At 68.6% G+C, this 44422-nt stretch carries 40 protein-coding genes; 23 read left to right on the top strand and 17 right to left on the bottom strand.

All coding sequences use genetic code 11. The features are described from left to right. A partial coding sequence (locus NJ1_RS34860) for a M23 family metallopeptidase (RefSeq protein ID WP_157574528.1) occupies positions 1–697 on the top strand: 697 nt, incomplete at its 5' end. Between the two features lie 182 nt (positions 698–879). On the opposite strand, the gene pcrA is transcribed toward NJ1_RS34860, so the two are convergent. After that, positions 880–3333: a DNA helicase PcrA gene (pcrA, locus tag NJ1_RS34855; protein WP_067703633.1), complete on the bottom strand. Its 2454-nt coding sequence runs from the start codon at positions 3331–3333 to the stop codon at positions 880–882. 322 nt (positions 3334–3655) lie between these two features. Between pcrA and NJ1_RS34850 the strand changes: the two genes are divergently transcribed. Beyond that, a complete protein-coding gene (locus tag NJ1_RS34850; protein ID WP_067703630.1) occupies positions 3656–3970 on the top strand; it encodes a chorismate mutase in 315 nt (104 codons plus the stop codon). A 258-nt stretch (positions 3971–4228) separates the two neighbouring features. Here the strand turns inward: NJ1_RS34850 and NJ1_RS34845 are convergent, their stop codons facing one another. Continuing rightward, positions 4229–5680, bottom strand: coding sequence for an NAD-dependent succinate-semialdehyde dehydrogenase (locus tag NJ1_RS34845; protein WP_067703627.1), 1452 nt, complete (start codon positions 5678–5680; stop codon positions 4229–4231). Positions 5681–5807: 127 nt separating this feature from the next. Between NJ1_RS34845 and pgi the strand changes: the two genes are divergently transcribed. Beyond that, complete coding sequence (pgi, locus tag NJ1_RS34840) at positions 5808–7448, top strand: glucose-6-phosphate isomerase (protein WP_067703624.1); 1641 nt, start codon at positions 5808–5810, stop codon at positions 7446–7448. Positions 7449–7461: 13 nt separating this feature from the next. On the opposite strand, the gene NJ1_RS34835 is transcribed toward pgi, so the two are convergent. From NJ1_RS34835 to NJ1_RS34820, 4 genes are all read right to left on the bottom strand, one after another. Further along, positions 7462–10143 carry a helix-turn-helix transcriptional regulator gene (locus NJ1_RS34835; RefSeq protein ID WP_067703621.1) on the bottom strand — a complete coding sequence of 894 codons (2682 nt, stop codon included), beginning with the start codon at positions 10141–10143 and terminating at the stop codon, positions 7462–7464. Between the two features lie 96 nt (positions 10144–10239). Further along, entirely contained in the window at positions 10240–10590 is a 351-nt protein-coding gene (locus NJ1_RS34830) for a DoxX family protein (RefSeq protein WP_067703619.1), read from the bottom strand. A gap of 144 nt (positions 10591–10734) precedes the next feature. Continuing rightward, the gene (locus NJ1_RS34825) at positions 10735–11580 is read right to left on the bottom strand and encodes an alpha/beta fold hydrolase (RefSeq protein ID WP_067703616.1); all 846 of its coding nucleotides are present in this window, start codon (positions 11578–11580) and stop codon (positions 10735–10737) included. A gap of 143 nt (positions 11581–11723) precedes the next feature. Next, positions 11724–13106: a DUF1731 domain-containing protein gene (locus tag NJ1_RS34820; RefSeq protein ID WP_067703614.1), complete on the bottom strand. Its 1383-nt coding sequence runs from the start codon at positions 13104–13106 to the stop codon at positions 11724–11726. Between the two features lie 167 nt (positions 13107–13273). Here NJ1_RS34820 and NJ1_RS34815 point away from each other — a divergent pair, with 167 nt between their 5' ends. Genes NJ1_RS34815 through NJ1_RS34800 form a run of 4 tightly spaced genes read left to right on the top strand, consistent with a single transcriptional unit; the run spans position 13274 to position 18108 of the window. Beyond that, the gene (locus NJ1_RS34815) at positions 13274–14773 is read left to right on the top strand and encodes an ABC transporter substrate-binding protein (RefSeq protein WP_067703611.1); all 1500 of its coding nucleotides are present in this window, start codon (positions 13274–13276) and stop codon (positions 14771–14773) included. Beyond that, entirely contained in the window at positions 14770–15777 is a 1008-nt protein-coding gene (locus tag NJ1_RS34810; protein WP_067703609.1) for an ABC transporter permease, read from the top strand. Before NJ1_RS34815 ends, NJ1_RS34810 begins: the two co-directional genes overlap by 4 nt. 58 nt (positions 15778–15835) lie before the next feature. Next, entirely contained in the window at positions 15836–16645 is an 810-nt protein-coding gene (locus NJ1_RS34805; RefSeq protein WP_067703607.1) for an ABC transporter permease, read from the top strand. After that, positions 16642–18108, top strand: a complete 1467-nt coding sequence (locus NJ1_RS34800; RefSeq protein WP_067703604.1) for an ABC transporter ATP-binding protein — start codon at positions 16642–16644, stop codon at positions 18106–18108. The genes NJ1_RS34805 and NJ1_RS34800 overlap by 4 nt, the downstream gene beginning before the upstream one ends. 73 nt (positions 18109–18181) lie before the next feature. Here the strand turns inward: NJ1_RS34800 and NJ1_RS34795 are convergent, their stop codons facing one another. Beyond that, a complete protein-coding gene (locus NJ1_RS34795) occupies positions 18182–18649 on the bottom strand; it encodes a hypothetical protein (protein WP_157574526.1) in 468 nt (155 codons plus the stop codon). Between the two features lie 102 nt (positions 18650–18751). Here NJ1_RS34795 and NJ1_RS34790 point away from each other — a divergent pair, with 102 nt between their 5' ends. Next, the gene (locus NJ1_RS34790) at positions 18752–18943 is read left to right on the top strand and encodes a helix-hairpin-helix domain-containing protein (protein WP_067703598.1); all 192 of its coding nucleotides are present in this window, start codon (positions 18752–18754) and stop codon (positions 18941–18943) included. 9 nt (positions 18944–18952) lie between these two features. Here the strand turns inward: NJ1_RS34790 and NJ1_RS34785 are convergent, their stop codons facing one another. Together NJ1_RS34785 and NJ1_RS34780 are read right to left on the bottom strand one after the other, a co-directional pair. Continuing rightward, positions 18953–20575, bottom strand: a complete 1623-nt coding sequence (locus NJ1_RS34785) for an acyl-CoA dehydrogenase family protein (protein WP_067703594.1) — start codon at positions 20573–20575, stop codon at positions 18953–18955. A 45-nt stretch (positions 20576–20620) separates the two neighbouring features. Next, entirely contained in the window at positions 20621–21280 is a 660-nt protein-coding gene (locus NJ1_RS34780) for a TetR/AcrR family transcriptional regulator (RefSeq protein ID WP_067703644.1), read from the bottom strand. Between the two features lie 66 nt (positions 21281–21346). On the opposite strand from NJ1_RS34780, the gene NJ1_RS34775 reads away from it, so the two are divergent. Further along, positions 21347–22108 (top strand): crotonase/enoyl-CoA hydratase family protein, encoded by a 762-nt coding sequence (locus tag NJ1_RS34775; RefSeq protein WP_067703591.1) that lies wholly within the window; start codon positions 21347–21349, stop codon positions 22106–22108. A 353-nt stretch (positions 22109–22461) separates the two neighbouring features. Continuing rightward, complete coding sequence (locus NJ1_RS34770; protein WP_067703589.1) at positions 22462–23694, top strand: hypothetical protein; 1233 nt, start codon at positions 22462–22464, stop codon at positions 23692–23694. A 103-nt stretch (positions 23695–23797) separates the two neighbouring features. Here the strand turns inward: NJ1_RS34770 and NJ1_RS34765 are convergent, their stop codons facing one another. Next, positions 23798–24484: a pyridoxamine 5'-phosphate oxidase family protein gene (locus tag NJ1_RS34765; protein ID WP_067703586.1), complete on the bottom strand. Its 687-nt coding sequence runs from the start codon at positions 24482–24484 to the stop codon at positions 23798–23800. 81 nt (positions 24485–24565) lie between these two features. On the opposite strand from NJ1_RS34765, the gene NJ1_RS34760 reads away from it, so the two are divergent. The 5 genes from NJ1_RS34760 to NJ1_RS34740 all read left to right on the top strand — a co-directional run bounded on the left by NJ1_RS34760 (position 24566) and on the right by NJ1_RS34740 (position 30370). Next, positions 24566–25267 (top strand): DUF4184 family protein, encoded by a 702-nt coding sequence (locus NJ1_RS34760; RefSeq protein WP_067703583.1) that lies wholly within the window; start codon positions 24566–24568, stop codon positions 25265–25267. Between the two features lie 89 nt (positions 25268–25356). Then, positions 25357–26517, top strand: coding sequence for an alpha/beta hydrolase family protein (locus NJ1_RS34755; RefSeq protein WP_169813242.1), 1161 nt, complete (start codon positions 25357–25359; stop codon positions 26515–26517). Positions 26518–26771: 254 nt separating this feature from the next. After that, positions 26772–28268 (top strand): MocR-like pyridoxine biosynthesis transcription factor PdxR, encoded by a 1497-nt coding sequence (gene pdxR / locus NJ1_RS34750; RefSeq protein WP_245717713.1) that lies wholly within the window; start codon positions 26772–26774, stop codon positions 28266–28268. Between the two features lie 181 nt (positions 28269–28449). Next, positions 28450–28695 (top strand): DUF2630 family protein, encoded by a 246-nt coding sequence (locus NJ1_RS34745; protein ID WP_067703577.1) that lies wholly within the window; start codon positions 28450–28452, stop codon positions 28693–28695. Between the two features lie 166 nt (positions 28696–28861). Next, positions 28862–30370, top strand: a complete 1509-nt coding sequence (locus tag NJ1_RS34740) for a carboxylesterase/lipase family protein (RefSeq protein ID WP_067703640.1) — start codon at positions 28862–28864, stop codon at positions 30368–30370. Between the two features lie 172 nt (positions 30371–30542). On the opposite strand, the gene NJ1_RS34735 is transcribed toward NJ1_RS34740, so the two are convergent. From NJ1_RS34735 to NJ1_RS34725, 3 genes are all read right to left on the bottom strand, one after another. Then, a complete protein-coding gene (locus tag NJ1_RS34735; RefSeq protein WP_067703637.1) occupies positions 30543–31409 on the bottom strand; it encodes an Fpg/Nei family DNA glycosylase in 867 nt (288 codons plus the stop codon). A gap of 111 nt (positions 31410–31520) precedes the next feature. Further along, a complete protein-coding gene (locus NJ1_RS34730; RefSeq protein ID WP_084479166.1) occupies positions 31521–32501 on the bottom strand; it encodes a class I SAM-dependent methyltransferase in 981 nt (326 codons plus the stop codon). 90 nt (positions 32502–32591) lie between these two features. Beyond that, entirely contained in the window at positions 32592–33218 is a 627-nt protein-coding gene (locus NJ1_RS34725) for an XRE family transcriptional regulator (RefSeq protein WP_067703574.1), read from the bottom strand. A 95-nt stretch (positions 33219–33313) separates the two neighbouring features. Here NJ1_RS34725 and NJ1_RS34720 point away from each other — a divergent pair, with 95 nt between their 5' ends. Then, the gene (locus tag NJ1_RS34720) at positions 33314–34321 is read left to right on the top strand and encodes an NAD(P)/FAD-dependent oxidoreductase (RefSeq protein WP_067703571.1); all 1008 of its coding nucleotides are present in this window, start codon (positions 33314–33316) and stop codon (positions 34319–34321) included. A 143-nt stretch (positions 34322–34464) separates the two neighbouring features. Here the strand turns inward: NJ1_RS34720 and NJ1_RS34715 are convergent, their stop codons facing one another. The 3 genes from NJ1_RS34715 to cobF form a co-directional block, all read right to left on the bottom strand. Beyond that, positions 34465–35496: a 3-oxoacyl-ACP synthase III family protein gene (locus NJ1_RS34715; RefSeq protein WP_067703568.1), complete on the bottom strand. Its 1032-nt coding sequence runs from the start codon at positions 35494–35496 to the stop codon at positions 34465–34467. Further along, positions 35493–37289, bottom strand: coding sequence for a ThiF family adenylyltransferase (locus NJ1_RS34710; RefSeq protein ID WP_218025307.1), 1797 nt, complete (start codon positions 37287–37289; stop codon positions 35493–35495). Before NJ1_RS34710 ends, NJ1_RS34715 begins: the two co-directional genes overlap by 4 nt. Positions 37290–37840: 551 nt before the next feature. After that, positions 37841–38605: a precorrin-6A synthase (deacetylating) gene (gene cobF, locus NJ1_RS34705; protein WP_067703562.1), complete on the bottom strand. Its 765-nt coding sequence runs from the start codon at positions 38603–38605 to the stop codon at positions 37841–37843. 20 nt (positions 38606–38625) lie between these two features. Between cobF and NJ1_RS34700 the strand changes: the two genes are divergently transcribed. The 7 genes from NJ1_RS34700 (at position 38626) to NJ1_RS34670 (ending at position 43524) form a co-directional block, all read left to right on the top strand. After that, on the top strand, positions 38626–39435 hold the full coding sequence (locus NJ1_RS34700) for a thymidylate synthase (protein ID WP_067703559.1): 810 nt from the start codon (positions 38626–38628) through the stop codon (positions 39433–39435). Then, on the top strand, positions 39432–39929 hold the full coding sequence (locus NJ1_RS34695) for a dihydrofolate reductase (RefSeq protein WP_067703556.1): 498 nt from the start codon (positions 39432–39434) through the stop codon (positions 39927–39929). Before NJ1_RS34700 ends, NJ1_RS34695 begins: the two co-directional genes overlap by 4 nt. Before the next feature lie 113 nt (positions 39930–40042). After that, positions 40043–40369 (top strand): cupin domain-containing protein, encoded by a 327-nt coding sequence (locus tag NJ1_RS34690; RefSeq protein ID WP_067703553.1) that lies wholly within the window; start codon positions 40043–40045, stop codon positions 40367–40369. Positions 40370–40525: 156 nt separating this feature from the next. Then, positions 40526–41587, top strand: a complete 1062-nt coding sequence (locus NJ1_RS34685) for a Dyp-type peroxidase (RefSeq protein ID WP_067703550.1) — start codon at positions 40526–40528, stop codon at positions 41585–41587. A gap of 3 nt (positions 41588–41590) precedes the next feature. Then, on the top strand, positions 41591–42388 hold the full coding sequence (locus NJ1_RS34680) for a family 1 encapsulin nanocompartment shell protein (protein WP_067703547.1): 798 nt from the start codon (positions 41591–41593) through the stop codon (positions 42386–42388). Between the two features lie 117 nt (positions 42389–42505). Beyond that, positions 42506–43036 (top strand): hypothetical protein, encoded by a 531-nt coding sequence (locus tag NJ1_RS34675; protein ID WP_067703544.1) that lies wholly within the window; start codon positions 42506–42508, stop codon positions 43034–43036. An 89-nt stretch (positions 43037–43125) separates the two neighbouring features. Further along, positions 43126–43524, top strand: a complete 399-nt coding sequence (locus tag NJ1_RS34670; protein ID WP_067703542.1) for an NUDIX hydrolase — start codon at positions 43126–43128, stop codon at positions 43522–43524. Between the two features lie 34 nt (positions 43525–43558). Here NJ1_RS34670 and NJ1_RS34665 read toward each other — a convergent pair. Further along, on the bottom strand, positions 43559–44422 hold an 864-nt coding region (locus NJ1_RS34665; RefSeq protein ID WP_157574522.1), incomplete at its 5' end, for an MFS transporter.

Here is a 44422-nt window from a genome sequence, read left to right as displayed (position 1 = left end):
GCCCGCCGCGCTGAAGGGCCGCGCCGCGGTCATCGCCGTGGCCGCCGGAGCCGTGGTCGCCGCCGGGCAGACCGGTATCGAGACCACCGGCACGCAGACCGATAACGTCGACTTCCAGGCCGCCGCACAGGTCAAGGACATCTCGGGCAACGAAACCATCGGGCTCGACTCCTCGGGTTCCCCGCAGGTGCTCAACGCCTCCGGCGTGACGGACCTCAACCAGTTCAGCGACATCCTGCAAAAGGGTCAGCAGTACGCGGCCGATATCGCCGCCGCCGAATCCGCGAAGCTGCGGCCGCTGTGGACCCGATTCGCCAACGGCAACTTCACCTCCGGCTTCGGCGCCCGCTGGGGCGTACAGCATCTGGGCGTGGACGTCGCGGCCCCGATCGGCACTCCGATCTACGCCGTCGCCGACGCCACGGTGCTCGAGGCCGGTCCCGCATCGGGTTTCGGCATGTGGGTGCGACTGCTGCACGACGACGGCACCGTGACCATCTACGGCCACATCGACACCGCCGTCGTCTCCCAGGGCATGCGCGTCATGGCCGGGGACCAGATCGCCACCGTCGGCAATCGCGGCTTCTCCACCGGCCCGCACTGCCACTTCGAGGTCTGGCTGAACGGCGTCGACAAGATCGACCCGCTCCCCTGGCTCGCCTCGCGCGGCATCTCACTGGGCATCCAGCGCGACTGACGCGGCGCCACAGGCACTTTCGATATCCACTTCAGCGCGCCGGTCATCGCGACCGGCGCGCTGAAGTCGTTTCACGGCACGAACCATTCACCGCCGATCATGCGCCCGGCACCGGAAGTCCGTCTGCGCCTTGCGCGTGCCGGGATACGGACTTCCGATGCGGAACGTTCCGCGCGAACCGATCAGAGTTTGATCAGGGTCCGGCTGAACTGCGGGATCAGGCGGATCTTGCCGGCGGTGCCGAAATCGATAGTCACCGTGGCCAGCGCGCCGAAGCCCTCGGCGGCGACGACCTTGCCCAGGCCGTACTTGTCGTCGCTGACCCGGTCCCCCACGGCCAGCACCAGATTGGTGTTGTTGCGCTTGCCCCCGGCGGGGCTGCTCGACGGCGCGGGGCGGCGCTCGGATCCGCGGACGCCGGGGCGCTGCTCGGACCAGCCGTCACCGCGCGTCCAATCACGGTCCACGCCATCGTCTTCGCCGCGGCGGCGGGTGCCCCGCATGCTCTGCGACATGGTGGGCTCGAGCCGGCGCCAGTCCATCAGATGGCCCGGGATCTCCTGCAGGAAGCGCGATTCGGGGTTCGAGACCGGCTGCCCCCAGCCGGATCGGACCACCGCGCGGCTCAGATACAGGCGCTTGCGTGCACGGGTGATGCCCACATAGGCCAGACGGCGTTCCTCGGCCAGCTCGGTCGGGTCGCCCAGGGCGCGCATATGCGGGAATTGCCCGTCTTCCCACCCGGTGACGAAGACCACCGGGAACTCCAGCCCCTTGGCCGTATGGAGGGTCATGAGGGTCACCACGCCGGTGCCCTCGTCCGGAATCTGGTCGCTGTCGGCCACCAGCGAGACGCGCTCGAGGAAAGCGGCGAGCGAGCCCGGGTCCGGTTCGCCCTCGGAAGCCTCGGGCACGAGGCCCTCGGCCTCGGCGGCCTCGACATTGTTGCGCGCCTCGGAGCTGAACTCACGTGCGACGCTGACCAATTCGTTGAGGTTGTCCAGCCGCGCGCCGTCCTGCGGATCGTCGGACATCTCGAGCTCGGTGCGATACCCGGTGCGGTCCAGCACCGCCTCGACGATCGCCCCGACATCCGGGAAGTCCTGATCCGCCTGGACACCGGCGGACCGGATCTCGCCGAGCAGCTCCACGAATCCGGCGATGGCCCGCTGCGCCCGGGTGTTGAGCAGCGCCACCTTGCCCTCCGCCGCGTCCCTAAGCGCCTGTGCGAAGCCGATATTGCGCTGTTCGGCGTGCACGGCCACGCAGGCCTCGGCGCGATCGCCGATGCCGCGGCGGGGGGTGTTGAGGATGCGGCGCAGGCTGACCGCGTCATCCGGGTTCTCCAGCACGCGCAGGTACGCGACGATGTCCCGCACTTCCTTGCGCTCGTAGAAGCGGACGCCGCCGACCACCTTGTAGGGCAGGCCCATCCGGATGAAGATTTCCTCCAGGGCGCGGGAGTTGTTGTTGGTGCGGTAGAAGATCGCGACGTCGTTGTAGTTGGCCTCGGCGTTGTCGACCAGTCGATCGATCTCGCGCGCCACGAACGAGGCCTCGTCGTGCTCGTTGTCCGCGACGTAGCCGACGATCAGATCGCCGTCGCCCTGATCGGTCCAGAGCTTCTTCTCGCGACGGTTCTCGTTGCGGGCGATGACGGCGTTGGCCGCAGCCAGGATGTGCTGGGTGGAGCGGTAATTCTGTTCCAGCAGAATGGTTTCCGCGTCCGGGAAGTCGCGCTCGAACTCCTCGATATTGCGGATCGTCGCACCGCGGAAGGCGTAGATGGACTGGTCGGCGTCACCCACCACGCACAGTTCGCTGGGCGGTACCCGGTCCTCGGCGTCGCGGGGCAGGTGATAACCGACGAGTTCACGCACCAGCACGTACTGGGCGTGGTTGGTGTCCTGGTACTCGTCGACCATGATGTGCCGGAACCGGCGGCGGTAGTACTCGGCCACCTGGGGATGCCGCTGCAGCAGCGCGACCGTCTCACCGATCAGGTCGTCGAAGTCCAGGGCGTTGGCCGCGCGCAGCCGCCGCTGGTACTCGTCGTAGACGCGCGCCACGATGCGCGAGAACTCGCCCTCGTCCTTCGCGGCGTCGGTGGCGGCCTGCTCCGGGTCGATGAGCTCGTTCTTGAGATTGGAGATGGCGGTGGACAGCAGGCGCGGGGTGAACTTCTTGGCGTCGATGTCGAAATCGCGCCCGATCATGGCCAGCAGCCGTCGCGAGTCGTCCGCGTCGTAGATGGAGAAGTTGGTGTTGAGGCCGGCGACCAGCGAAGCCTGGGTACGCAGAATTCGCACGCAGCTGGAGTGGAAGGTGGACACCCACATGCTCGCCGCGCGCGGGCCGACCAGTTCGGCGACGCGTTCGCGCATCTCGGCGGCGGCCTTGTTGGTGAAGGTGATCGCGAGGATCTCCCCGGGCCGCACCCCGCGGGCCGCGAGCAGATAGGCGATGCGGCGGGTCAGGACCGCCGTCTTGCCCGATCCGGCGCCGGCCACGATCAACAGCGGGGTACCGGTGTGCATCACCGCGGCGCGCTGCTGAGGATTCAAACCTTCGAGCAACGCCTGTTCCCGCCGCGCCTGCTCGGTCTTCTGCTGGTCGTGCGCCACCGTCGTGTTCATCGCCCGTCAACGCTACCGGCGCGCACCGACACATATGAAGCCCACCGGTCGAGACGTCCGATTAGTGCTGGTCCACCGAACCGCGAACAAACCGTGAACTTCGCAAAATACTCAGGAGATTCACAAATGAACACGTTTTGTTCGGGTCGCACAGCGTGGCACACTGGCCAGATGACCAGCGCTCGAGCTGCAGGTAGAACTCGGGCGCACCCCCCGGGGGGACAATGTAAGACCCAGTAGGTCTGATTCTTGGTGAAGAACCGATCGGTAACGGGTCGGACTCGTCTGCCGATCGACGTTTTGGACCACGAGGAGTGAAAGCATGAGCATCTCGACGACGGGACAATCCGAGCCTGCCACCGGATCGGACGCCGGTACGACCGCACTGCCTTCCGAGGCGGAGATCGACAAGTTGCGCAAGGAGATCGACAAGCTCGATGCCGAGATTCTGGCGGCGATCAAGCGACGTACCGAGGTGTCGCGCATCATCGGCCGCACCCGCATGGCCAACGGCGGCCCCAAACTGGTGCATTCCCGCGAGATGAAGGTGCTCGAGCGGTTCAGCGAGCTGGGCCAGGAGGGCCACACGCTCGCCATGCTGCTGCTGCGTCTGGGCCGCGGCAGACTGGGTCACTGACCCACTCGGGCCGGTGCCGGGTCCCGGACCCCGCACGCGCGCCGAGATCTTTTTCATAGCCGATTCGAAGATTGTGTAACGCGGCGCACACCTCGCAACGATTCACGAGGGGTGTGCCGCTGCGCGGCTTCCCTAGACCACATGCGGCACTCCATCGAGTGCCGCTGCCCTCAGGCCGCCCCGGGTGATTCATCACCCCGGGGCGGTGCTGTTTTCCGGACCGCTTTCGCGGCCTTCCTCAGGGCAGGGCGATGTACCTCAGGGCAGGGCGATGTACTTCGTGTCGAGATACTCCTCGATGCCCTCGAATCCGCCCTCCCGGCCGAATCCGGATTCCTTCACGCCGCCGAAGGGCGCGGCCGGATCGGAGATGACGCCGCGGTTGACTCCGACCATGCCGGTCTCCAAGCCTTCCGCCACTCGCAGCGCCCGCGCGAGATCCTGCGTGAAAACGTATGCCACCAGGCCGTATTCGGTGTTGTTCGCGGCGGCCAGCCCTTCCTCCTCGGTGTCGAACCCGACGATCGGCGCGACCGGCCCGAAGACCTCCTCGCGCAGGATGCGCGCCGTGTCCGGGATGTCGGACAGGACCGTCGCCGGGTAGAACCAGCCCGCTCCGCCCGGGGCCTTGCCGCCGAGTTCGATCTTCGCGCCCGCGGCGACCGCGTCCTCGACGAGGTCGCCGACGATGTCGAGCTGGCTCTCGTTGATGAGCGGGCCGAGCGTGGTCGCCGGATCGGTGCCGGGTCCGAGCGTGTACTCGGCCATCGCCGCGACCAGTTTTTCGGTGAACTCCTGGCGAACCGAGTTCTGCACGTGGAAGCGGTTCGCGGCCGTGCACGCCTCACCACCGTTGCGCAGCTTGGCCAATACCGCGCCCTGCACGGCGGCATCGATGTCGGCGTCCTCGAAAACCACGAAGGGCGCGTTGCCGCCGAGCTCCATGGAGGTGCGCAGCAATCCGTGCGCGGACGCCTCCACGAGCTTCTTACCGACCGGAGTCGATCCGGTGAAGGTGAGCTTGCGCAGACGCGGATCGTTCAGCAGCGGGCCGGTGACGGCCCCGGAACGACTGGTTGTGATGACGGACAGGACCCCGTCGGGCAATCCGGCCTCGCTGCACAGCTGAGCCAGCAGCAGCATGGTCAGCGGCGTCGCGCTCGCGGGCTTCACGATCATGGTGCAACCGGCCGCCAGTGCGGGGCCGATCTTGCGGGTGCCCATGGCGAGCGGGAAGTTCCACGGCGTGATGGCCAGACACGGCCCGACCGGCTGCTTGTGCACGAGGATGCGCCCGGTGCCGGCGGGCGCGCTCTGGTAGCGGCCGTGAATGCGCACGGCTTCCTCGCTGAACCAGCGGAAGAACTCCGCGCCGTACTTGACCTCGTTGCGGCTCTCGGGCAGCGCCTTGCCCATTTCCAGGGTCATCAGGAGGGCGAATTCCTCGGACCTGGCCGTGATCGCCTCGAAGACCGCGCGCAGGATCTCACCGCGCTGCCGGGCCGGGGTGGCGGCCCACTCGGCCTGTACGGCCGCGGCCGCGTCCAGGGCTCGGACGGCGTCCTCGGGGGTGGCGTCGGCGACGTTCGCGATGACCTCGCCGGTCGCGGGATTGTGGACCGGGAAGGTCGCGCCGCCGGTGGCTGACACCGGTCCGCCGATCCAGAGCGTGGTGGGAATGGCATCGAGTAGTTCGGTTTCGGAGACCATGCCGCCAGCCTAGGCTCGGATTTCCGGGCTGGGCCGCAAACTCGAATCGGTCGCTGCCCAGGGTGAATACCACGAATCACCGTTTGTTACCTGCGGGTTGCATTTTCGGGTTGTAACCTCGGCGGTCGTGAGCAGCGACATCACCGCATCGGCGGCCTGGGGGAAACTGCACGACCACCATGCGGCCATATCCGGGCGGCATCTTCGTGAGTTCTTCACCGAGGACCCCGAGCGCGGTCGTGAGCTGACCGTGCAGGTCGGAGACCTGCGCATCGACTATTCCAAGCACCGGGTCACGCGCGAAACGCTCGATCTGCTGGTGCATCTGGCCGAAGCCGCCGGGGTGGAGCGCCACCGTGACGCCATGTTCGCGGGCGAGCACATCAACACCTCCGAGGACCGCGCGGTCGAGCATGTGGCACTGCGGGTTCCGGCCGGTCAGCAGGTCATGGTCGACGGCGAGGACGCCGGCGCGCAGGTGCACGAGGTGCTGCGCCGGATGGGCGAGTTCACCGACGCGGTGCGGTCCGGGCAGTGGCGCGGGGCCACCGGCGAGCGCATCACCACGGTGGTCAACATCGGCATCGGCGGTTCGGATCTGGGTCCGGCCATGGTGTATCTGGCGCTGCGGCACTACGCGGACGCCGGGATCTCGGCGCGCTTCGTGTCGAATGTCGATCCGTCCGACCTGATTTCGAAGCTGCACGGCCTGGATCCGGCCACGACGCTGTTCATCGTGGCGTCCAAGACCTTCTCCACGCTCGAGACGCTCACCAATGCCACCGCGGCCCGGCGCTGGCTGGTGGCCGCGCTCGGCGAGGACGCGGTGGCGAAGCATTTCGTGGCGGTGTCCACCCATGCGCAGCGGGTGGCAGATTTCGGCATCGACACCGACAACATGTTCGGTTTCTGGGACTGGGTCGGCGGGCGGTACTCGGTCGATTCGGCCATCGGACTGTCGGTCATGGTGACGGTCGGCAAGGAGCGGTTCGCCGAATTCCTGGCCGGAATGCACACGGTGGACGAGCATTTCCGCACCGCGCCACTGGCCGAGAACGCTCCGGTGATCCTGGGCATGCTCGGCGTCTGGTACTCGAACTTCTTCGGTGCGCAGTCGCGCGCGGTGCTGCCGTATTCCAATGACCTGGCGCGCTTTCCGGCGTATCTGCAGCAGTTGACGATGGAGTCGAACGGCAAATCCGTTCGCGCGGACGGCACTCCGGTGAGCACGTCCACCGGTGAGATCTTCTGGGGCGAGCCGGGCACCAACGGCCAGCACGCCTTCTATCAACTGCTGCATCAGGGCACCGTGCTGGTACCCGCCGATTTCATCGGATTCGCCCGCCCCACGGACGATCTGCCGACCCTCGACGGCACCGGCAGCATGCACGACATCCTGATGAGCAATCTGTTCGCCCAGACCAAGGTGCTGGCCTTCGGCAAGACCGCCGAGGAGATCGCCGCTGAGGGCACCGATCCGGAACTGGTGCCGCACAAGGTGATGCCGGGCAACCGCCCCTCCACCGCCATCCTCGCCCCGCAGCTCACCCCGTCGGTGCTGGGTCAGCTGATCGCCCTGTACGAGCACCAGGTCTTCACCGAGGGCTCCATCTGGGGCATCGACAGTTTCGATCAGTGGGGCGTGGAACTTGGCAAGCAGCAGGCGCTGGCACTCGAGCCGCTGCTGACCTCCGCGGAAGAGCCCGAACCCCAGGCGGATTCGTCCACCGACGCGCTGATCCGCTGGTACCGGGACCATCGCGCCTGAGCACCCCGGTCGCTCAGGCGATCTTCAGCCGCGCCAGCTCCACCCGGTTGCTCACGCCGAGTTTAGGGAAAGCCCGATACAGGTGGTGCCCAACGGTTTTCGGACTCAGGAACAGCTGGGCGGCGATCTCCTTGTTGGTCGCGCCGTGCGCCGCGAGCCGAACCACCTGAAGCTCCTGCGGGGTGAGCCGGGCCGAGACGTCGTCCTCCGGCTCGGGCACCGAACCCTCACCGGCGGCGCGTAGTTCGACGCGCGCCCGGTCGGCCCAGAGCGCCGCGCCGAGCCGGTCGAAGGTGTCCAGCGCCTTGCGCAGATGGGTCCGGGCCTCGTGCATCCGGCGTTCACGGCGCAGCCATTCGCCGTAGAACAGCGAGGTGCGGGCGTGGTCGAACCACCGGTCGGCCACCGCGTGCAGCTTCAACGCCCGGGCCAGCAGTTCACCGTCGCCGCGCAGCATGCCCTGGCAGCTGAGCATGAGCGCTTCGGCCCACGGGGTGTCCAACGCGGCGGACCACGCCTCGATCTCGGTGAGCGCGGCGGCGGCGCGCAGCGGTTCGCGCAGCCGCGCGGCCGCCTCCACCAGATCCGAGAGCAGGTCGATCCAGTGACCGCGCGCCATGTCGGTGGCCTGGTGCAGTGATTCGAGCCTGGACAGCGCATGCTCGTAGCGGCCCTGGCCCAGGTCGAGCAGGGCCAGCGCCCATTCGAAATGGGTGATGTCGACGGCGTTGTAATCGCCCGGGGCGCTGCGCAGATTGCGGTCGGCGAGCTCGCGGCAGCGCGCCTCGTCACCCTGAAGCGCCGAGATGATCGCCAGCACCGCCTCGGCTCCGGCGACCCGGCCGGGCTGACCGATATCGGCGGCGACGCGTGCGGTCTGGACCGCGGTGATCTCGGCTTCGCGCAGCCGCCCGATGATCATCTCGGCGGTGGCCAGCGTGCAGCCGACAGCCGGGTACCAGCCGATCATGCCGCGCTCACGCACCAGGTCGACCAGCTCGATCAATTGCTCACGCGCGAGCGGCATATCGCCGATGAGCGCGGCCTGCAGGGCGAAAGCCAGTCGCAGCGAGATCATTTCGATCGGCACCACGCGACTGAACAGGACGTTGGCGCGAATGATGGCGATGCCCTCGTCGAGATTGCCCTCCAGCAGCGCGATTCCGCCGCGAAGCGCCGCCACCGGACCTTCCACCGCATCGCTCGGCAGGGCATAGAGCCGGTCGTAGGCGACTCGGAAGGCGACCCGATCGCCCGCGGTCCAGGCGATGCGGCCCGCTTCGATCAACAGGAACACCGCGCGCTCGGGCTCGATCTCGGCGACCTGGTCGGCGGCCTCGATCATGAGCTGATTGGCCCGGTGCAGGGAACCGTGCTCGAACTCGATGAGCGCGCGGGTGCCGATCACGCGGGCGCGCTCGACCGGGCCGAGCGGCAGCTGATCGGCGGCCTCGGCCAGGCGCAGCGCACGCTCGGTATGTCCTGCCTGCGAGGCGGTTTCGACCGCGAGCACGAGTCGCCGGGCGCGCATCCCGGGATCCGGGGTGAGTCGGGCCGCCCGCTCCAGCGCCGCGGCGGCGGCCGCGTGGCCGGTGCGCTCGCGCGCCTGCTCCGCGGCGAACTCCAGTGCGGCGGCGACGGTTTCATCGGGCCCGGTGCTGGCAGCGGCCAGATGCCAGGCGCTGCGCACCGGATTGTCCACCAGCACAGCGGCAATGGCGGCGTGCACCGCGAGCCGCTGAGTGAAGGAGGCGCTGTGATAGGCGGCGGACCGCTTGAGCGGATGCCGGAAGGTGACGCTCTGCCCCTGGATCAGCACCATGTTCGAGCGCTCGGCGGCGGCGAGCGCTTCGGCCGAATACCCGAGCAGTCCCAGTGCCGCCAGCACCAGCCCGAGATCACCGGTCTCCTCGGCGGCGACGACGAGCATGGCGGTGCGCGCGGCTTCGTCGTGTTCGCCGATCTGCCGCTCGTACCCGGTCTGCAGACGGCGCGGCAGCGGGAGCGGTTCCGCAGGCGAGGACTCACGGTTCATGCACGGGAATTCCAGCAGCGCCAAGGGATTTCCGGCGGCATCGCGCAGCACCCGGGCGCGCTGCTCCGAGCCGAGTCCGGGCCAGCGCTCGCCGAGCAGGGCCGCGGAGGCGATGGTGTCCAGTGGGCCGAGCCGCAGTTCGGGCAGGCCCTGCGGTTCGAAATCGCGGCGGCCCGCGAAGAGCATGACGATGCCTTCCGCGCCGAGTCGGCGGGCGGCGAAGAGCAGGGCATCGGCGGAGGAACGGTCCAGCCATTGCGCATCGTCGATGAGGCACAGCACCGGGCCGTCCGCGCAGAGTTCGGACAGCAGGGTGAGGGTGGCGACGCCGATCAGGAAGCGGTCGGCTCCGTCGCCGGGGCAGAGTCCGACGGCGCCGCCGAGCGCCTTCTGTTGCGGTTCCGGCAGGGCCTCGATCTGGCCGAGCGCGGACGCGAGCAGCAGATGCAGTCCGGCGAAGGGCAGTTCGGATTCGGTTTCCACGCCGGAACATCGGAGAATCCGCCAGCCCGCCTCGGCCTGTTCCGCGGCATACTGCAGCAGCGCGGACTTGCCTTCGCCCGCCTCGGCGATGACGGCGAGCGCACCGCTGCGGCCCTCGAGCGCGGCGCTCAGCAGGTGTCCGATCTGCTGTACTTCGGGAGAACGACCGTACAGCACATGCGACAACCTATGCGGCGCGTCGCAATCCGGCAAACGGGCGAAATGGTGCCCACGGCAACCAATTGCCTGTTCGGGGCCGTGCAGACCGAGTACTCAGTACGCGAGCATCGCCCCGAGCGAGGCGGCCGACAGGGCCAGGAACCCGAGCGGGAAGGCGATGTTGTGCAGTACCCCGGTCCGGATGTGGACCCCGACCGCGATGACGAAGAACACGATCAGCCCGGCGGCGGCCGCGATGCCGAGGGATGTGACCCCGGCCAACCCGAGCGCCAGCCCGATCGCACCGGCGCCCTTGCACGCGCCCAGGAGCGGCAGCATGGACTCGGGCACCCGCACCTGCGCCATATTGGCCACCACGAACTTCGCACGTGCGAAGTTGGCAACCGACTCGGCGGCATTTGCCGCGATCGTGACGAGCAGGACGGCAATGCCGAGTACGGCCATGGTGGATCTCCCTGACGCTTGGTTCCGACAGCGCGGGGCGGATTCGCGGCGCGCTGATCTCAGCCTCGCCAGGGACATACGAGAGCGCCAATACCGGCTTTCATAACCTCCGGTTATGGCGAAAGCGCGGCCGGACCGGACAGCTCACCCCTGCCGGACGGGATGCTCCGGGGTGGAGACGAGGAACTCCTGGATGATGGCGGTGACTCGTTCCGGGTCCTCGACCATCGGCAGGTGGCCGCAGTCGGCCAGCACCTCGGCGGTGCGCGGCCGCAATGTCAGGTTGACCCGTGCCCCCGCTTCGGCCGACAGGATGCGGTTCTGCGCACCCCAGATCGTGCAGATGGGCGGGAAGTTCGCGGGTGGTGTGAAGGTGTCGAGCGCGGCGTACGCCGGGAACCCCTGAACGAGCCCGTGCAGTGCGGCCAAGCGGCCCTTGTCACCCCAGAAGGCCCGGAGTTTCTCCGAGCGCTGCAACTGCCGGGCCCGCCCCCGCTCGCCGAGCTGGTTGGTGACGATCTGATCGATGATCAGAGCGGGTAACCGCAGCGCCTCGGCCGGTCGGCCGAGGGGAAGCTTGCCATCGGCCCAGGCCAGTGCGGCGGATCGCCCGCGGCGCACGGTATTCCGGGTGAGGAGGTTGATCAGCACCAGTCCGCGCACGCGATCCGGATGCCGGATGGCGTAGCTCAGCGAGGTGGCCGCACCGAGGCAATTGCCGATCAGGGTGACGTCGGTGAGGCGATGCGCTTCGACGAAGGCGTCGAGCAGAGCGGTGTAATCGGCGAGCCGGTAGCCGTCGGCGGGACGCTCGGAGTGCCCGTAGCCCGGCAGGTCCAGCGCGAACACCTCGTGCCCGGAACGCAGCGCCGCGACCTGCTCGTCCCAGATCCGGCGATTCGCACCGGCGTTGTGCAGCAGTACGATCGGCGATCCGCTGCCGTAACGGTCATAGGCGACGGCACGGCCGCGGTGGTCGAAGGTTTCCACGCTGAACTCCCTCGCGATCCCGGGCGGCGCACCGTCCGGAGATCAATTTGACATCGTTGTCTTCGAGTTCAGCGTAGCTCCGCTCCTGGTCCGGGGGCGGGAAATCGAGCCCCGGCGTCACGGAGTGGGATCGCGCGCATTTCTCAACGCGGCAACAGATCGCTCAGCGCCTCCTCCAGCGTGGGATAGCGGAAGCGGAACCCGGCCGCGCGCAACACATCCGAGGTGGCGTGCCGCCCCGTGAGCCCGAGTGCCGGATCGGTGCGCAGGAAGATCGCACCGATCGTGAGCGCCGCGGCGGGGGTCGGCGGCGACCAGGGGCGGCGCAACCGCCTGCGCAGAGCCGTCATGAGTTCCCGATTGCGGACAGGAAAGTCCGTGGCGGCCACCAGGATTCCCTCCGGCAGCACCACCTCCGAATCCAACCCGAGCGCGGCGCGCACGATGGCGAGCCAATCGTCGAGATGGATCCAGCTGAACCACTGCGTGCCGTCGCCCACACTGCCTCCAAGTCCCGCGCGGGTCAGCGTGGCGAGGGTGCGCAGCGCGGGCGCGTCCGGATCCAGCACGATCGAGGTGCGCAGAATGCTCCGGCGCTCGGCGTTCGCCCCCTCGAGGGCTTCCTCCCACGGCTGCGCCACACCGGTCATCTGCGGCAGACCGGGGACCGGCAGCGGAGTGGTTTCGGTGCAGCGGATTTCACCGGCATCCGCCCAGATCGCGGTGGTGCTCGCTTGCAGCCAGTAGTCCAGCGGCCGATCCAGCGACTCGGACGCCGCGACCAGCGCACGGGTCGAATCGACTCGGCTGCTGCGCAATTCGGCGATATTGCGATCGGTGGGACGGCAGTCGACCAGCTTCCCGGCCAGATTGATCAGCGCGGTGCGCCCCGGGTTCCGCAGCGCCGCAACCCAATCCCCCACTGTCCGCCCGTCCCACTCGTACTGGGTGTACGGCAACGCCGGATCCGCACGGCGGGTCAGGATGCTCACCCGATGCCCCCGGCAGGTCAGATCGGCGGCGATCTTGCGGCCGAGCGCTCCGGTGCCGCCCGCGATCACCGCGGTCAAGGCATCGGGGTCCGGTTCCAGTCCCGCGAGTCGGGCCAGCCGCGCGAAGGCGGTGCGCACATCGGCCTGCAGATTGTCCCCGACCACCCTTCGGAACACCGGAGCCGAGGCCCCGCTGAAGGTGAGCTGCTCGCTCAGTTCGGTGCCACCCGGACGCGGGGTCAGCGTCCAGCGCAGTCGCATGGTTCCCGCGGGCTCGGGCTGCTCGATGCTCAATTCGCGATCGGGCACGAAGGTGGACAGCACGAACGGTTTCGCCATCCGGTCGTGTATCGCCTCGCTCACCCGCCCGCGCGGCAGATAGTCACCGGCGGCGCCGACGGCCGGCGCCCCGCGCAGAGTCACCGAGGTGACGGCGGGATTCCACTCCGGCCACCGAGCCGGATCGCCGAGCACGCTCCAGAGTCGCTGCGGCGGAAGCGCGATGAACTGGGTGTACGTCGCTGTACGAGGCATACGTCGACGCTATCGCCGCAGACGGTCACCGGGAAACGTGGGCTCGGTCGCAGCACCGGCCGGCCGATGGGGGTCTTGCGAACAACCGGACTCGACACCATGCTTAGGGTAGCCTCTGCTCACCGCAAGGTACTTCCGGGCGAAAGTTCTTTCGAGAGGGTGCGATTGTGACGGCGACCAGACGGCAGGTACTGCGGGCGGGTGCGGGATTGGGCGCGGCGCTCCTGCTGGCAGCGTGCGCCAAGGGGAACTCGGCGGGCGGGACGCTGCGGGTCGGGGCGCTGGGCCGGGTGTCGAAACTGGAGCGGGATCCGCACGCCAATCTCCCCAACGACAGCGACTTCCTGATCACGTCGCTGGTCTACGACGCACTGACCGTGCCCGGCAACAATCCGAATGTCGTTCCCCGCCTTGCCTCTTCCTGGGAACCGGACGCGCAGCACACCCGCTGGTCATTCACCCTGGCCGAGGGCGCGCGTTTCCACGACGGCAGCGCGGTGACCGTGGAGGACGTGGTGTGGTCGCTGCGGCGACTGCGCGAGGTCGGCGGCGAGTCCAAGATGCCGGTCTCGAGGCCCGAGGACATCACCGCGGACGGATCCAATCGTATTGTTCTGCAAACGACTTCACCCAACACTCAGATCCCGCTGCTGGTTCGGCTGATGACCTTCACCCTCAAGCAGGGAACCACCGACTTCACCAAGGCCGTCGGCACCGGCCCCTTCACGCTGGAGTCGTACCGGCAGGGCAACGCACGGTTGGTGCGCAATGACCAGTGGTACGGGCCCGCACCGAAATTGGACGCCATCGAGGTGAGCCTGTTCGAGAGCGTCGACGCGCTCTCGAACGCCGCGATCAGCGGACAGATCGACCTGGCGTCCAATGTGGGCGCGATCGCCGGTCGCACCGCCGAGGGTCGCGGTGATCTGCAGGTCGTGCGCCGCCCCAACGATATCGCGCTCGCCCTGGCCATGCGGACCTCCGACGGCCCGTTCGCGGACGCCCGGGTACGCGAGGCCTTGCGCCTGGCGGTGGACCGCGACGCCATGGTGACCCAGGTGTACTCGGGCTACGGCGGTGTCGCCAACGACATTCTCGGCACCGGAGATCCCCTGTACGACAAGTCCATTCCACAGCGCACACGTGATCTGACCCGGGCCCGCACCCTGCTGGCCGACGCCCGGTTCGATACCGGCCGCACCTATCAGCTCTACACCAAGGCCGAGGCTGCCGGCGAAGTCGAGTCGGCCAAGCTGTTCGCCACCCAGGCACGCGAGGCCGGCGTGCAGCTGGAAGTGGTTGTGCAGGAGTCCAATACCTTCTACGACCAGACATGGCTGAAGGCTCCGCTGTACACGGTCAACTGGGGCACCAACGATTCCACCCTGTTCTACGCCGCCAAACTGATGAACTCCGCCAGCAACCGCAACGAAACCGCCTTCCACGACGCGGAATTCGATGCGGCCACCACGGCGTCGCTGGCCGCGCCGACCGACGCGGATCAGGCCGCCGACTCCCGCGCGCTGCAGCGCATCCAGTACGACCGCGGCGGATATCTGGTGTGGGGCATGGGCGACGGCATCGACATCGCCTCCTCCCGGGTGCGTGATCTGCCCACTCTCGGCGGCTTCGGGCGAATGCAGCTGGAACGGACCTGGCTGGCGTGAGACCGTCGAACGGGATCATCGCGTTCGCCGGATTCGCGGTACGACGGCTCGCCCTACTGGTGACGCTGCTGGCGCTGGTGTTCGCCGCCATGAACCTGTTGCCCGGCGATGCCGCCCGCGCGGCGCTGGGCCGTGACGCCGGACCGGAGCAGCTGGCCGCCAAGCGGCACGAACTCGGCCTGGATCGCGCCCTGCCGGTGCGCTTCTGGGAGTGGATATCCGGCGTGGCGACAGGTGATTTCGGCGCCACCGCCAACGGCCGATCGGTGAACGAGTTGCTGGCCACCGCCGCGCCCGCCACCCTGCTCCTGGGTGGAATCGCGTTCGCTCTCACCGTGCTGATCTCGCTGTCGGCGGGAATGTACTGGGCCGCGAAGCCCTCGGGCCTGCTCGCGCGCATCCTGCAACCGGCCACCACCGTCGTGGTCGCCCTGCCCGAATTCGTCCTGGCCGCACTGTTGATCGCGATTTTCGCCCTGGCCACCGGATGGCTGCCCGCCGTGACGGTCGTCGATTCCTCCGGCTATCCGGCGAGCGCCGACATGCTGGTACTCCCGGTCCTGGCGCTCGCGCTGCCACAGATCGGCTGGAACGCCAGGGTGATTCGCGGCGCGCTGGCCGATTCCGCCCGTGCTCCCCATGTCGAGCACGCCCGGCTCGCGGGGCTGGATCCGGCGCGAATCATGCTGCGCCACATCCTGCCCACCGCGCTGCCCACCATCGCCGCTTCCTTCGCCACCACCATCGGCATGCTGCTGGGCGGCGCGCTGGTGGTCGAAACCCTGTTCAACTACCCGGGTCTCGGCGCGCTGCTCGCGGGCTCGGTCTCGCAGCGCGACACCACCGTCGCCGCCGCCGTCACCGCCGTCACCGCCATCGTGATCATGGCGGTCCTGCTCGTCTCGGACGCCGTCCGGGCCTGGTCGGTGCGCGGCACCGGCGCCGGCACCGACCGAGTGCGCTCACGCCGCCGCAACGGTCAGCGAATCGAGGACTTCGCATGACAGCGGTCCACCACCGAGTCCCGGCCACGCCCGCGGAAGCCACGTGAGGACCAGGCGCATGGAACCGCGAGAAACGGCGAGACCGTGGCTACGGGCCTTGCCCGCGGTGCTCGTCGTGCTGCCCGCACTGCTGGGTCCGTGGCTGGCGCGGCGGTCGGTGGACGACTCGGCCGGGAAACCGTTCACCGGGCCTGACCGGAACGCGTGGCTGGGCACGGACCGGCTGGGGCGGGATGTGTTCACGCACATGCTGCACGGCGGGTGGGGATTGATCCTGCTGGCCGCGGTGATCGCGGTGATGGTGACGGGACCGTCGAGTGTGCTCGGATCGGTGGCGGCTCTGCGTCCGCGCGCGGGAGTCCTGATGGAGCGCAGCGCGGACCTGGCGGTCCTGCTGCCGCCGGTGCTCGGGGTGCTGCTGGTGATGCTGTCGTGGCCCGAGTCCGGAGCACTGGGGGTGGTCACGGTGGCTGTGTTGTTCGGAATCCCCTACTGTGCGCGAGTTTTCGCGGCCGCCGCCACCGGCGTGGCAGCCACCGGTTACGTGGAGGCGGCGCGCGTGTGCGGGGAATCCAGCTCGCACATCGTGTTCCGCGAGATGCTGCCGAACATGCGCGAGTTGTGTTGCGCTCAGCTGGGATTGCGCTTCGTGGCGGGAATCTACGTCGCCTCGGCCGCCGCTTTCCTCCAGCTGCCCGGGAGCCTGGGGGCGGCCAACTGGGCGATCATGGTGCGCGAGAACGCCTCCGGCATGCTGCTCAACCCGTGGGCGGTGCTCGCCCCGAGCATCGCCATAGCCGTGGTCGCGGTGGGCGTGAATCTGTCCGCCGCCGCCTTCGGCCGCGCGGCACGAAAGGCTCACCCGTGATCGAACTCTCCGATTTCGCCGTGACCGGGCCCGCCGGCGCCGCACTGCTGACACCGATCTGTCTGCGCGTCCCGCCCGGCGGCATCACCGCGCTCACCGGTCCGTCCGGCGCCGGCAAATCCACGCTGCTGCGCGCCATGCTCGGACACCTGCCCGCGCGCACGGCCGGCACCGGCGCTCTGCGGGTCGGAGATCATCGGCCGCTGGAGCTGAACCCGAAGGCACTGCGTGTCTTTCGCCGCGAGCAGGTCACTTACACCGGCCAGGATCCCGCCGCCGCGCTCAACCCGACCATGCGGGTGCGCGCCCTGCTCACCGAATACGCCACCCTCGACCATGCGGAACAGGCGCTGGCCGCGGTGCAGCTGCCCACCGCCTACCTGCGTCGCCGGCCCACCGAACTCTCCGGCGGTGAGCAGCGCCGGGTCGCACTGGCCCGCGCGCTCGCCCGGCGAACGCCCGTCCTGCTGCTCGATGAACCGTTCGCCGGTCTGCACTCCCGCCTGCGGAACTCCATCTCCGAGCTGCTTCGCGCACACGTCACCGCGCACGGAACCACCCTGCTGCTGTCCGGTCACCATCACGAAGCCCTGCACGACCTCGCCGATGACACCATCGCCCTGCATTCGGCGCGGCCGATCACCATCGACCTCGGCACCTCCGCGGCTCCGAACGAGCGTTCGTCGGCGAACGGAGCTGGGGCGTTCGCGGGCGCGGCGAACCCTTCCCCTCCCGTACCCGACGAGGCCGACCCGCTAGCCCCGATTCACCATCGTCCGACTCCGGACCTGGGATGTTCCACGAATTCCTCCGAGCCCGAGATTCTTTCGGTAGTCGAGCTGCAGGTCGTGCGAGGGAAGCGAGTCGTACTCGACGACATAGAGTTGACGGTGCGGGCGGGGCAGGCGGTGGCGGTGGCCGGGCCGTCCGGAGCCGGAAAGTCCACGCTGGCTCGGGCCGTGGTCGGGTTGCAGAATTCGACGCGCGGTCGCGTGCGCATCGACGGCCGGGTGGGCTTCGTGCCGCAGGACAGTTCCGGTTCGCTCAATCCGCGGCGGACGATCGCCCAGGCGCTGCGGCGCTCGGAGAACGTGGCGCAGGCACTCGCGCGTGTCGAACTGAATCCCGATATGGCACAGCGCTACCCGCACGAACTCTCGGGTGGACAGCGGCAGCGGGTCGCGCTGGCTCGTGCGCTGGCCACCGATCCGGCGCTGCTGGTGTGCGACGAGATCACCTCGGCCCTGGACGACGCGACCGCGGAGTCCATCATGACGCTGCTCGATCGCCTGCGCCGTGAGGAAGGGCTGACCTTGCTGGTGGTGAGCCACGATATGCCGCTCATCGCGCGCTACTGCACCCTCGTGCACGTGCTGGAGTCGGGCCGCATCGTCGAATCCGGTGCGGTGGCAACAGTGTTGGACGACCCCCGGCACGAAGCGACCCTGGCGCTCATCGGATGAGCCCAGGGTGCGCCACGTGGTCGGGAAGGTCGGCGCCGATCGATGCCGATCGAGCGGCGGATTCAGGACGCTGTCAGCGGAATTCGGTGCCGCGCACGCCGTATCGGAAGTAGTGGCCCTTGGAGTCGCACGCGATGGAGGCATTCGGGCCGGTGATGTTCACACAGGTCGCGCCCGCGTAGTTGATCAGGCTGGTGATTTCGCGATCGTAGGGCGCCTGGTTGTCCCAGGGCATGCCCTTGGCGCCGGGTCGCGCGTAGTGCCCGAACAGGCCGAAGGTGGGATGGGCGGGCAGGAAGGCGGCGTCGATGGCCAGGTCCGGGGTCGGGATTCCGTACCAGACCCCCCTGCCATTGAGTTCACAGCCCACATCACCGTTCGGGCGAATCGTGCATCCGCCCATCGCACCGGAGAAATAAACCGTGTCCCCGACCGTGTATTCGGCGGGGTCGACCCAACTGTCCGCGGCGGCAACGCCATTTCCCGCGATCGTCATCGCGACCGAAGCAACTGCCGCACCGAGCAAAGTACGTGCATTCATACCCACGACCCTAGGAAGACATCCGATGATTGGCTATCGGGAACACGCCCCTACTTTCGGTGGCACCACCGCCGGATGAGGCCATCGGCCTACGCTCTCGGTATGACCGATTCGACCCTGCCGCGAGGTATCGGCGCACCGGCGACGCGCGCGCTCGCCGCCGCCGGATACCTGCACCTGACACAGCTCGCCGGTGTGTCCGAGACCGAACTGATGGCCCTGCACGGTGTCGGCCCGAAGGCCATCGGCATCCTGCGCGAGGAGCTCACCGCCCAGGGCCTCGACTTCGCCTGACGCGCGACCTCAGTCGACGTAGGCGCGCTCGAGGATGGCCTCGGTGTCGATCCCGGTCGGCAGCGTGCCGAAGGCGATGCCCCAGTCACCGCCGAAGCGGGTGGCGCAGAACGCGTCCGCGACGGCTGTGTTGCCGTGCCGCACCAGTTGCGTGCCCTGCAGGGTCAGCGCCATGAGTTCGACCACGCGGCGGGCCCGGTATTCGATATCGCTCAGATCGGTGAGCTCCTTGCCGATCCGGTCGATGGCGGTGTCCAGATGCGGGTTCGCGCCACGCGCGGTGGAGATCTCGTCGAAGAAGGCCTCGACGCTCTCGGGTTGACGGGCCATGGCGCGCAACGCGTCCAGCGCCGCGACATTGCCCGAGCCCTCCCAGATCGACATGAGCGGAGCCTCGCGGTACAGCCGCGGCATTCCCGATTCCTCGACATACCCGTTGCCGCCCAAGCATTCCAGGGCTTCGGCGGCATGCGACGGCGCGCGCTTGCACACCCAGTACTTGGTGACGGCCAGCGCGATCCGGCGCAGCGCGGCCTCCGCCGGATCGGTGGCGGCGCGGTCGGTGGCTCCGGCCAGCCGCATCATGACGGTGGTGGCGGCCTCGGACTCGACCACCAGGTCGGCCAGCACATTGCGCATGGCCGGCTGGTCGATCAGGTTGGCCCCGAACGCCTTTCGATGCCGCGCGTGATGCACCGCGTGCACCACCCCGGCGCGCATGCCGGTGGCCGAGCCGATCACGCAGTCGAGCCGGGTCATATTGACCATCTCGATGATGGTCTTCACGCCCGCGCCCTCCGCGCCGACCAGCCAGCCGACCGCGTTCTCGTACTCGATCTCCGAGGAGGCGTTGGACTTGTTGCCCAGCTTGTCCTTGAGGCGTTGCAGCCGAAGGGTATTGCGGGTGCCGTCCGGCAGCACGCGCGGCAGCAGGAAGCACGACAGCCCGCCGGGGGCCTGCGCCAGGGTGAGGAACATGTCCGACATGGGCGCGGAGGTGAACCACTTGTGCCCGACGATGCGGTAGGTGCCGTCGGATTGCGGTGTGGCGGTGGTGGTGTTGGCCCGCACGTCCGAGCCGCCCTGCTTCTCGGTCATTGACATACCCGCGATGAGACCGGCCTTGCTCGACGGTTCACGCAGCCCGTAGTCGTATTCACGTGAGGCCAGCAGCGGTTCGAATCGCGCGGCCAGCTCGCGATTGTGGCGCAGCGCGGGCACCACCGCGTAGGTCATGGAGATCGGGCACATGTGCCCGGCGTCGGAGATGCCCCAGGTGTAGAACTTCGCGGCGCGGGCGGTGTGCGCGCCGGGCCGGTCCTCCTGCCACGGGCTGCCGTGCAGGCCGTGCGCCACAGCGACTTTCATGAGCTCGTGCCAGTACGGGTGGAACTCGACCTCGTCCACCCGATTGCCGTAGCGGTCGTGCGTGTGCAGCACCGGCGGGTTCTCGTTGGCGACCCGGCCCCATTCCTGCGCCCGGACGCCGCCCGCGAGTGCGCCGAGTTCGCGCACCTCGGCCTCGGCCCAGCCCGCGCCCTCCCGGTGCAGTCCCTCGATCAGCGCGGGATTGCGGGAGTTGTCGAACGGAAACAGGTCCGGCACCTGATTGAAGACTTCGTGGGTGGGCATCTGTGGACTCCTGATCTTCTTGGCAGGCAGCGCATCCGAGCGCGGCTAGGACTGAGGAATACCGAGCGCGCGCAGCGCGAACGCGACGAGTTCGGGCACGACCGACTCACTCTCCAATTGCTCGGCGAGCGGACCGACCAGCACCTCACCGATCGCGCCGACGAGCGCGGTGGCACTGGTACGCGGATCCTGTGGCGGCAGTTGACCATCGGCGACACCGGCGGCAACGGCGGATTCGAAGGTTTCGGCGAAGGCCCGGCGGAACCGCAGCCGTTCGGCGTCGACGGCGGCATCGACCGGTTCGGCCAGCAGGACGTAGGCCAGCTTCGGGTTCTTGAGCGCACGGCCCGCGAAGGTCTCCACGGCGGCCGTCACGCGATCGCGGGCCAGGGGGACGGCTGCCGGCTCGACCGCGGCCTCCCCGCCGGTCGCGGTCGCGCTGCCCGCCGAGGTCGCGCTGCCCGCCGCGGCGACGGCCGCGACCTCACGGGTGACCACCTCGCGGAAGACGGCGGTCACCAGTTCGGCCTTGCCGCTGAAGCTCTTGTAGACCGTGCCGGTGGCGACGCCCGCCTCGGCGGCGACGGCCGCGACGGACAGGCCCGAGAACCCCTCACGGGAGAGCACGGTCATGGCGGCCCGCACGATCGAGCCCGCCTGGGCGTCGAGGCGGGCCTGGACAGCGGGGGTTCTGCGGTAGGCCACCAAAGAAGTGAACCATTGATTCATTTCTTGACGCAAGGGGTGATTTACGGCGTATGGTCGAACCTCGTGAGCGTACGAATCGAACGCAACGGCCCCGTCACGACCGTTATCCTGCACCGTCCGGAGGCCCGCAACGCGGTCGACGGACCCACCGCCGACGCCCTCGCCGACGCCTTCCGGGAGTTCGACGCCGACCCCGACGCATCGGTCGCGGTGCTCTGGGGCGACGGCGGCACCTTCTGCGCCGGAGCCGACCTCAAGGGGCTCGGCACCGAACGGTCGAACAAGGTCACCGAGGACGGCGACGGGCCGATGGGGCCCACCCGCATGCAATTGTCCAAACCGGTCATCGCGGCGGTCTCCGGCTACGCGGTCGCCGGCGGTCTCGAACTCGCCCTGTGGTGCGATCTGCGAATCGCGGAGCAGGACAGCACCTTCGGCGTCTTCTGCCGCCGCTGGGGCGTGCCGCTCATCGACGGCGGCACGGTGCGGCTGCCCCGCATCATCGGCACCGGCCGGGCCATGGATCTGATTCTCACCGGCCGCGAGGTGGGCGCGCCCGAGGCGCTGCAGATCGGCCTGGTCACCCAGGTGGTGCCGCCGGGTGAATCCCGCCGCGCCGCCGAGGAACTCGCGCTGCGACTCTCGACGCTGCCGCAGACGTGCCTGCGCTCGGACCGGATGTCCGTGCTGGAGCAGGACGGTCTCGAAGAAGGCCCGGCCATCGCCAACGAACTTCAGCACGGGATGAAAGCGCTGATGGGTGGAGCACTGGACGGGGCACAGCGCTTCGCGTCCGGCGAGGGCAGGCACGGTAAACCCACCTGATCGGCGGGCCTCTCGGCCGTCCTGGAGGCGGGACGACAGTGGCGCGGATCCACCTTCGTGCCACCGACCAGCCGCAGACGCCGCTCGGCCAAGACGGCGTTCGGTTCGAGCGGATACACCGCAGACCCAGTCGGATCCAGCGGTATTCGGCTCGAGCAGGCAGTCCGCAGACCCGGCCGGACCCAGCGGCATTCAGCTCGAGCAGACAGTCCGCAGACCCGGCCGGACCCAGCGGTGGCCGGGGCGAACAGGCACTCCGCGCGACTCCGTGCCGCGCTCGGCGTGACTGCGTCGGCGGCGGTATTGCGTCGGCGTAGGCGTGTCATGGGACCGATCGGTACGCTTGTCGTCCGATGGATCGACTGAGCGTGGTGGACGAGATCTTCCTGCGGGCGCACCGGGGTATGGGTACCCCGATCGCCCTGCAGGGACTCTGGCGTACCAGCGATCGAGTGGATCACGCGCTCCTGCACCGGGTGCACGAGGCCCTGCGCACCGGGCCACTCGGACGCCGGGTGAGCCGATCGCGCGTTCCCGGCGCACGGCCGCGCTGGACCGTCAATACGCAGGCGCATCCGCTCGACCTGAACGAGCAGCCCATTTCGGCTGCGGCACTGCTGGATTGGGCCGACCGCCGCGGATTCGATCTGGATCCCGAACGCGGTCCCGGCTGGCGACTCTCGGCGGCCGCGGTCGACGACGGCGGGTCGGTGCTGGCGCTCACCAGCTCGCACGCCCTCGCGGACGGCAGAGCCCTCACCCTCGCGGTCGACCACGCCCTCGAGGGCACCCCGCTCGCGGCTCCGATTGCGGGCCACTCGGATTGGGCCGATGCCCGGCAGATGTGGGGCACCGTCCTGGGCGGCACCGCGCGGGCCCTGCGGCGCGGCCTGCCCCGGCGACCGGAGCCGAGTCCGGATCGCACCGCCCCGGCCGCCGCCACGGCGGCCAACAGCGCGATATTGCGAATCCCGGCCCGAGAGTGGAATCGCGCGGCGGTGGCGCACGACGGCACCGCCAACAGCCTGTTCGTGTACGTCGTGGCACAGATGCTGTGGCACAGCGGATTTCGCGCCGAGTCCCTCGACGCCAGCCTGCCGGTCGACACTCGTGACGAACCCCGGGTGGACAACGACATGGCCATGACCGAGATCGCCATCACCCGCCAGGACACCCCCGCCACCATCCGCCGCAAGGCCCGTACAGCCTACGAGCATCGGATGACCAGCCCCGGCGGCATTCCCGAGGAGATCCTGCAGGTGGTCCCGGAGCGCTGGGCGCACGCACTCGCCAAGGGCGCGGGCGAGCGAGACATCCTGTGCTCCAATATCGGAACGCTGCCCGACTCGCTGCTCTCGCTCGGTGCGCACACCTGCACCGGCGTCGCCGCGCGGGCCATCCACCCCGGCTTGGACACCGCACGACTGCCCCGCACCCGGCTCTCGGGCTACCTCACCCGCATCGCCGACACGTACACGCTCTCACTGGTGTCGCTCGACCCGGACGCCATACCCACCGCGGAAGCGCTGACCGCTTCGGCGCACAGAACACTCGACGCACTGGGGCTACCCGCCACCGAGTGGTGAGACGCCGCGCGCCGCATTCCGACCCGCCGCTCTATTCGAGCAACGGGCCGGAGTGGGCCGCCCGAAGGACCCGCCTTCGTGAGGCCCTGAGGCGGGATCCGGCTCAGCCGATCACCTCGGCGCACTCGGCGAACCGCGCCCGAACATGCTCGGGGACTTCGATTCCCGGCTCCACGTCATCGGAGGTGAGAGGCGCGTCGAAGACCTGACGAATGGGCAGCGTCCCGGCCCACACGCCGCCGTTCTCGATATCGGAGGCGTCGTCACGGGGACCGCCGGTCCGGCATTTCACGGACGCCTCGGTGAGATCCAGGGCCAGCACCAGGGTCGCGGCCATTTCCTTCTTGCTCGGTGAACGCACCGCGTCCCACGCGCCGGGAGCCGCGTGCTCGACGATGATCCGCAGCGCCCGTATGCGCTCCTGGGGGTCCGTAACCTCGTGCGGCCGAGCGTGAATCACGGCCGAGCGATAGTTCATCGAGAAGTGCATGGCCGAGCGGGCGTAGATCACTCCGTCGACCAGGGTCACCGCCACCGATACGTCCCCGGTCATCGCGGCGCGCAGATTGCCCGCCCCCGTGGAACCGTGCAGATACAGCGTGTCCCCGTCCCGCCCGTAAATCGTGGGAATGACGACCGGCTTGCCCCCGAGCACAACTCCCAGGTGGCAGAGCAGTCCGGCATCGAGCACCGCGTCCAGATCGGCGCGATCGGTCGCTCCACGCTCCTTCGAGCGCTTGAGGGTGCTCTGCGGCGTCGGTGACAATGGGGCCCGAGTCGAAGCGGTCATACGACCAGCATCGCGCGAGGAATGGCATTCCTGAATAGCCAATTCCTCGCAAGATCGACAGACCACTCGGGGGACCACACCGTGCCGTTCACACTCGCCCACCCGGCCGTGACGCTGCCGCTACGCCGCCGACTCTGGTTCCCAGGGCTGGTCGCGGGCAGCGTAGCCCCCGATGTGGGCTACTACGTCGCCTTCGCCCCCGACGGCACACACTCCCTGCTCGGACTCCCCGCCACCCTCATGATCGCCGCGGGCCTACTGCCGATCGCCGTCCTGGCCCAGCGACCACTGCTGGCCCTGCTCGGCCGAACCGCCGCCACACTCCCCCGGCCCGACCCCGTGCGACTGGCGCTCGCACTACTCGTCGGCATCCTGACCCACCTGGCCTGGGATTCCTTCACTCAGACAGACGGTTTCGCGGTCCAGCACTGGGAAGCGCTGCGGCACTCGGTAATCGGTCCCCACCGGGTCTACAACGTCACCGGCCACCTCTCCTCCGCCATCGGCCTGCTGATCCTCGCCCGGTACAGCCATCGCTGGTACCGCACGGCCCAACCCACTCCCCCGATCCGAGGGCGCACATGGATCCTGACGGGACTCGCGGTGGCCGCCGTGATCGGCGCACTCCTGGCAGCATTCGACCCGGTGATCCGAATCAGCCTCTACGACTGCATCCGCCACCTCCTGATCAGCGCACTGCGCTGCACCACAATCGCTTTCGCGCTGTACTCGGCCCTGTATCTGCTGATCCCCGGCCGGCGCCGCGATCGAACGCCCGCATGACATGGCGTCGACCGGCTGTTAGCGTCTGCACCAGGGGTCGAAGACGTTGCGATGCAATGGCTTGTCGATATGTCGGTGGGGGAATTGTGATGATCAGAATGGCCGCGCTCGCCGTGAGCACGGCGGCTTTGCTCACCGTGGGTGCGGGGATATCGGAGGCCGCGCCGGTCGGCATCACGGTGCTGCCGCGCCCGATGGGTCAATTGCCGGTCGGCACAACGACTCTCCATCTGGTCGACGGTCAGCGTGCCGACCCGTTCCGGCCGGATCTGGCCCGCGAGATCATGGTGTCGGTCTTCTATCCGGCGACCGATATCGACCGCTATCCACGCGCCCGCTACCTCTCGTCCCACCTGGTCCCCGATCTGGAGCGGCGGGTCGGCGTCCCGCTGCCGGGAGTGTTCACCAACTCGTACGCCGATGCTCCCGCCCTCGCGGGTACGTATCCGGTGATCCTGTATTCGCCGGGGGCGGGCGTCTCACGGCTGCTTGGCACCGGCCTGGCCGAGGATCTCGCGAGCCGCGGATACGTCGTGGTCACCATGGATCCCACCTACGAGAGCCAGGCGGTCGAGTTCCCCAGCGGACGGCTGGTGCCGCACGCGGACGCGCCCGAGGGGTTCACTCCCGCGCTGCGACAGCAGTACATCGATACCCGGATACTCGACACCGGTCTCGTGCTCGAGTCGTTGACCACGCTGGCGCGGGGGGAGAATCCGGACGCCGAACGCCGTGCACTGCCCGCCGGGCTCGACACCGTGCTCGATCTCGCGCGCATCGGCACGGTCGGGCATTCTTCCGGTGGTGAGGTGGCGGTCGAGTCCATGCACGGGGACCCGCGCATCGCCGCCGCCGTCGACCTGGACGGACAACTCGGCGTGGACGAGAACTTCGGGCGCGCGGTCACCGAGGGCGAGGACCGGCCGGTGCTGGTGATGACGAGCCGGCAGATCGAGGAGGTCGGCGACGCCAACCCGTCGCTCGACGCGTACTGGCAACGGGCCACCGGCTGGAAACGCCAAGTGACGATGCGGGATTCGGCCCACTACGACTTCACCGACATGCCCTTGCTCACGCCGGGCATCGCCCGATCAGCCGCCGCGCGGTACATCGGCCCGATCGCCGCGGGGCGTGGTGCGCACCTGGTGCGCACCTACGTGGCGGCCATGTTCGACAAATTCCTGCGTGGTCGCACGGACACCGTTCTCGAACAGCCACCCACCGAACCTGAGATCACGATCCTGCGCTGAGCTCGGATCGACTTGGGGGGTGGTTCGGACAGATCCGCTCCGAGACTGTTGCGACCGCCACGCCGGCTCCGGCGAATCACAGAGCTCGCGATCGTTGCGGCGATTCGGATTCCTGCGAGTGGCATGCTGGGGTGGTCTGTTCTCCGAGCGATCGAAGGGCCAATTCTGTGGGTGAGGTCGTGCGGGGTGCCGGGATGGGACGGTCCGGAGGGGGTCGCCGGGGTGGGTCGTCTGTCGTGGCCGAGGATCTGCCGTTGAGCGTTGATCGCGGGGCGGTGACGCCGCTGGCGGTGCAGGTGGCCGATGGGCTGCGTGGGGCGGCCACCGCGGGGGCGCTGCGGAGCGGGGATCGGTTGCCCTCGTCGCGGGACCTGGCGAACCGGCTGGGGGTGAGCCGTACCGTGATCACCGCGGCATACGACCAATTGCATGCCGAGGGGTGGCTGACGGGGCGGCATGGTTCGGGGACGTATTTGACCGCCGCGCCGCCGCCGGTGGCGGCTCGCGCGGATGGGCGGGACCGCGCGGATCCGCTGGCGGGGATGATGGATCTGGGGGCGGGGGCGCCGTCGATCGAGAACCTGGACGAGGCCGCGTGGCGGCGGGCGTGGCGGGCCGCGTCGGATCGAATTCCGCTGGTGCGCAAGGATCGAGCCGGGGTCGCGGAGTATCGCGAGGCGGTCGCGGAACATCTGCTGCGGCATCGAGGCCTGGGACCGGGGAGCGGCACCGTCGTATTGGCCACGGCCGGAACCAGTTCCGCGGTGGGCGAGCTCGCGGGAGCGCTGCTGCGTCCGGGTGATCTCGTCGCGATCGAGGATCCCGGATACTCCCGCGCGGCGGGCGCGTTCCGGGCCGCCGGGATGAAGTTGGTTCCGGTTCCGGTGGATGCGGACGGGCTGCGGGTGGACCTGCTTCCCGAGGACGTGAAGGCCGTGTATTGCACTCCCGCGCACCAGTTTCCGCTGGGTGCTCGAATGCCCGCCGCCCGGCGTATCGAGCTTGTCGAATTCGCCCGTCGCACCCGAGCTTTCATCATAGAAGACGACTACGACGGCGAATTGCGCTACGACACAGCACCTTTGCCGTTGCTTGCGACCCTCGCCCCCGATCTGGTGGTGCACCTGGGCACCACCAGCAAGATCCTGTCCCCCACGCTCGGCGTCGGCTGGCTGGTCGCGACCCCCGCGGTCACGGACGCCGTGCTCGAATATCGCGATCTCACCGGAACCTCTCCGGCGCCCGCCGGTCAGCAGGTGGTCGCCGAACTGGCCCGGCACGGCGATCTGGCGCGGCATCTGCGCCGCCTGCGCCGGGACATGCCGGTTCGGCGGGCGCTGGTCGTCGAGGAGTTGCGCGGTCACGGCCTCCAGGTGGTCGGCGATGACGCCGGTTCGCACGTGCTGGTCCCGCTGCCCACCGCGTCAGCCGAGGACTCGGCCGTGTCCGCGGCCCGCGGCCAGGGTGTCGCCCTGGATGGACTGTCCCGTCACTACATCGGCGAGCGCCACACCTACGGGATCTCGCTCGGCTACGCCGCCCTGCCCAGCCACCTGCTTCCGACCGCCGTCCGCATCGCGGCGCACTGCTTGTCCGAAGCGCAGCGGTCCGGTCTTGCCGGGGCTGAATCCCCCGGTCCCACCGGAGCTGAATCCCCCGGTCCCACCGAGGCTGAATCCGCCGTTCGCACCAAGGCAGCATCATCCGGCCACACCAGGGCAGCATCCCGCAAAGCCGCGGACGCGACTTGACCCCCACCCGCGAGGCGCCGAAGGCGACCTGACACCCACCCACGCGGACGCGACAGGTCCGGCCCGACCTGCGAGGTGGCAGCGCGGTTCGCCGGACACTCGACCAGCCGGTCGTAGCATGGTCCGCGTGAGGCAGGACGGGCCACTTCGGCTCGCTTCCGACAAACAGAGCGGAGACCCCATGAGCGAACAGGACATCCTCGGGCGCATCAAGAGCCTGGTGGACCGGGAGCACGAACTCCGGTCCAAGACCACCAGCGGCGAGCTCGACCCCGAGACCGAGCGTCGCCAGCTGGCCGACCTCGAGGTCCAGCTGGATCAGTGCTGGGATCTGCTGCGTCAGCGCCGCGCGCGCATCGATCAGGGCCGCAGCCCCGACGAGGCCCAGCCCAACACGGCCCATCAGGTCGAGGGCTACCTGCAGTAACCGGTTCGCCGTCAGTCCACCGGGAATTTCGTCCTCCCGGTGGGACGGCGGTCACCGCTACCCTTTGTAGATGGTGGCCACGACCCGCGCTCCGCACCCGCTGCGGGCGCCGGCCGGGCTCCGGGCCAGGCGAATCGCAACGCGAACGACGTAAATGGGTGTGCAGATGGTGGCAACGACAGACATCCCGACCGCCGAGGGCATCGTTCGCGGTTCCCGGGGCCGCCGCGTCTCGCGCTGGCGGTCCATTCCTTTCGCGGCGGCCCCGGTGGGTGAACTCCGGTTCCGCGCACCGCAGCCCGTCACACCGTGGAGCGGGGTGCGCGACGCGACCGAATTCGGATTCGCGGCCATGCAGCATCGCAGCGGCGCCCGGATAGGCCCGCGCCGGCAGCAACCGACCGGCGAGGACTGCCTCACCCTCAACGTCACCGCCCCGAACGGGCCGTCCGCGACACCTCGCCCGGTCATGGTGTTCATCCACGGCGGCGGCTATTTCATCGGCACGTCGGCGCTCGGACTGTATTCCGGGGCGCGGCTCGCCGTGCTCGGCGACGTGATCGTGGTGTCGATGAACTACCGCCTGGGAGCGTTCGGCTACGTCGATTTCGGCGAATTCTCCACGCCCGAGCAGCAATTCGACTCCAACCTCGGCCTGCGCGATCAAGTCGCGGCCCTGGAATGGGTGCAGCGCAATATCGCCGCGTTCGGCGGAGACCCCGACAATGTCACCATCTTCGGTGAATCCGCCGGTGCGCACGCGGTGCTCGCCCTCTTCGCGACGCCCGCCGCCGCGGGCCTGTTCCACCGCGGCATCTCGCAGAGCCCGCCCGCCGACTGGGGTCCGTCCCGAGCCGACGCGCAGCTGTTCGCCCGCCGGTGCGTCGAAAACCTGGGCGCGACGAAGGAAACCGCCGCGAAGGCCCTGATCACCGCGAGCCCCAACGACATTCGCCGGGCGGTCGACAAGGCCGTGGCCACCGTGATGCGCGATCAGCCGGGCATCTTCCCGGTATCGCCCGTGGTGGATGAGGATTTCCTGCCGCGCTCGGCGGTGGCCGCCTTCACCGAGGGCACCGCCCACCGCGTCCCCCTGATCATCGGCACCAACCGCGACGAGGGCACTCTCTTCGTCCGCTTCGACGACACCCTCCCCACCACCCCCGACCGCATACGCTCGGTCCTGCGGCACGCGGACGGCGACGCCGAATCCCGCGTCGTAGCCGCCTATCCCGGTTTCCCCGCCAAGAAGGTCACCGTCCGCATGGGCGGCGATTTCACCTTCTGGCGGCCCGCCGTGGCCGTCACCGAAGCCCACAGCCGCCATGCCCCGACGTACGCCTACCGCTTCGACTACGCCCCCCGATCGCTGCATCTGGCCGGCTTCGGCGCGACGCACGCCCTCGACCTGATCCCCGTCTTCGGCACCTCCCCCACCTTTGCCCGCGCTCTCACCGCGGCCGGCGGCTATCGCGGACTCCTCTCCGTCACAAGACAATTCCAGCAGAACTGGCTCGCCTTCGCCCGCACCGGCGAACCCCTGCCCTCCTGGCCCGCCTACACCGAAGACCAGCGCGCGACCATGATCATCGACTCGCCACCCCGAGTGGTCCACGACCCCGAAAAGCCCAAACGCCTTGCCTGGCAGGGCATCCACAGCCCAAGCCTGGTCTGATCACCTCGACAGCGCTCAGCCGGCACCGCCCCTGACCGATCGCGACTCCAGCGACACCCGGTTCGCCACCGCGCGGCCACCATGGTGTTGACCGCGGTCCGTTCCGCCGTGCGCTCGACCGTGCTGGTCGCCTGGTCGCCTGGTCACCTGGTCGCTGCGGGGAGCGATGAATCTACTTCAACAGTCGAGACATTCGGCGGTCGGCCAGCGGCTTGCCACCGGTTTGGCAGGTGGCGCAGTACTGGAAGGACTTGTCGGCGTAGGAGACTTCGCGGACGGTGTCGCCACAGACCGGGCAGATCTCGCCGGTGCGGCCGTGGACCTGCATGCCGGAGCGCTTTTCACCCTTCAGGCGCGCGGCGTCCTGGCCGACCGATCGTCCGACGGCATCGGACAGGATGGTGCGCATCGCGGAGTAGAGGCGGGCCGATTGTTCCGCGTCGAGCCGCGCGGAGTTCGCGAACGGGGAGAGTTTCGCCCGGTGCAGGATCTCGTCGGAGTAGGCGTTGCCGATGCCGGCCATGACGGTTTGATCGGTGAGGGCGTTCTTCACACGCTGTGAGGTGCCGTGCAGCAGGTCCGCGAATTCGGGCTCGCTCACCGCGAGAGCGTCCGGGCCGAGGCGCGCGATGCTGGGGATGGTGAGCGGATCGTGGACGACCCAGACCGCGAGCCGTTTCTTCGTTCCGGCCTCGGTCAGGTCGAAGGCGGGAGTCGCGCCCTCCGGGGTGAACAGATTCACCCGGATCGCTAGCGGTCCCTTACCCGGTTTCGGCGGCGCCGCGGAGGGCTCGTCGATCCAGCGCAGCCATCCCGCCCGCGATAGATGCGTGACGAGCCACAGCCCGCCGCAATCCACCCCGAGATGTTTGCCCCAGTGCCCGACCCCGGTCACATCGCGCCCGGACAGGGCGGTAACCGGCGGATCGAAGGTCTTCAGCACACTGAGTGCCGCCACATCGACCCGCCCGACCACCGCCCCCACCGCATGCTCGGCCAGGAACTGCTCGAGCGCCACGATTTCTGGCAATTCAGGCACACCCGGCAGCCTACCGATGATCACCGACCGCGTCTCGATGACCAGGCCGAACACCCGAAAACGATTCGGTTCGGCGACCACGGACCCGCGCGATCAACCCGCGCACGCGACCTACTCGCGGCGGGCGGCCCAGACCATGCGTTCGGTGCGGACGGCGAGGTCGTCGCGGTGGGCGATGCTGCCGGGGCCGTGTGGGTCCAGGAGGCTGTCGAGGGCGGAACTATCGGCGCGGGACAGGGTTTCACCGAGGGTGGTGCGCAGGAGGCGGAGGCTTTCGAGGGCGTAGCGGCCGACGGCGTCGCTGTGGGAGCGGTCGAGGTGGATGGAGATCGTGCGTTCGGCGTCGATGGTGAAACCGGCGGCGGTGAGCATCGGCCCCCAGTCGGCGCCGCGGTGCGGTACGTGCTCGGCGTGGAAGGCGTCGCTGTCGGCGTGCAGGCGGTCCTCGAGTCCGGGGCTTTCCGCGGGCGCGTCGGGCGGCAGGAATCGGGGGAAGCCCGCCAATTCCACGACCGCGAACAGACCGCCGGGAGTGAGCAGGTCGCGGACCTTGCGCAGGGCGCGATCGGGATCGGCCATGTGGTGCATGGAGGCGGAGGCCCAGACCAGATCGGGCGCACCGAGATCCGGCCACTCGCCGTCGAGATCGGCGCGAACGGTACGGACTCGGTCGGCCAGACCGCTGGCTTCGGCCCGCGCGCTCAGCCGGCGCAGGTGTTCGGCCGAGGCGTCGACCGCGGTCACCCGGGCATCCGGGAAGCGGGCGAGCAGGGCGAAGGTGCCGGTTCCGGTGCCGGAACCCAGGTCGACGATGTGCCGTGGGGCGCTCGCGAGCGGAAGCCAGGCGGTGATCTCGGCGAGCTGCCCGGCGAGGACTTCCGCATCGAGGTCCAGGATCTCGGCCTGACCTTCGACGGCGTGCGCGTGATCGTGGTTCGCCCCGTGGGCGTGGCCCGCGCCGTGCCCGTGGTCTGTGCCGTGACCGTGACCGTGACCGTGGCCTTCGCCGTGCCCGTGACTCACGCCGTGACCCTTGTCCGGTCCGCGCCCGTCGTTCGCGCCATGCTGCTGCGTGCTCGGAGAGGTGCTCATACGACCACGTTAGAGCGATCATGCGCACATGGCACGACCTGTTGCCATAATGGCAACCAATGCGCCGTGAGGTTGCCGCAGACGCGAGAACTAGGGACTCGGATCCACATCGAGGGAGTCGGCGTCCACTTCCTTGCCCTCACCATCCTTGCCGTCACCGGAGCGCTGGTGCCCGCGCCGGGCGTCCCGATCGAAGATGCCGAGAATCTCACAGGGGCCGCCTTCGGCGCCGATGGCATGCGGAAGCATCGTCGGGAACTCGGCCGCTTGATTGGTTTCGACGCGAAAACGGCTGTTGCCCAACAGAAGTACGGCAGTCCCGGACAGCACCACCAGCCATTCTCGACCGGGATGCGCGCGCAGCCGGGACGGGCTGTCCGGCGGCGGATCGGTGATGCGCTGCCGGACCACGGTCATTCCCGGATCAGCCTTGATCGGCCACCGCATCTGGCCGTGCGCGGCATCGATCCTCGGACTGACCACCACATCATCGGCCGCGGTCTCGACGAGTTGGTCGAGCGAGGTGTCCAGCGCACGGGCGAGCGTGACCAGACTGTCCAGGGCGAGACGACGCTGCCCGTTCTCGATCCGGCTCAGCGTCGACTGACTGAGCTTGGCCCGATTGGCCAATTCCTCCAGCGACCAGCCCTGCGCCACCCGCAGCGCCCGGATGCGTTTGCGCACGAGGCTGTCCAGCTCGTGATCATTTTGCGTCATAGGCAATACCCTATGCGATTACCGCAAGGCGCGACTACCGTCGCCATCATGAGCCCGGCGAACCACCGGGCAGAGGCGAAGAAAGGTGTGACGCCATGTCTGTGACGACGGCCGCGTACGAGAGCGACGAACTACCCGACGAGACCGTCGACGCCGTGGTGATCGGCGGCGGCGCCGCGGGCTTGAACGGCGCCCTGATGCTGGCCCGCTCGCGCCGCTCGGTCGTCGTGATCGACAGCGGGACGCCGCGCAACGCCCCCGCCGCCGGTGTGCACGGACTCATCGGACTCGACGGCACTCCCCCGTCCGACCTGATGGAGACCGGCCGAACCGAAGTACGCAGCTACGGCGGACTGATCGTCACCGGCGAAGTGTCCGCCGCCACCCCCGCCGAGCCGTCCCCCGACGGTGACCTGCGATTCACTGTCACCCTGACCGACGGTCGCACCCTGCGAGCACGACGCGTGCTGGTGGCCACCGGATTACGCGACGTCCTGCCAGATATCCCCGGCCTGGCACAGCACTGGGGACACTCGGTCGTGCACTGTCCGTACTGCCACGGCTGGGAGGTCCGCGACGAGCCCATCGGCCTCCTCGCGGTGGGCCCGGCCTCCGTCCACCACGCCCTCCTGTTCCGCCAATTGACCGACGACCTCGTCTATTTCACTCGGGGCACCGATCTGGACGACATCCGAGCACGGTTCGCGGCTCGCGACATCCGAATCATCGACACTCCGGTGGACCGGGTCGTCACCGCCGAAGACGGCGCCCTCACCGGCGTACTCCTCACCGACGGCCGAACGATCCCACGCAACGTCCTCGCGGTGGCGACCGAAATGTACTCCCGCACAGCAGGCTTGGAAGACCTACAGCTGCCGATGGAGGACCTCCCGAACGGCATGGGCCGCCACATCGCCTCCGGCATGGCGGGCACCACCGCAGTCCCCGGCGTCTGGGTGGCGGGAAACGCGACCGATCTGTCCGCCCAGGTCGGCGCCTCGGCCGCCGCCGGAGCCCTCGCCGGAGCCCACCTGAACGCCGTCCTGGCCACCGCCGACACCGACGCCGCCCTCGCGGCCGCTCGACGCGGCGTCACCGCCTGAGGGAAACCACTTTTCGACACCGGCACCTCCCCGGCGTCCACTCCCGCGCGCTCCGAGATCCCACACGCGATCATCGGCGAGGTTCCCGAAGCCCTACCACCGGACTCCGGGAACCCCGCCGGTTCCTCAGCCGGTCGCCACCGTCATCCGTGGCGGAAACACAGTGTTCCCCACTGGAATCCGGCGCCGATGGCCGAGAGGACATAGGTATCGCCGGGGTGGATGAGACCCTCGGAGTGCGCCCGGTGCACCGCGGTGAAGACACCCGCCGATCCGGTGTTCCCCAGCCTGTCCAGGGTGATCGGCGCACGCGAGGGCGGTACACCCAGTTCCGCCAGCGCCGCGTTCACGATATTCAGGTTGGCCTGGTGCAGGAAGAAGTGGTCGACGGCGTCCACTTCCATTCCGGCCGAGGCGATCGCGGTGCGAATACTGGCGGGCAGGCAGGTGGTGGCCGTCTCCCACACGGCGCGCCCGTCCATCCGGAGATAGTGATCGCGCTCGGCGACCGTGTCGGCCGTCGTGGGCAATCGGGAGCCGCCGGCGCGGATCTCGACGTCATAGGACAGTCGCGATCCGAAATCCCACGACAGCAGCCCGGCCTCGGCGATATCGCTGCGGGACAACACGATTGCCGCCGCGGCATCCCCGAAGAACACCCCGGTCACGCGATCGCGCGGATCGGTGACCCGGGACGCGCAATCCGCCGCGATGACCAGCACCGAGCGAGCCGCCGTCTGCAACAGGTGCGCGGCGATCAGCAGCGCCTGCAGACCGTTGGCGCATGCCGCCTGGGTGATGTCCACCGGTATGGCCCGCTGCGCGCCCAGCGCCTCCTTGACGATCAGAGCGGTCGAGGGCAGCGGCTGGTCCCAGGTGTAGGTGCCGATGATGATGGCATCCAGATCGTCGACCTCGATATCCGTGCGCGACAGCGCGTCTCGGGCCGCCGCCACGCACATGTCCGACACCGCGAGATCGCCGGCGAGCCGCCGCCGCTCCCGAATTCCGGTGCGGCTCACGATCCACGCGTCGCTGGTGTCCAGCGTCCGGGTCAGATCCTCGTTGGTGACGACGGTTTCGGGCAGATGTATTCCCGTGGCCGACACCGCGATCGGCACTCGCAGGCGGACGGTGGATCCCGATCGAGTGGGTGATCCCAGCACACTCGTCACGAGTGCACCCCCGCCAGCAGCTCGACGGTGTTGTGCGCCGGCGCGATGAGTTCGGCGAGATCCACGTAGTAGCGCCCGGATTCGCACGGCAGCCCGAGCAGAATGCGGCGCGCCGCGTCCGCGACGAGCGCGCCACCCAGGGCGACATCCGCCGCCAGCTGCGGCCAACTGCTCAGGGTGCGGCCGATTTCCGGGAACGCCGCGGCCAGCTCGGGGCTGATCCGATCCGCGTCCACCATGCCCAGGATCAGCTCGGCCTTGTCCGCGGCGTTCATCTCCGGCAGCTCCTCGGCCCGCACGTTCCCGATGCGCCCGTGCAGCAGCGGCCGGTTCGGTTCGAGATCGAAGCGCTCGATGTCGAGCATCCCGCGATCGTTGCAGTCCATGACCACCGGAATCCCCTGTGCGCGAGCGCCTTCACGGGCCGCGATCTTCACGTACGGGGTGTCGCACTCCTCGACCAGCAGATCCAGGGCGCTGCCGTCCTCACCGAGGAACTGCGCCATGGTGTCGGCGCCGAGCCCGGCGGGCATGATCTCGATGTCCAGATAGGGGTCGATCTCGAACATCTGCCGGGCGCACAGCACCGCCTTGTTGACGCCGAGATCGTGTACGCCGGTGCGCAATCGGTTCAGGTTCGACAGGCTCAGCTCGTCGAAATCGGCGAGCCGGAACGAGCCGCCGATCCCGCCGAGTACCAGGGTGACCGCGGCGCTGTTGCCGACCGAGAGCCCGACTATGCCGATCCGGGTGTTGAGCAGCCACCGCTGTTCGGGACGCTGGATCTTCTCGCGATTGCGGTCGGTGCGCACCATGCGGTACTCCTCGCGCGGCAGCACGTGCACCAGCCGCCCCGACCACGGATACCACGCCCAGGTGCCGTACACGGCCGGGCTAACACCGGCCAGTTGATCCGATATCGCCTCGGCCAGTTCGGTTTCGGTGAAGCGACGGTGCGGCTCGCGGGTCTTGACCAGTTCGGTCAGCTGATCGTGGATGGTGTCGTGCACGGTGTGCACGACACCCGAGTCGAGCAGTTCGCACAGCTCGGCCGGGTTGCGATCGTCCTCGAAGAGCACCGGGCACCAGGTGGTCCGATCCGGAACCGCCCCGGACCTGGACGTGATCGCGGGCGCGGGCCCACTCGCGCGTTCGGACAGCAGCGAACCGGGGTGCGCGACGACCAGTTCCGGGAACCGGGCGCGCATGCTCGCCACCAGCTCGGTGTATTTGCCCGCCCCGGCCGCCGTGTGGTGGGTGAGGATGACGACGTCCTCGGTGTAGCGCTCGACGTACCGCTGGGTCCCCGCCACCGGATGAAATCCGAATCGCGCGTGGAAAAGGTCCTGCCCGTCCCGGGTTCCGGAGGTGCCGATCATCAGGCGCGCGCCCAGATGATGCGCCGCCCCGATCGCGACCGCGTTCAGATACACACCCAGCCCGAGCTTGCGGGCACGATGCTCGACGACCAATCGGGAATGCTCGAAGGTGTCGGCGTCACATGCTCCCGCCTCCGCGAGCACCCGGGCGTAGTCGGCGTCACCGAGGTACGCGCGGGACTGATACAGCCCGGCCGTATCGGGCGTCGACAGTCGCACATAACCCAGCGGCCGCGCACCCGCATCTCGCCTGGCGATGAAATGCCAAGCCCCGTAATCCAATTCCTGGTCGTCGATATGCGCTCCGTCGCTGTCCCGAAATTCGGGGCGACGGCCGTGGTCGTAGAGGATCCGAGCTCGCAGGCCGCGTAGCTCGGCGACCAGATCCGCGTACCCGTCGGTGGCGGCGGGCACCCGGAAAGCCGAGATATGCCACCGCTCAACATGGTTGCGACCATCCGTGACAAGCCCTTGTTCGGACACGGTCCTACCCGAAGACGACACGCAGGAGTTCCTTTCTAGGATCACCGGCAGCGAGAGAGGGGGAATGGAATATGAAAAACAGACGGCGGCAGCGTGTTTCGCGGTCCGTGCGATCAGGACCCCGCGAATAACGACACCGGCTCGGCATTGCGCGAGCCGATCGGTCGCCCACAGCGAGCCAGCAGCACACCCCGGTGCTCACTCTCGATCATAGGCATAGCCACAGGTTAGCTGAATCTTGAATCACTGGCGATTGCACACGCCACAGATCCCGCGCCCTATCCCATTAATCCTTTTTATTCAGCAGGTGAATTGCCCGCTTTGCACTAACTCTCGTACGCGAGAATGCAATTCGCCGAAAGTTTGCGTGCCGCAACTACCGATCTACGCCGACCACCCGCGCGGCCGTCGAGCGCCGTGCGGGTGCGGTGTGGTTTTCGTGGTGCGGTGTGGTTTTCGCGGCGAGGAGCGGACCGAGCGCGCTAGCCGTTGCGCCGCAACAGATACACGTCCATGATCCAGCCCTTGGCCTCGCGCAGAGCGGCCCGGCGGCGGGCGATGCGGTGTTCGACCACGCGCAGCGGGCCCTCCACGATCGTCTCGTCGGGCATGCCCAGATACGCGCCCCACCAGATGTAGATGTCGTCGCCGGGCACCTGGGTGAAGGAACAGTCACCGTCGAGCATGACCAGGGTGGACTGCCCCGATGCCACGCCCTCCTCGCGCAATCGCCGGCCGGTGGTGATGTGCACCGGCTCGCCGATCTCGTGCAGCACCATGCGGTGCGCGGCGGCCAGCGCCTGCACGCTGGTGATGCCCGGGATCACCTCGTAGTCGAAGTGCATGCGCTCGCGTTCGAGCACCCGCTCGATCATGCGCAGCGTGCTGTCGTACAGCGACGGGTCGCCCCACACCAGAATTCCGCCCACCCCATCGGTGTCGGCGAAAGCCCGTTCCAGCAGTTCCGAGCGCTGCTCGTGCCAGTCCGCGACCACACCCCGGTATTCGGTGTCGGCTCCGGCGCCGGGTACCGTCCGATCCCGCGGCGGGTCGAGGATTTCCACCACCCGGTACGGATGCCGCAGGTGCTCGGTGAGAATCGCCGAGCGCACATCGACGAGTTCCTGTTTCTCGGCACCCTTGCCGATCATGAAGAACACGTTGACCTGGCGCATCGCCTTGATGGCCTGCACTGTCACCTGGTCCGGGTCTCCGGCGCCTATTCCGATCACGTAGAGCTTTCGCACGGTGCGTAAGCTTGCCAGGCGTGGATACGGCCCCCCGAGACACCCAGTACGAGGACCTCCTTCGACTTGTGCTGGATTCCGGCACCCCCAAGTCGGATCGAACGGGCACCGGCACGCGCAGCCTCTTCGGTCATCAGTTGCGATACGACCTCTCCCGGGGTTTCCCGCTGATCACCACGAAGAAGGTGCATCTCAAGTCGATCGTCTACGAGTTGCTGTGGTTCCTGCGCGGTGATTCCAATGTGGGCTGGCTCAAGGAGAACGGCGTCCGCATCTGGGACGAATGGGCCGATGCCCAGGGCGATCTGGGCCCGGTCTACGGGGTGCAGTGGCGCTCCTGGCCGACCCCGGACGGCACCCACATCGACCAGATCTCGCAGGTGCTGCAGACCCTGCGCACCGATCCCGATTCGCGACGCATGCTCGTCTCGGCGTGGAACGTGTCCGAACTGGACAAGATGGCGCTGGCGCCGTGCCATGCCTTCTTCCAGTTCTATGTCGCCGACGGCAAGCTGTCCTGCCAGCTGTACCAGCGCAGCGCGGACATGTTCCTGGGCGTGCCCTTCAATATCGCCAGCTACGCGCTGCTGACCCACATGGTGGCGCAGCAGACCGGCCTGCTGCCCGGCGAATTCGTCTGGACCGGCGGCGATGTGCACATCTACGACAACCACCTGGATCAGGTGCGCGAACAGCTGAGCCGGGATCCCTACCCGTTCCCGACGCTGAAGTTGCGGCCCGCCCCGACGCTGTTCGGCTATGCCTACGAGGACGTGGAAATCCTGGATTACCAGCATCATCCGTTGATCAAGGCCCCGGTGGCGGTGTGAGCGGGGCGCCTGCCCGCACGATCGGATTGATCTGGGCGCAGACCCCGGACGGGGTGATCGGCCTGGACAACACCATTCCCTGGCGTGTGCCGGAGGACATGGCGCATTTCAAGGACGTCACGAGCGGGCACCCGGTCGTGATGGGCAGGCGCACCTGGGATTCACTGCCCGTGCGATTCCGGCCGCTGGCGGATCGGCGCAACATCGTCGTGACCCGGCAATCGGACTGGTCCGCCGAGGGCACCGAACGCGCGGGCTCGTTGCAGGAAGCGATGGCGCTGGCCGGCGACGACCCCGTGTGGATCATGGGCGGCGGCGAGATCTATCGTGCCGCAATGCCTTTCGCCACCGAACTGATGGTCACCGAGGTGGACGCGGCGATCGACGGCGACTGCTACGCCCCGCCGATCGACGACCGGTGGCACGCCGATGAGGTTCCGTGGCGCGAGTCGAGCACGGGTCTGCGATTCAGGTTCCGTCGTTATACGCGGTAACACGGATAACGGGTGAGTCCCGCGTCCGCCAATTCCCGCAACGAACCCTCGAAACGGCCGATCGGCCGGAACCTGTCCGGCATACTCACGGATACTCCGGCGAAAGGCAGTCCATGGACAAAAAATCGCTGACCGCGGTGGCACGCCAGCAGCTCAAGCTGGCCGCCGCCGCATCGAGCGGCCGAAGTTCGCTCACGCTCTACGGAGGTCACGCGCACAGCCTGCGCCAGACCGTGATCGCATTGACGGCCGGGCAATCCCTGGCCGAGCACGAGAACCCCGGTGAAGCCACCATGGTCGTGCTCAGCGGTGTGCTGACACTGATCAGCGGAACCAACGAGTGGAAAGGCTCGGCGGGCGACCTGCTCGTCGTGCCGAACGCACGGCACAGTGTGAAGGCCATCGACGACGTGGCGTTCCTGCTGACCGTCGCCATGTGATCGAATCCGTCCGAGTGATCGAACCCACCCGGACGGCCCGTCGAACCACCTCGACCTGCCGATTCCGCGCTCGCCACAGCCCCGGCGCGCGCGGTTCGGGCAGACACGGAGCAACCGGACGCCGCTCCGGCGGGCTCGGCCGATAGGCTGGAGGGCATGGGTGAGCCGCAGCCGATCCTCGATCCACTCACACCCGCCGCGATCTTCCTCGTCGCGACGATCGACGAGGGTGGCGAATCTGTGGTGCGCGAGGTGCTCGCGGATCTGCCCGGGCTACGCCGATCGGTCGGGTTCCGGCTTCCCGGCGGTGGCCTGACCTGCGTCACGAGCATCGGCTCGCAGGCCTGGGATCGGCTGTTCGCCGGACCGAAACCGGCTGAGCTGCACGAGTTTCCGGGCTATCGGGGCGACAAGCACCAGGCCCCCGCCACGCCCGGCGACCTGCTCCTGCACATCAAGGCCGAAAACCAGGACGCCTGTTTCGAATTGGCGATGACCATCTCCGACCGGCTCTCGGGCGCGGTGACCATCGTCGACGAGACCGTGGGCTTCCGCTACTTCGAGCAGCGCGACCTGCTCGGCTTCGTGGACGGCACCGAGAATCCCGAGGGCAAGCTCGCGTACTCCGCGGCCCTGATCGGGGACGAGGATCCCGAATTCAGCGGCGGCAGTTACGTGATCGTGCAGAAGTACATCCATCCGCTCGGTGACTGGCGCGCCCTGTCCATCGAGGAGCAGGAGCGGGTGATCGGCCGCACCAAGCTGGAGGATCTCGAACTCTCCGACGACGCCAAACCCGCCGATTCCCATGTGGCGGTGAACGATCAGGACGAGCTCGGCACCATCGTGCGCGCCAACATGCCCTTCGGCAGCGTCAAGGACGGCGAGTTCGGCACCTACTACGTCGCGTACGCCGCGTCCCCGTCCATCACCGAGACGATGCTCGAGCGGATGTTCCTCGGCACCGACGACGCGGCATACGACCGCATCCTGGATTTCTCCACAGCAGTCACCGGCACATCGTTCTTCACCCCGCCCGACGGGTTCTTCGATGCGCTGCCGGAGGCTCCGGCACAAGCGGCACAGCCGGGGGCCCCGGCACAGCCGGAGGCTCCGGCACAGGCGCGGACCCCCGAGGACCTCGGGGAATCATCCGGTGACGGCGGCGTTGTTTCGAGCAACGGTTCCCTGGGTATCGGCACGTTGAAAAGGAGTTAACGTATGAACAACCTCCACCGCGAACTCGCGCCGATCACCTCGTCCGCCTGGTCGGCGATCGAGGAAGAGGCGACGCGAACCTTCAAGCGGCACATCGCCGGTCGCCGTGTGGTCGATCTGTCCGGCCCGCACGGCGATGCCTACAACGCGGTCGGGCTCGGCCGCACCAACCTCATCGAATCGCCCGGTGAGGGCGTGCAGGCGCGCCAGCGCGCGGTGGTGCCGCTGGTGGAACTGCGCGTCCCGTTCTCCCTGTCCCGCGAGGAGATCGACAATGTCGAGCGCGGCGCCCAGGACACCGACCTGGACCCGGTGAAGGACGCGGCCCAGCGCATCGCGTTCGCCGAGGATCGCGCCATCTTCGAGGGCTATCCGGCGGCCGGAATCCTGGGCATCCGCCCGACCACGTCCTGCGAGCCGGTGAAGCTGCCGGGCGATCCGCGACTGGTCCCCGAGGCCGTCACCCAGGCGCTGACGAAGCTGCGCCTGGCCGGTGTGGACGGACCGTACTCGGTGCTGTTGTCGGCGGATCTGTACACGGCCGTGAGCGAGACCTCCGACCACGGCCACCCGATCCGCACCCACATCGAACGCCTCATCGACGGTGACATCGTCTGGGCGCCCGCCATCGACGGCGCGATCGTACTGTCCACGCGCGGCGGCGATTTCGATCTGCAGCTGGGTCAGGACCTGTCCATCGGCTACCTGTCCCACGATGCCGAATCGGTGCAGCTGTACTTCCAGGAGAGCCTGACGTTCCTGGTCTACACGGCCGAGGCCGCGGTAGCGCTGGAGGCATAGCCACCACAGCCGCCACAGCCCTGAAAGGCGACGACCACTCCTGCCGATTCGGACGGACTGTGGAGCCGCGGCGTACCCGCCGGGTACGGTTTCCGCAGTCGGTCGGCAGGAGGCGGAATGGCAACGGTGCGCGCGGGCGTGATGCCCGGACGACGCATGGCCCTCTACGGCGTCGCGGGGCTGCTGATGCTGGCGGTGATCTGCGGCGCGACGGTGGCGCTGTTCGGCCCGAACCGGATCTTCACCGGGCTGCTGGTGGGCGTGGCGGCCGCGGTCGCGGTGATGATCGCGCTGGCCGGGCGGGACGGGATCGTGCTGAGCGAGGACGCCATCCTGCGGCGCACGCCCTGGGGAAATTCGACGATCACCTGGGATCGAGTGGTAGCCGGTCGCTTCGCACTCGACGACAGGAACCGCTGGACCCTGGCCCTGGACCTGAACGGCGGCGACGAGCAACACGGTGAACTGGCGCTGCTGTCCATCGCGCCGGTGACCGGACCGGTTTCGGGCGCCTACGACATGCGGACCCGCGAGCAGGTCGCCGAGATCCGAACCATCTTGCGCGAGAAGCAGATTCCGGTGACGATCCTGCCCGAGATCGCCGCGGCGCTCCAGGAGCACTGGAAGATCGCGCCGCCCACCCGCTGACGTCGGCGGCTCGCACAACGGTCCCCGGTGACCACCGAGCACGCGCACCGGGCAGCCGGCGCCCGGCCCTCGGCGACTAGGCTGGCCGGGTGATTCGCACCGCGGCGCTGGCACATATCCGGGACCGTCGTCTGCTGCAGACCCGATCCACCGGCAAGGACGTCTTCTACATGGCGGGCGGCAAGATCGATCCGGGTGAGACCCCGGAAACCGCGCTGCACAGGGAGATTCGCGAGGAACTCGGAGTCGGCGCGATCGACGTGCGCGAACTCGACGTCTTCGAGGCCGAGGCGTACGGCCACGCCCCCGGCACCCGCCTGCACATGACCTGCTACCTCGGCGACCTCACCGCCGACCCGAGCCCCTCGGGGGAAATCGCCGAGCTGCGCTACTTCACCCTGAGCGAATACGCCGCCATGCCGGACGTCGCCCCCGGCTCGCTCATGGTCTTCCGCAGACTTCACGACCTGGGCCTGATCGACGAATAGCACCCCACGGCGAAGTCGTGCGGCCGTACCCGATTCACTCGGCGACCGGATCCCGATCGTGGGTAACGCCCGAGCCGGCCGGAATCCGGGTCGCGGCGGCGAGACCGAGCAGCAGGAACAGCGCCGCGGCCAGCAGTGTGGTGCGCGTGGCATCGGTGAACCCGCGCTCGAGCGCGTCCAGGACGACCGGGGCCCCGTCGTGATCCCGCACCACGCTGATCGTGCCACCGGCGGACTCCCGGGTCGCCGTGGCCAGTGTGTCGGCGTTCTGATCCTGCAGATCGTTCACCGTGTCCAGCTGCCGGGGCAGCGCGTGCCCCAGCGACACCGACAGCAACGCACCCACGAGCGCGGTGCCCATGGCCGAACCGACCTGCCGGACCGTGCTCTGAGTGGCCGACCCCTGACCGGACTGCTCGGGAGGCACATCGGCCAGCACGGTTCCGGTCAGCTGCGCGGACGCCATCCCCAACCCGAGCCCGTAGCAGACCAGCACGGCCGCGAGCCACCACTCGGAGATGTGCGGGGTCACCACGATGGCGGCGATCGCGATGCCGATCGCCTCGAGCCCCAAACCGATCTGCACCACCCGCACCGGCCCATACCTGCGGACCAGGCCCTCGGCGACCCCTGCCGCCACGAACGCGCCCGCCGCCATGAAGGCCAGCACCACACCCGCGCGCAGCGTGCTCAGATCCAGCACGTTGACCATGTACAGCGGCAGTACGAACAGCAGCCCGAATTCACCCACCGCCACCGCGAAGGCCGTGACGTTCCCCCAGCGAAAACTGGGGATGGCGAACAACTTCGGATTCATCAGCGCGGACCGGTGGATCAGATTGCGGTGAATCTCCCAGCGTACGAAGGCATACAGCGCCAGCAGACCGAGCACCAGCAG

Source organism: Nocardia jejuensis NBRC 103114 (genome assembly GCF_001613145.1).
Lineage (GTDB): Bacteria > Actinomycetota > Actinomycetes > Mycobacteriales > Mycobacteriaceae > Nocardia > Nocardia jejuensis.
The sequence above is the reverse complement of the archived record's forward strand: the minus strand, read 5'-3'. Positions and strand labels throughout refer to the sequence as shown.

What these genes read in the sequence shown, in the direction of transcription:
- NJ1_RS34680 (WP_067703547.1), top strand. Translation starts at nt 41,591, where the DNA reads ATGAACAACCTCCACCGCGAACTCGCGCCGATCACCTCGTCCGCCTGG.
- NJ1_RS34850 (WP_067703630.1), top strand. Translation starts at nt 3,656, where the DNA reads ATGAGCATCTCGACGACGGGACAATCCGAGCCTGCCACCGGATCGGAC.
- NJ1_RS34805 (WP_067703607.1), top strand. Translation starts at nt 15,836, where the DNA reads ATGGAACCGCGAGAAACGGCGAGACCGTGGCTACGGGCCTTGCCCGCG.
- NJ1_RS34675 (WP_067703544.1), top strand. Translation starts at nt 42,506, where the DNA reads ATGGCAACGGTGCGCGCGGGCGTGATGCCCGGACGACGCATGGCCCTC.
- pcrA (WP_067703633.1), bottom strand. Translation starts at nt 3,333, where the DNA reads ATGAACACGACGGTGGCGCACGACCAGCAGAAGACCGAGCAGGCGCGG.
- NJ1_RS34685 (WP_067703550.1), top strand. Translation starts at nt 40,526, where the DNA reads ATGGGTGAGCCGCAGCCGATCCTCGATCCACTCACACCCGCCGCGATC.
- NJ1_RS34795 (WP_157574526.1), bottom strand. Translation starts at nt 18,649, where the DNA reads ATGAATGCACGTACTTTGCTCGGTGCGGCAGTTGCTTCGGTCGCGATG.
- NJ1_RS34745 (WP_067703577.1), top strand. Translation starts at nt 28,450, where the DNA reads ATGAGCGAACAGGACATCCTCGGGCGCATCAAGAGCCTGGTGGACCGG.
- NJ1_RS34755 (WP_169813242.1), top strand. Translation starts at nt 25,357, where the DNA reads ATGATCAGAATGGCCGCGCTCGCCGTGAGCACGGCGGCTTTGCTCACC.
- NJ1_RS34770 (WP_067703589.1), top strand. Translation starts at nt 22,462, where the DNA reads ATGGATCGACTGAGCGTGGTGGACGAGATCTTCCTGCGGGCGCACCGG.
- NJ1_RS34730 (WP_084479166.1), bottom strand. Translation starts at nt 32,501, where the DNA reads ATGAGCACCTCTCCGAGCACGCAGCAGCATGGCGCGAACGACGGGCGC.
- NJ1_RS34720 (WP_067703571.1), top strand. Translation starts at nt 33,314, where the DNA reads ATGTCTGTGACGACGGCCGCGTACGAGAGCGACGAACTACCCGACGAG.
- NJ1_RS34765 (WP_067703586.1), bottom strand. Translation starts at nt 24,484, where the DNA reads ATGACCGCTTCGACTCGGGCCCCATTGTCACCGACGCCGCAGAGCACC.
- NJ1_RS34790 (WP_067703598.1), top strand. Translation starts at nt 18,752, where the DNA reads ATGACCGATTCGACCCTGCCGCGAGGTATCGGCGCACCGGCGACGCGC.
- NJ1_RS34820 (WP_067703614.1), bottom strand. Translation starts at nt 13,106, where the DNA reads ATGCCTCGTACAGCGACGTACACCCAGTTCATCGCGCTTCCGCCGCAG.
- NJ1_RS34845 (WP_067703627.1), bottom strand. Translation starts at nt 5,680, where the DNA reads ATGGTCTCCGAAACCGAACTACTCGATGCCATTCCCACCACGCTCTGG.
- NJ1_RS34725 (WP_067703574.1), bottom strand. Translation starts at nt 33,218, where the DNA reads ATGACGCAAAATGATCACGAGCTGGACAGCCTCGTGCGCAAACGCATC.
- NJ1_RS34830 (WP_067703619.1), bottom strand. Translation starts at nt 10,590, where the DNA reads ATGGCCGTACTCGGCATTGCCGTCCTGCTCGTCACGATCGCGGCAAAT.
- NJ1_RS34785 (WP_067703594.1), bottom strand. Translation starts at nt 20,575, where the DNA reads ATGCCCACCCACGAAGTCTTCAATCAGGTGCCGGACCTGTTTCCGTTC.
- NJ1_RS34690 (WP_067703553.1), top strand. Translation starts at nt 40,043, where the DNA reads ATGGACAAAAAATCGCTGACCGCGGTGGCACGCCAGCAGCTCAAGCTG.
- NJ1_RS34740 (WP_067703640.1), top strand. Translation starts at nt 28,862, where the DNA reads ATGGTGGCAACGACAGACATCCCGACCGCCGAGGGCATCGTTCGCGGT.